At 53.0% G+C, this 57,671-nt stretch carries 51 protein-coding genes (2 of these 51 only partly in view); 17 read left to right on the forward strand and 34 right to left on the reverse strand.

All coding sequences use genetic code 11. The features are described 5' to 3' along the window. Together LWL52_RS05205 and LWL52_RS05210 are read left to right on the forward strand one after the other, a co-directional pair. Nucleotides 1–337: the 3' portion of a cyanophycinase gene (locus LWL52_RS05205; protein ID WP_242917582.1), read on the forward strand. Its footprint begins 644 nt before the window's first position; 337 of the gene's 981 nt are visible here — the last part of the coding sequence; its start codon lies off the left edge, out of view; its stop codon occupies nt 335–337. Between the two features lie 357 nt (nt 338–694). After that, a complete protein-coding gene (locus LWL52_RS05210; RefSeq protein WP_242917584.1) occupies nt 695–1,102 on the forward strand; it encodes a hypothetical protein in 408 nt (135 codons plus the stop codon). Between the two features lie 237 nt (nt 1,103–1,339). Here LWL52_RS05210 and LWL52_RS05215 read toward each other — a convergent pair whose 3' ends face one another. The 10 genes from LWL52_RS05215 to LWL52_RS05260 all read right to left on the reverse strand — a co-directional run bounded on the left by LWL52_RS05215 (nt 1,340) and on the right by LWL52_RS05260 (nt 11,821). Then, on the reverse strand, nt 1,340–1,552 hold the full coding sequence (locus LWL52_RS05215) for a hypothetical protein (RefSeq protein ID WP_242917586.1): 213 nt from the start codon (nt 1,550–1,552) through the stop codon (nt 1,340–1,342). Nucleotides 1,553–1,829: 277 nt separating this feature from the next. Next, on the reverse strand, nt 1,830–3,146 hold the full coding sequence (locus LWL52_RS05220; RefSeq protein ID WP_242917588.1) for a sensor histidine kinase: 1,317 nt from the start codon (nt 3,144–3,146) through the stop codon (nt 1,830–1,832). Further along, nucleotides 3,130–4,512 (reverse strand): sigma-54-dependent transcriptional regulator, encoded by a 1,383-nt coding sequence (locus tag LWL52_RS05225; RefSeq protein ID WP_242917590.1) that lies wholly within the window; start codon nt 4,510–4,512, stop codon nt 3,130–3,132. Before LWL52_RS05225 ends, LWL52_RS05220 begins: the two co-directional genes overlap by 17 nt. A gap of 319 nt (nt 4,513–4,831) precedes the next feature. Continuing rightward, nucleotides 4,832–6,013, reverse strand: coding sequence for an ABC transporter permease (locus LWL52_RS05230; protein WP_242917592.1), 1,182 nt, complete (start codon nt 6,011–6,013; stop codon nt 4,832–4,834). Continuing rightward, complete coding sequence (locus LWL52_RS05235; RefSeq protein ID WP_242917594.1) at nt 6,010–7,251, reverse strand: ABC transporter permease; 1,242 nt, start codon at nt 7,249–7,251, stop codon at nt 6,010–6,012. Before LWL52_RS05235 ends, LWL52_RS05230 begins: the two co-directional genes overlap by 4 nt. A 2-nt stretch (nt 7,252–7,253) precedes the next feature. Next, nucleotides 7,254–7,952, reverse strand: coding sequence for an ABC transporter ATP-binding protein (locus LWL52_RS05240; RefSeq protein WP_242917596.1), 699 nt, complete (start codon nt 7,950–7,952; stop codon nt 7,254–7,256). 48 nt (nt 7,953–8,000) lie between these two features. After that, complete coding sequence (locus tag LWL52_RS05245) at nt 8,001–8,384, reverse strand: DUF3471 domain-containing protein (RefSeq protein WP_242917598.1); 384 nt, start codon at nt 8,382–8,384, stop codon at nt 8,001–8,003. 45 nt (nt 8,385–8,429) lie between these two features. Continuing rightward, nucleotides 8,430–9,908: a TolC family protein gene (locus tag LWL52_RS05250; RefSeq protein ID WP_242917600.1), complete on the reverse strand. Its 1,479-nt coding sequence runs from the start codon at nt 9,906–9,908 to the stop codon at nt 8,430–8,432. A gap of 129 nt (nt 9,909–10,037) precedes the next feature. Beyond that, entirely contained in the window at nt 10,038–11,285 is a 1,248-nt protein-coding gene (locus tag LWL52_RS05255; RefSeq protein ID WP_242917602.1) for an efflux RND transporter periplasmic adaptor subunit, read from the reverse strand. A 245-nt stretch (nt 11,286–11,530) separates the two neighbouring features. After that, entirely contained in the window at nt 11,531–11,821 is a 291-nt protein-coding gene (locus tag LWL52_RS05260) for a hypothetical protein (protein ID WP_242917604.1), read from the reverse strand. Between LWL52_RS05260 and LWL52_RS05265 the strand changes: the two genes are divergently transcribed. Further along, entirely contained in the window at nt 11,816–12,253 is a 438-nt protein-coding gene (locus tag LWL52_RS05265; RefSeq protein ID WP_367615707.1) for a glycoside hydrolase family 2 TIM barrel-domain containing protein, read from the forward strand. The genes LWL52_RS05260 and LWL52_RS05265 overlap by 6 nt on opposite strands. 320 nt (nt 12,254–12,573) lie before the next feature. Here LWL52_RS05265 and LWL52_RS05270 read toward each other — a convergent pair whose 3' ends face one another. The 5 genes from LWL52_RS05270 to LWL52_RS05290 form a co-directional block, all read right to left on the reverse strand. After that, nucleotides 12,574–14,019, reverse strand: a complete 1,446-nt coding sequence (locus LWL52_RS05270) for a glycosyltransferase family 2 protein (protein ID WP_242917608.1) — start codon at nt 14,017–14,019, stop codon at nt 12,574–12,576. Continuing rightward, nucleotides 14,016–15,116, reverse strand: coding sequence for a HEAT repeat domain-containing protein (locus LWL52_RS05275; RefSeq protein ID WP_242917610.1), 1,101 nt, complete (start codon nt 15,114–15,116; stop codon nt 14,016–14,018). Before LWL52_RS05275 ends, LWL52_RS05270 begins: the two co-directional genes overlap by 4 nt. Continuing rightward, nucleotides 15,116–16,363 (reverse strand): YaiO family outer membrane beta-barrel protein, encoded by a 1,248-nt coding sequence (locus LWL52_RS05280; RefSeq protein ID WP_242917612.1) that lies wholly within the window; start codon nt 16,361–16,363, stop codon nt 15,116–15,118. The genes LWL52_RS05275 and LWL52_RS05280 overlap by 1 nt, the downstream gene beginning before the upstream one ends. Next, nucleotides 16,360–16,755: a response regulator transcription factor gene (locus LWL52_RS05285; RefSeq protein ID WP_242917614.1), complete on the reverse strand. Its 396-nt coding sequence runs from the start codon at nt 16,753–16,755 to the stop codon at nt 16,360–16,362. The genes LWL52_RS05280 and LWL52_RS05285 overlap by 4 nt, the downstream gene beginning before the upstream one ends. Before the next feature lie 83 nt (nt 16,756–16,838). Further along, nucleotides 16,839–19,445 (reverse strand): hybrid sensor histidine kinase/response regulator, encoded by a 2,607-nt coding sequence (locus LWL52_RS05290; RefSeq protein WP_242917616.1) that lies wholly within the window; start codon nt 19,443–19,445, stop codon nt 16,839–16,841. Between the two features lie 355 nt (nt 19,446–19,800). Here LWL52_RS05290 and LWL52_RS05295 point away from each other — a divergent pair, with 355 nt between their 5' ends. From LWL52_RS05295 to LWL52_RS05315, 5 genes are all read left to right on the forward strand, one after another. After that, entirely contained in the window at nt 19,801–21,579 is a 1,779-nt protein-coding gene (locus LWL52_RS05295) for an aminopeptidase P family protein (RefSeq protein ID WP_242917618.1), read from the forward strand. Between the two features lie 97 nt (nt 21,580–21,676). Next, nucleotides 21,677–22,096: a GNAT family N-acetyltransferase gene (locus tag LWL52_RS05300; RefSeq protein ID WP_242917620.1), complete on the forward strand. Its 420-nt coding sequence runs from the start codon at nt 21,677–21,679 to the stop codon at nt 22,094–22,096. A 173-nt stretch (nt 22,097–22,269) separates the two neighbouring features. Further along, nucleotides 22,270–22,965 (forward strand): 3'-5' exonuclease, encoded by a 696-nt coding sequence (locus LWL52_RS05305; RefSeq protein WP_242917622.1) that lies wholly within the window; start codon nt 22,270–22,272, stop codon nt 22,963–22,965. Next, nucleotides 22,962–24,869, forward strand: a complete 1,908-nt coding sequence (locus LWL52_RS05310; RefSeq protein WP_242917624.1) for a DUF294 nucleotidyltransferase-like domain-containing protein — start codon at nt 22,962–22,964, stop codon at nt 24,867–24,869. The genes LWL52_RS05305 and LWL52_RS05310 overlap by 4 nt, the downstream gene beginning before the upstream one ends. A gap of 85 nt (nt 24,870–24,954) precedes the next feature. Next, the gene (locus LWL52_RS05315; RefSeq protein ID WP_242917626.1) at nt 24,955–25,860 is read left to right on the forward strand and encodes an AEC family transporter; all 906 of its coding nucleotides are present in this window, start codon (nt 24,955–24,957) and stop codon (nt 25,858–25,860) included. A 267-nt stretch (nt 25,861–26,127) separates the two neighbouring features. Here the strand turns inward: LWL52_RS05315 and LWL52_RS05320 are convergent, their stop codons facing one another. Both LWL52_RS05320 and LWL52_RS05325 read right to left on the reverse strand, forming a co-directional pair. Beyond that, nucleotides 26,128–26,757 carry a hypothetical protein gene (locus LWL52_RS05320; RefSeq protein WP_242917628.1) on the reverse strand — a complete coding sequence of 210 codons (630 nt, stop codon included), beginning with the start codon at nt 26,755–26,757 and terminating at the stop codon, nt 26,128–26,130. A 270-nt stretch (nt 26,758–27,027) separates the two neighbouring features. After that, nucleotides 27,028–27,558 (reverse strand): CopD family protein, encoded by a 531-nt coding sequence (locus LWL52_RS05325; RefSeq protein ID WP_242917630.1) that lies wholly within the window; start codon nt 27,556–27,558, stop codon nt 27,028–27,030. Between the two features lie 11 nt (nt 27,559–27,569). Between LWL52_RS05325 and LWL52_RS05330 the strand changes: the two genes are divergently transcribed. From LWL52_RS05330 to LWL52_RS05340, 3 genes are read left to right on the forward strand one after another with little or no spacing between them, the layout of a single operon-like run. Next, complete coding sequence (locus LWL52_RS05330) at nt 27,570–27,890, forward strand: hypothetical protein (RefSeq protein WP_242917632.1); 321 nt, start codon at nt 27,570–27,572, stop codon at nt 27,888–27,890. Further along, on the forward strand, nt 27,887–29,005 hold the full coding sequence (locus LWL52_RS05335) for an alanine racemase (protein ID WP_242917634.1): 1,119 nt from the start codon (nt 27,887–27,889) through the stop codon (nt 29,003–29,005). The genes LWL52_RS05330 and LWL52_RS05335 overlap by 4 nt, the downstream gene beginning before the upstream one ends. Then, a complete protein-coding gene (locus LWL52_RS05340; RefSeq protein ID WP_242917636.1) occupies nt 29,005–29,901 on the forward strand; it encodes a glycoside hydrolase family 25 protein in 897 nt (298 codons plus the stop codon). Before LWL52_RS05335 ends, LWL52_RS05340 begins: the two co-directional genes overlap by 1 nt. Before the next feature lie 70 nt (nt 29,902–29,971). Here LWL52_RS05340 and LWL52_RS05345 read toward each other — a convergent pair whose 3' ends face one another. Next, entirely contained in the window at nt 29,972–30,778 is an 807-nt protein-coding gene (locus tag LWL52_RS05345; RefSeq protein ID WP_242917638.1) for a hypothetical protein, read from the reverse strand. Nucleotides 30,779–31,175: 397 nt separating this feature from the next. On the opposite strand from LWL52_RS05345, the gene LWL52_RS05350 reads away from it, so the two are divergent. From LWL52_RS05350 to LWL52_RS05365, 4 genes are all read left to right on the forward strand, one after another. After that, entirely contained in the window at nt 31,176–31,985 is an 810-nt protein-coding gene (locus tag LWL52_RS05350) for a nucleotidyltransferase (protein WP_242917640.1), read from the forward strand. A 2-nt stretch (nt 31,986–31,987) separates the two neighbouring features. Continuing rightward, complete coding sequence (locus LWL52_RS05355; RefSeq protein WP_242917642.1) at nt 31,988–32,737, forward strand: metallophosphoesterase family protein; 750 nt, start codon at nt 31,988–31,990, stop codon at nt 32,735–32,737. A 156-nt stretch (nt 32,738–32,893) separates the two neighbouring features. Further along, nucleotides 32,894–33,235 (forward strand): arsenate reductase (glutaredoxin), encoded by a 342-nt coding sequence (arsC, locus tag LWL52_RS05360; protein WP_242917644.1) that lies wholly within the window; start codon nt 32,894–32,896, stop codon nt 33,233–33,235. A gap of 246 nt (nt 33,236–33,481) precedes the next feature. Further along, entirely contained in the window at nt 33,482–34,582 is a 1,101-nt protein-coding gene (locus LWL52_RS05365; RefSeq protein WP_242917646.1) for a DUF4421 family protein, read from the forward strand. 978 nt (nt 34,583–35,560) lie between these two features. Here the strand turns inward: LWL52_RS05365 and LWL52_RS05370 are convergent. Together LWL52_RS05370 and LWL52_RS05375 are read right to left on the reverse strand one after the other, a co-directional pair. Then, a complete protein-coding gene (locus LWL52_RS05370; RefSeq protein WP_242917648.1) occupies nt 35,561–37,618 on the reverse strand; it encodes a M13 family metallopeptidase in 2,058 nt (685 codons plus the stop codon). A gap of 154 nt (nt 37,619–37,772) precedes the next feature. Continuing rightward, complete coding sequence (locus LWL52_RS05375) at nt 37,773–38,255, reverse strand: DUF4126 family protein (protein ID WP_242917650.1); 483 nt, start codon at nt 38,253–38,255, stop codon at nt 37,773–37,775. A 149-nt stretch (nt 38,256–38,404) separates the two neighbouring features. On the opposite strand from LWL52_RS05375, the gene LWL52_RS05380 reads away from it, so the two are divergent. Then, entirely contained in the window at nt 38,405–39,148 is a 744-nt protein-coding gene (locus LWL52_RS05380; protein WP_242920651.1) for an EcsC family protein, read from the forward strand. Between the two features lie 205 nt (nt 39,149–39,353). Here LWL52_RS05380 and LWL52_RS05385 read toward each other — a convergent pair whose 3' ends face one another. The 5 genes from LWL52_RS05385 to LWL52_RS05405 all read right to left on the reverse strand — a co-directional run bounded on the left by LWL52_RS05385 (nt 39,354) and on the right by LWL52_RS05405 (nt 46,192). Next, complete coding sequence (locus LWL52_RS05385; protein ID WP_242917652.1) at nt 39,354–39,608, reverse strand: acyl carrier protein; 255 nt, start codon at nt 39,606–39,608, stop codon at nt 39,354–39,356. Nucleotides 39,609–39,709: 101 nt separating this feature from the next. Beyond that, nucleotides 39,710–42,898 (reverse strand): efflux RND transporter permease subunit, encoded by a 3,189-nt coding sequence (locus tag LWL52_RS05390; RefSeq protein ID WP_242917654.1) that lies wholly within the window; start codon nt 42,896–42,898, stop codon nt 39,710–39,712. 311 nt (nt 42,899–43,209) lie between these two features. Continuing rightward, on the reverse strand, nt 43,210–44,265 hold the full coding sequence (locus LWL52_RS05395) for an efflux RND transporter periplasmic adaptor subunit (protein WP_242917656.1): 1,056 nt from the start codon (nt 44,263–44,265) through the stop codon (nt 43,210–43,212). Nucleotides 44,266–44,292: 27 nt separating this feature from the next. Further along, nucleotides 44,293–45,642, reverse strand: coding sequence for a TolC family protein (locus LWL52_RS05400; RefSeq protein ID WP_242917658.1), 1,350 nt, complete (start codon nt 45,640–45,642; stop codon nt 44,293–44,295). 76 nt (nt 45,643–45,718) lie between these two features. Continuing rightward, a complete protein-coding gene (locus LWL52_RS05405) occupies nt 45,719–46,192 on the reverse strand; it encodes a GbsR/MarR family transcriptional regulator (RefSeq protein ID WP_242917661.1) in 474 nt (157 codons plus the stop codon). A 248-nt stretch (nt 46,193–46,440) separates the two neighbouring features. On the opposite strand from LWL52_RS05405, the gene LWL52_RS05410 reads away from it, so the two are divergent. Next, complete coding sequence (locus LWL52_RS05410; RefSeq protein WP_242917663.1) at nt 46,441–46,878, forward strand: acyl-CoA thioesterase; 438 nt, start codon at nt 46,441–46,443, stop codon at nt 46,876–46,878. Nucleotides 46,879–46,953: 75 nt separating this feature from the next. Here the strand turns inward: LWL52_RS05410 and LWL52_RS05415 are convergent, their stop codons facing one another. From LWL52_RS05415 to nuoF, 9 genes are all read right to left on the reverse strand, one after another. Then, on the reverse strand, nt 46,954–48,387 hold the full coding sequence (locus tag LWL52_RS05415) for an NADH-quinone oxidoreductase subunit N (RefSeq protein ID WP_242917665.1): 1,434 nt from the start codon (nt 48,385–48,387) through the stop codon (nt 46,954–46,956). 13 nt (nt 48,388–48,400) lie between these two features. Then, complete coding sequence (nuoM, locus tag LWL52_RS05420) at nt 48,401–49,981, reverse strand: NADH-quinone oxidoreductase subunit M (RefSeq protein ID WP_242917667.1); 1,581 nt, start codon at nt 49,979–49,981, stop codon at nt 48,401–48,403. Then, entirely contained in the window at nt 49,978–51,864 is a 1,887-nt protein-coding gene (gene nuoL, locus LWL52_RS05425; RefSeq protein WP_242917669.1) for an NADH-quinone oxidoreductase subunit L, read from the reverse strand. The genes nuoM and nuoL overlap by 4 nt, the downstream gene beginning before the upstream one ends. Nucleotides 51,865–51,870: 6 nt before the next feature. Then, nucleotides 51,871–52,164: an NADH-quinone oxidoreductase subunit NuoK gene (nuoK, locus tag LWL52_RS05430; protein WP_242917671.1), complete on the reverse strand. Its 294-nt coding sequence runs from the start codon at nt 52,162–52,164 to the stop codon at nt 51,871–51,873. Nucleotides 52,165–52,175: 11 nt separating this feature from the next. Beyond that, complete coding sequence (gene nuoJ / locus LWL52_RS05435; protein ID WP_242917673.1) at nt 52,176–52,706, reverse strand: NADH-quinone oxidoreductase subunit J; 531 nt, start codon at nt 52,704–52,706, stop codon at nt 52,176–52,178. A 5-nt stretch (nt 52,707–52,711) separates the two neighbouring features. Next, on the reverse strand, nt 52,712–53,227 hold the full coding sequence (nuoI, locus tag LWL52_RS05440; protein ID WP_242917675.1) for an NADH-quinone oxidoreductase subunit NuoI: 516 nt from the start codon (nt 53,225–53,227) through the stop codon (nt 52,712–52,714). Between the two features lie 475 nt (nt 53,228–53,702). Beyond that, on the reverse strand, nt 53,703–54,665 hold the full coding sequence (nuoH, locus tag LWL52_RS05445; RefSeq protein WP_242917677.1) for an NADH-quinone oxidoreductase subunit NuoH: 963 nt from the start codon (nt 54,663–54,665) through the stop codon (nt 53,703–53,705). Next, nucleotides 54,635–57,370, reverse strand: coding sequence for an NADH-quinone oxidoreductase subunit NuoG (gene nuoG / locus LWL52_RS05450; protein WP_242917679.1), 2,736 nt, complete (start codon nt 57,368–57,370; stop codon nt 54,635–54,637). Before nuoG ends, nuoH begins: the two co-directional genes overlap by 31 nt. Beyond that, nucleotides 57,352–57,671: the end of an NADH-quinone oxidoreductase subunit NuoF gene (nuoF, locus tag LWL52_RS05455; RefSeq protein ID WP_242917681.1), read on the reverse strand. Its footprint extends 976 nt past the window's final position; the window shows 320 of its 1,296 coding nt (coding positions 977–1,296); its start codon lies beyond the right edge, outside the window — the gene reads right to left on this strand; it ends in the stop codon at nt 57,352–57,354. The genes nuoG and nuoF overlap by 19 nt, the downstream gene beginning before the upstream one ends.

Consider the following 57,671-nt stretch of genomic DNA (forward strand, 5'->3'; position numbering starts at 1 on the left):
CATTACAACTGGGCTGGAGTTTATGAAAAACGTGGCCATTGATACGCATTTTATACAACGGGGCCGCATTGTACGCATGTCGCAGGCCATTGCTACTAACCCGGGGTGCATTGGCATCGGCCTGGAGGAGGATACAGCCATTTGTGTAGAACGGGGCAAAGACATCCGCGTACTTGGGAGCGGCCTGGTAACGATTGTAGACGGATTAGATATAACCACCACGAATATTTATGATATTAAGACCGGAGAGCCTTTCTCTGTCAGAGATATGCGGGTGCACCTGCTGGCACCAGGCGATACCTATGTGCTTCCGTTCTATGACCAGTTGCATATTTAAGCCCATTGTTGCCAACGAACGGTTAAAAAGCCCGGAGGTAAAGCTCAGCTGAGCTTTACCTCCGGGCTTTTTAACGTGATGCCCTTGCGGGCTGCCAGCCATTGCAGGGCAATATTTCCCTTATACTTGATATGGAGTTAATGAAAACGTTTACAAGGTATAAATGCCTGATCACCTGAAAACAACAGGCGTTAACAGGAAGGTAAGCACCAACGCTGCTGCCCCAGAAAGCAGGCCCCTGGCAAGCTTAATCGGTTAAATACGTGTTTATCTTTCGTCCTGCGGCTCTTTTAGCCCGTTTAATAAAGGGAAGCGATCTGTTTAAAAGACAGGGTAGCAGCACAAAACCAAAAGATCATGACTAGTTATAACGACCAAGACCCCATGGATTTGCATGAATCCGGTAATCCCCTGAGCCGGAGCGAGCAAAACAACAACAGCGAAGGGAGGGACGATGCCGCCCGCAACGTGGCCAGGCAACAGGATAATAAGAGCAGCACACCGGCCGAAAACGAGTCAGGCAGCAAGTATGGCTCCGGTTCCATGCGCGGAAACGAATCTACCACAAACCGTGGCAGCTACTCACAAGGCAATTATGAAGCGCCCCAGAGTGTGCCTAATAGCCATGAAAGGCGCCAGGGTACGCATGCATACAGCAATTTTATAAACTATAACTATGGCTCCCCAGAAAAGCAGCAGGATAACCCTGCCGGCGATGACAGCACCGGTAACAATCGCACTCCGACCAATCCTGACCAGGCATAAAGTCTTCCGAAGCGCCCTATTACAGCAGCGAATAATCTGAGCTTAGAGCTGTTCTCATAGATTTGAAAAGCCTGCAACTTTGCAGGCTTTTCTTTTGGCAACGCCTCTTTTCGTAGAAACCAGCGCGGGGCCAGGACATGAAAAGTTTGCGCTAAAATAAAAACCACTTTCATTACCAGCAGCAGCTGCCAGTAATGAAAGTGGTTAAACCTTTGGCTTGATGGTTGCTGAAAAAAGCTATTCAATCCATTTTGTACGCTTCTTTATAACAGCAGCCGGATACTGGCGCTGTAACTTCACGGTATCACTCAACTTGCGTACTAACTGCTGGGCATAGCCATCCGAATGCTCCAGTATACCGCCTTTCAATTTCCAACCCATGGGTATAAAACCAGCTACTTCTGTGGCCAGTACTTCTAAATTTGGTGCTACGACTATATTGTATTCCATCACGATTAAAACTAACTATACCCAAGGTATAATTTTTTTTAATACGTTGTATCGGCCAGCTACGAAAAAGTTGTTATTTAGGTTACAATCGTTTTAAATTTTATTTCTAAATAAAAATATTTAAATCAAACTAGCCTGTTATGGCTTATTATATAGGTTTAATGCTATAAAATAAAATATTCCGTTCTGCTGATTTCTAACATTAGTTTAAGAACAGCCTATATTTCAACATTGAAGACCGGCACACGCATAGGCAGTAGTAAATTATACTTATTTGCTATTTGTCCTGTGTTAAGAAGTTGATTTTAAAGCAGGTATGGCCTGTTTCGTCGCAGGTGAGGGAAAAGGTAAAGCCATGGTTTACCAGAATATCCCGAATCATGGTCAGGCCAATACCCTGGCCGTTTTTCTTGGTAGTATAAAAGGGGGTGAACAAATGGGGACGTACCTGCTCCGGAATACCGGCGCCGTTATCTGTAATAGTGAGCAGGGGCGGGTGGAGCTGGGTGCGAACCGTAATCTGGCTGTTGGGCTTGTCTATTGCTTCCAGGGCATTTTTGAGGATGTTGAGCAGCGCCTGCTCCATCTGCTGCCCGTCCAGCGGAACCAGGAGCGGCTGCGCGGCCAGCTGCCAGATAAAGGCAATATGGCGGCGTTCCAGCTCGGGCTGCAGTAGGCGGTGCAGGCTTTTGAGCAGTTCATGCACATCGGTCGGCTCTTTCAGGGGTTTGGGCAGGCGCACAACCTCGGCAAAGTTGCTCATAAATCTGCTCAGATTGGCATTGCGCTCCGTGGCTACCTGCAGCACGTGGGCAAAATCCGGTTGGTGCTCTGCCTCGAGCTGCGAAGTATAAAATCCAAGCGAGCCCAGGATGGAGTTGATGGCCCCCGTCGTATTGTTAACTTCATGCGACATGACCCGGATCACTTTTTCATAAGCCTGCCGCTCGTTTTGCAGGATCGCCTCGGTGAGCTCCTCGATCAGTATAAAATAGTGCTGAAAGCCTCTGTCGAGGAAATGGGCGCGGTGGCAGCGGTAGATCCAGGTGCCCTGTATGCGGAAGGTGGTAGACTGGCCGTTGGGCAGATCTTTTAATTTAGCGCCCCAGGCGCCGGGCAGCTGGCTCACATGCCGGCCCAGCAGTTCTTCGGGCTGCATGTTCAGAAAACGCTCTGCGGCCGGGTTTATACTTTCCACCTGGTTGTCGAAGCCCAACAGGATAATGCCGGCAGGGGAGGCCTGGATGAGCTTTTCGAGCAGGAAGTGCTTTTCGGCCTGGGCTACGCGCTCGTGCCGCAGCTGGTCTATCATGCGGTTATACACGTTTACCAGTTCATCGAGTTCACGCTGCCCTACAGCTGTAAATTTTGTTGAGAAGTCTTTGTCGCGGATAGACTCGATGCCGGCCAAAATCAGCTTTAAAGGTTGGAAAAATGCGTGGTAGAGCTGTGCCGTTACAAAGATCGAGGCAAGTATAACCAGCTCCATCACCAGGAAAAGCAGCTTGTTCTGCAGCAGCAGGAAGTAGGCCATCACCCCCAGCAGCGCATGTACCAGCACGGCAAAGAAAATGAACTTAGTCCGCAGGCTCATACGGGATGTTAAACTTATCGAGGCGACGGTACAGCGCAGCGCGGCTCAGGCCCAGCGCCCGGGCTACTTTGCTGATGTTATTTTGATAATAACTCATCGACTTCTTGATCATGGAAGCTTCTAGCTCATCGAGCGTCATGGTGCCTACAGCTGGCAGGGCTTTATCGCCGGGCTTGGCCGGGCTTTGCTGTGCCTGGGCCTGAAAATCATCCGCCTCCAGCATTTCATTTTCGGCCACCAGCACAGTACGTTCCACCAGGTTCTTCAGCTCGCGGATGTTGCCGGGCAGTTGCAGGCCTTTGAGCCATTGCAGGGCCCTCGGGCTTACCTGTAGGTCGGGGCGGTGATAGGTCTTTTTAAGGTTGTTTACAAAATACTGCACCAGCAGCGGGATGTCGTCCTCGCGCTCGCGCAGGGCCGGCAGCTTTACCTTGATCAGGTTAATGCGATAGTATAGATCTTCCCGGAATCGGCCTTCTTCCACCAGCTTGGCCAGGTCCTTGTTGGTGGCGCACACCACCCGGATGTCAAGCTTGCGGGAGCGGCTGTCGCCCAGCACTTCGTAGGTACGGTCCTGGAGCACGCGTAGCAGTTTTACCTGGCTGTTGAGGTCCAGCTCGCCAATCTCGTCCAGGAAAATGGTGCCTTTGTTGGCCATCTCGAAGCGGCCCACGCGGTCGGCCTTGGCGTCGGTAAAGGCGCCGCGTTTGTGGCCAAACATTTCGCTCTCGAAGAGGCTGGCTGAAATACCGCCCAGGTTCACTTTCACAAAAGGCTGCGCTTTGCGGCCGCTGTTGCGGTGCACGGCCTCGGCAATCAGCTCCTTGCCCGTACCACTCTCGCCTTCGATGAGAACCGAGGCATCGGTGGGTGCTATCTGGCCTATCTTTTTTAAGATCTGCAGGAGTTGTGGGTCCTGGCCCACAATGTTGCCCAGGTCATACTGCTGGTCCAGCTTTTTGCGGGTAAGGGCGCCCCCACTGGTCTCTGCCGTTTGCTCCGACAAACTCAGAGCGGTGCGCACGGCCTGCAGCAGGTACTCGTTGCTCCAGGGCTTGGTCACAAAATCGGCGGCGCCCAGCCGCATGCCTTCCACAGCAAGGCTGATAGAACCCCAGCCGGTGATCAGGATAACGGGCAGATCGGGCAGCAGCTTCTTGAATTTTGCCAGCAGGTCGAGCCCGTCATTTCCGGTGGTATCGATGGAAAAGTTCATGTCCATGATGGCCAGCTGAAACGCATGTAGCCCGGCCAGCTGCAGTGCCTCCTGCGGGTTGGCCGCTTCGCGGGTTTTATACCCCGCCTGTTTCAGCATCAGGCTGATCGAGGCTCGTACGGCCATATCATCATCAATTATCAGGATCATGGAGGTGAATTTCTGGTATAAATATAGCAAATTGTGGTAAGAGAAATTAGCTAAAATATAGCTATTGTAGCTAATACTCAAAGCTAACTTTTCGCCTCGCCGGCTGGGCCTTACTTTTCTTCTTGATAAGAAAAATAGAGGGCTCCTACCTCCGTAAGCAAAAGAATCAAGACGCTCCAAACTCGCTGAACGCTCGAACAGTGGAGTGTCAAAACGTACACTTGGCTGAAGCTTTATCCTCTGTAGCGTATGAAACTAAGGGTAACTATAGGGAAAAACCACAATGGTTTTTCCCTATAAGATAAGCTGGAGGTTTACTCTACTCTTCGTGCAGGGCCGTGGCCGGTTGTATAATGGCTGCCTGCCGGCTGGGGTACAGCGCGCAAGCGGTGGTCAGCAGGTAGATAAGCACCACGGCACAAAGCAGGGCGGTCACATATACCTCCGGCTCTACCTGAAAGACGTGCAGCAACGGAAACTGGACGGCGAACACTACCCCCAGCAGCAAGCCGAATGTGGCCAGCACCAGCACCTCCCCGATAAACTGCCGGTAGATCTGGCCGGAAGCTGCCCCCAGGGCGCGGCGCAGGCCGATTTCGCTGTTGCGGCGGCTGATGTTGTACCACAGCACGCCAAACAAACCCAGGGCCACGTTTAAGATCAGGAAACCGCAGACCAGCCCCAGCGCAATCATGGGAATCATGGTGAGTTTGGCTTTGTTCTGGCGCATTTTCTCCAGCGTGGATACTTCAAGCGTCCAGCCTTTGCCAATGCCTGCCAGCTCTTTTACCATCTTCTCTTCAAAGTCGATCCCGGTGCCAGGCTTAACCCTGATCAGGAGTTCGTTCCAGAAATAAGTCGGGTTCTTTTCAAAATTGATCCGGGTAAAGCAGGCCGGCTCTTCCGCAGCATATTCGCTGCCGGCCCGGAAATAATCGGTTACGCCCACTACCTGGAAGTTGGTGGTGTCGTTTACCTGAATCAGCTTTCCCAGTGCATCTTCCTGGCCAAATAATTTCTGCTGCATTGCCCGGTTGATCACAATGGGCTCGTGGTTGGAAGCATTGTCCTGTACTCCGAACCAGCGGCCCTGGCTTAGCTGCAGCTGCAGCACATCTTTAAAGTCATCCTGTACTTCATACACATCGGCCTGTATACCTTTTACACTGCCTGCAGAGAAGACATTATTCATCTGGCTAAAAGAAAAAGGCGCATTGCTTGAAGTTAAAGCGGCATACTCCACTTCCGGAAAAGAGCGCACCCGCTGCAGTACCTGCTCCTGGTTCTGGTGGTTAAGGGCAGCAGAGTCTGTCGCAGTCTGCATCGTGAGCAGCCACACATTTTCGTGTTCAAAGCCGAGCGGTTTGGTATAGTTGCGTACATTATAAAAAACCAGGCTCAGCACCCCGAAGAGCACCAGGAAGCAAAAGAAAATTTCCGTGATCAGCAAAAAGTTACTCTTCTTGCGGTTCCAGATCAGTTTAAAAAGATGGCGTATCATTTAGAACCTCCTTTCAGCGCCTCAACGGCATGTAAGCGTGACATTTTATAGGCCGGGTATACGCCCGAAATAAGACCAAACACAAGGCAAAGCAACAACCCGGTGGCAAAAACCCGGAGGTTCAGACCTAAGGCTGCATATACAATAATGCCGCTGTCATTGATGAGCCATAGCACGGCCGATGACAGCACAAAGCCCAGTAAGCCACCCAGCAGGGTCAGGAAGATATTCTCGATAATAAACTGCCCAATAATGGTTTTGGAAGTGGCTCCGAACGCTTTGCGCACACCAATTTCAGAAGATCGCTCCATGATGCGGCTGATGTTGATATTGACCAGGTTGATAGTAGGCAGCAGCATGAAAAGGAATGCCAGGCCCGCCAATATGGTGTACAGGATGCCCAGGCCGGGTTCTTGCCCTTTACCCAAAAGCGTGCGGGCAAAGCTCTCAAGAAAGGTATCGGGGAAGGAGAAAAGCCTGGTTTCTTTATTTGGTTGCTGGCGTTCTAACACCTGCATCATCGCCGCATACTCTGCCTTTATTTTAGGTATGTCTCCCGGCTGCCGGGCCTTAATGGTCGCAAAGTAGGTGCCACGAAGCCCGGGTTTATTAAAATCCTGGCTTTTTAGCGTAACAGGTACCCACACGTCGGCATAAGACTGCACGCGCAGCACGGGCACGTTCTCTACCACACCTACCACTTTATACTTTACCTGGTCTACAACAATGTCCTGCCCAAGGGCGGGTGCATCTCCGAAATACTGTTGCCGGGTATGCTCGTTGATCACCGCCACACGATTGGCGTTTTTAACATCCTGCTGCGTGAAAGCATTTCCCTCCAGGAAGTGAAAATCCAGGATATCCCAGAACGCACGGTCGGTATACTTGATATCGAGCGCCAGCTTGCGGTTGTTGATATAGCTATTCACTTGAAAAAACATGGAGTTAACCGATATCATTTCAGGCGTCTTGAGGGGGCGTATGTTGCGGTCGTAGAAATAATAGCTGATTGGTCCGCTGCTGGTATATCCTTCCTTTCCCTGCTCGCGCATCATATTCACAAAAAGGATGCGGTCTGTTTCACGTTCCGGCATCTGGGGTCCGAAGGCATGGTCAAAAAGGGAGGTGGCCACCACCAGCACCATAAGCGTAAAGCTGATGCCGAAGAGGCTGATGAAGGTAAAGAACTTGCGCCGCAAGAGCACCTTCCAGGCTACTTTAAGGTAATTTTTCAGCATGGCTATACTTTCTGAAAGTCGTACAATCTCGCGTCGGATACCTGCTGACCGTCAAAGAAACGCACCAGACGCTCTGTTTTCTGCGCCATATTTTCGTCGTGCGTTACCATCACAATGGTAGTGCCGTCCTGGCGGTTCAGGTCCAGCAGGATGTTCATAATCTCTTCCCCCATAACTGAGTCCAGGTTACCGGTCGGTTCGTCGGCAAGTATAATCTCAGGTTGGCCTACCAGGGCCCGGGCAATGGCCACGCGCTGGCGCTGGCCACCTGATAACTGACTGGGGTAATGCTTGGTGCGGGTGCTGAGTCCCACTTTCTCCAGGGCTGTTTTGGCGCGTTTGCTGCGCTCGGAGGCCGACACGCTGCTGCGGTAAAGCAGGGGCAGCTCTACATTATCGACTACGCTCAGGTCATTTACCAGGTGGTAGCTTTGGAAAACAAACCCGATCTTTTCGTTGCGGATATGGGCCAGCGCTTTGTCTTTGTAGCTTTGGATCGGCTGGCCGTCAATTTCGACAAGCCCGGTGGTGGGCACGTCCAGCAGGCCCATGATGTTAAGCAGCGTCGATTTTCCGCAGCCGGAGGGACCCATGATCGAGAGGAATTCCCCTTTCGGAACCATCAGGTTCACGTTTTGCAGGGCCACCGTCTCGATGGATTTGGTCTGATAGACCTTTTCGATGTTAGATAGCGTGATCATAGTTTTAAGTATAATTTTATCTTTTCGTTTCTTTTAAGGAGGTACAGCTTACTTGATCTTCTTGAATTTCAGGCCGCCCTGCATATTGACAAACAGGTATTGCACCTGGCCCTTCTCTTCCAGAAACTCAGCTTCAGTTTCAGGGCCTTTGATGCGGAACTTGTTGCCTGAAACCTGTACGAACTCAGTCTTTTCAGCATCGCCGGGTGCTAATCCGTACAGCCGGCCGTCTTCCACTGAAATGGTGATGGCAAACTGCTCATTTAACGCATATACCCCGGCAAATCTTTGCAGCTCTTCCTCACCTACTGCGGTGGCTGTTCGTTGCGGGTGCGCTATCGCCCTAGTTAATTTTGTAGAGATAGGTCGTACGGAGTTCGCTGCAAACAGCGTAACTGGGCAGAGCAGGAGCATTATACATAACTTTTTCATAGTGATAGGTTTAGTGATGAATGGATTCAGGAAGTATAGCTGGCTTTATTCTCCGTCAGATGGGTTGACCAAAGGCCTTTGTTTTTCAAAATCATAAAGCGTGAGTTGGCGCAGGTTGTAGTGGGCGGTCCAGTACTCGCTGAGCGCAGCGATATAGGCTCTGCGCGCCTGGTCTTTCTCAGCCAGGGCAATGTTCAGATCCGTGATGCTGATGCGACCGATCACAAAGGTGTTTTTCGCGATTTCGTAACGTTGCTGCGCAATGTCGTCTGCTTCGGAGGTGGTTTTGATCCGGCTTTTGAGCGTGTTGTACTGGTTCACCTGCGTGAGGACCTGCTGCTCAAAGTTGGCTTCCTCCTGGCTCAGGGTGTATTGCACCAGCTGCTGATTCAGCTCGGCTACTTTCGAGATGGAACGTTGCCGGCCCCAGTCCAGCACCGGCATGCTGAAACCCAGGCGCACACCCTGTTGGTTATCAGGGCGGCTGTAAATATCGGTCCAGTTGGCCCCGCGATTGGTGAGGCCAAAGGTGGCGTACAGGTTTGCATTCAGGCCGTTATCGCCTTTGGCTTTGGCTACCTGGCTCTCCGCTTCGAGCAGCCGGCGCTGGAAGTTTATACTTTCCTTACGGTTTTTATGGGCTTCCTCCAGGGCCACCTTTGCAGCTACGGTTGTGGCAGGAATGACCTGCGGCACGTTTAGCTGCAGTTGTGTGCTGTCCTCCATACCTACATAGGTCTTCAGGGCAAGGCTGGCAGTTTGTGCGTCGAGCGTAGCCTGCGCCAGGGCCAGATCGGAATTTAAAACAGCCAGGCGCAGCTGCAATAGATCATTTTTAGAGAGCCGGCCCAAGCTATACTTCTCCTGCGCTATCTGGTAAAGTGTGTCGTTGTTTGCCAGGTTTTTGGCCGCTATGTCCTGGTTAACCTGTGCCAGTAGCAGGTCGAAGTATAATTTAGTTGCTTCCACGGCTATTTTCTCGCGCTCTTCCAGGTACTTTCGCTGCGATTCCGCATACTTGAGCGGCTCGATTTTCTGGGCCCACGCCAGATTGTTGTAAGCAAACAGCGGCTGCTTTAGCCCGATAATGGCCGGGTTGCCATTGTAGCGGGTCTGGTTCCGGTCAAAATCATCGAAGCGCTGCATCAACGAAGTCACGAAAATACTGCCCCCGGTGGGGCCGATGGCCTGGCTCAGCGTCAGGCCCAGCTCCGCATTATTGTTGGATACCGGGCGAAATTCCAGGGTGCCATCCGGCTGGGTAACGGGCAAAATAGAACGGCTGAAATCAGGCAGTACGCCTTCCAGGCTCAGTTGTGGCTTGTAGTCGGATTTGTAGCTGCGCCACTGCCAGTAGCTGGTCTCGCGGCTGGTCTGTACCTGCTTTGCTACCGCCGACTGCTCCTGTGCCAGCCTGATGACCTCTTGCAGGTGCAGTTGGCGGCCAGCCGGTTGGGCAACACTCCGCAGGCTAAGCAGCGGCAGCATGGCACACAACAAACAAAAGAGGTAATGCTTTTTCATGGTTTTATATTTTTGACTTCGGACGCTTGATGTAAGACTTTAGACTTTCTATTCCTTAGGTTGCCTGGGGTATGTATGTAGTATGCGCCTGGAATCGTGTGCCTTTTGTACTATATCTGGTGTCCTGTATTATTCCTTTAAGCTCACTTTCGGGGTATTCAGGTAATCCTTCATGTCAGAGATCACCACCTCGTCGCCGGGCTGCACGCCGTTCTCCAGCTCCACAAAATCGGTGTTGCTCACGCCGGCCCGGGCCGGCACCCGCACCAGTTCATCGCCCCGGACCACAAACACCTTGTCGTTCACGTTGCCGCTAAAGTATGGGCCATTCTTCACGCGCAGGGTGTTGGGTTTGGTGGCGGTAGTCACAAACACATCCACACGCAGGCTGGGGCGCAGCAGCTTGTTGTTATTTTCGTTCAGGGCTACATAAAAGGTCACCGTACCGTTGCTGACCGTGGGGTCCACCGTGGCGATGGTGCCAGGCAGATCGGTGTTGTTGATCCGCACGGTCACCGGTCCGCCGGCGCGCAGCTGCTCGGCAAACGCATCCGACATGGTGGCCTGCACTTTGTAGCTGCTCAGGTCGGCAAGCCGGGCAATCACGTCGCCGGCATTCACAGTAGAACCTATTTCGTTTTTGACCCAGGTTACCACACCGGGGCGGGAAGCCCGCACTTCGGCTTGCTGCATTTTGCGCTCCAATTCTTCAATGGAGCGGCTCTGAATGGCCATGGTAAAGCCCAGTTCCTGTTCATCGGCTTTCAGCAGCTGACGCTCCGTGATCATGTCCTGTTCGATCTCGGCCAGTTGCTGCTGGGCTATCTTCAGCGTCAGTTCCGCCTGTTTGACCCGCTCCAGGGTGCCGCCGCCTATTTTTAAGAGGTATTGCTCGTCCTCTAATTGGGCCTGCAGGCTTTTCACGTTCATGCGCTTAATAGCGAGCTCAGAGTTGAGGGTGTTAAGTTTTTTCTGGAGTTGCAGGCGCAGCTGCACGCGCTTATGCTGGTTGAGCTGTTCCTCGTCTTTCAGCTTCTCGTAGGCCAGTTGAGTAAAGGCTTTGTCGAGGAGCAGGATCTGGTCACCGGGTTGCACCTTGTCGCCTGTAGTATGCACCACCTGCTCGATGCGTGCCTGAATAGGGCTGGTCACTGCCAATTCGTGCTCGGGCACAACCAGGCCGCTGGCGGTCAGGGTCGCCTCCACAGGCCCTTTCTCCACGATAGCGGTGCGTAGATCGGCGCGGCGCAGGCTGGGAGTTAACAAGCTCCTGAAACCAAATACCGCGGCAGCCACCACCACCAGGGCTATACTTACCTGCCAGAGGCGTTTCTGTTTCCGGGCTTGTTTGGTTGAGAGTGAAAGTTCGCGGTCCATTGTCTTATTTTATTACTTACTCAGAGCTATATAGCCAAAAGGAATGCCATAAATACAAACGCCTGAAAATCAGTAAGATAAAACTAAAAGTGTGGGTTTTATACTTCCTGCAGGTGTTCAATACTGAACAGTATGTGCGGTTTTATAAGCAGGTAATCTTCACAGTTTCAGGGCAAAGGAAGTATAAAAGCAAGCCGGCTTGCGGGCACTTTGTACTAACATGATTTTATTGGGAAGCTGAATATTTATACTTCACCTAACTTCTGCATGATGTACCGGAAACTTACTTTGCTGATTGTGTTTGCGCTTATACTGATAGGACAGGTGGCGGCACAAAGTCCCATACTAGGAATGTCTATAACCGCAAGACCACCTCGCTCAGTGGCCCCAAGCAGCTCCTGCTGAACTAGGCCAAAGAACTGGGCTGCAATTATGTGCGGCTGGCACACTACCCGCACAACGACCACCTGGCGCCGCTGGCCGATAAAATGGGCATAATGATGTGAGAGGAAAACCCCGTGTACTAGACGATCCATTGGGAAAACGACAGCACCTATCGCACCGCCGAGAGGCAACAGACGGAGTTGATTACCCGGGGTAAGAACCGCTCATCGGTGATCACCTGGTCGATGGCCAACGAAACACCGATGAAGCCGGAACGAAACGTTTATATCCGTAAGCTCACTGCTCGCATGCGTAGCCTGGACCCAACGCGCCCGGTGTCCACTGCCCTGGAGCAGCATGGCCTGCCCAACAGCAACACGCATACTATCGGCGATCCGCTGATAGTATGCGTGGATACCCTGAGCTTTAACCAGTACATCGGTTGGTACGACGGCACGCCTGACAAGCTAAAGAATGTAAGCCGGAAGATATCCCGGAATAAGCCGGTAATGGAATCCAGATTTGGTGCCGGCGCGCTGCAGGGCAAGCACGGCGACAAGCTGGAACGCTTTACCGAAGAATAGCAGGCCTATCTGTATGAAGAAACGTTGAAGATACAGCTCAAAATACAGCAGCTCCGCGGTATGACGCCCTGGATCCTGGTGGACTTCCGTTCGCCGCGCCCGCCATTTGCTGACATTTAGGAAGGAAGGAACCGCAAAGGCCTTATTTCCCCGCAGGGCGAAAAGGGAAAGCCTTTTTTGTACTGCAGGATTTCTACAATACTTATACCCTGAAGGAGCGCAAGTAAAGTATAACAGGCTTACGTGACCGGTAATCCGGCTTGTACTTATACTTCCGTTATGGGAGTATAAGTATAAGGGCCCAAGTCGTGCCAGCCTGCTTATTTTGCTGTTTTTGCTTTCTGAGCGAAGCCGGTGCGGGTCATTTCGCCCCAGCTTTTCTTGCCGGTAAACAAATCGTAGTTTCCTTTGATAGCAGACCAGACCGTCACCGGATGATAGAAGAATGGTTCGAATAAAGCTGTAATGACTAGTTTAAGCATGTGGCCCGGCCGTTTATATTGCTGGTACGATCGCTCCTCAAACAGAATAGCGAACACCGAGAACATCAGCGCAAACGAATACACCAGCCCCAGAAAGGAAAAGAAATAGGCCCAGTTGGCATAGCCTAGTATAGCCAGGCAGAGAAAGCAGACCATCCCGACAAACTCGATGATCGGCGCCAGCCATTCGAACAGAACCCACAACGGAATGCTGAGTAAGCCCAGGATGCCGTACTTTCTGTTGAAGATCATTTTACGGTGCAGCCACAGGGTTTCGGCAGTCCCTCTGGTCCAACGGTTCCGTTGCCGCTTCAAAATATCCCAGCTTTGGGGCGCTTCTGTCCAGCAAAGTGGGTCGGGGATAAAGGCAACTTTACAGGGTGTTTTCGCTTCATACATCATCCGGCGCATGCGCACGAGCAGCTCCATATCTTCGCCCACGGTGTTGTGATTGTAGCCGCCAGCCCGGATCACGGTTTCTTTGTCGAACATCCCGAAGGCGCCCGAGATCAGCAACAGCCCATCGAGGTGGGCCCAGGCCATTCGGCCCATTAAAAAAGCCCGGAAATACTCCAGTACCTGCACTCGTGCAATAAATTTATCGGGCACCCGGATGTGGATCAGGCGGCCATCTTCCACCACGCAGGAGTTAGCAATACGAATTACGCCGCCGGTCGCGATCACTTTGCGCTCTTCCTCCATAAATGGTTTAACCAGTTTGAGCAGCGCATCCGATTCCAGCACGCAATCCACATCAATGCAGGCAATCAGTTTATTTGATGCAATGTTGATCCCTACATTCAGCGCATCGGCTTTGCCACCATTTACCTTATCTACCACAACGAGTTTATGATAGGCCGGATTACGGGCTTTGTAAACGCCCCGGACAGCCTTTGTCGGAATGACTTCGTTTACGGCAAAGTCGAGCTTCTCCAGTTCATACGCTTCGATGAGCAGCGCCAGGGTGTTGTCTTTGCTGCCGTCGTTCACGATGATCACCTCGCAATTGTTATAATGCAGGGTAAGCAACGAACGCACATTGTCCACGATCGTCAGCGACTCGTTGTAGGCAGGAGCAATAAGGGTAACCGATGGGGCAAATGGAGAGGACAGGATAGCACGGTAGTCTACAAAGCTGTTCTTCTTTTTGTAGCGGGCCATGGCCCAGGCCGAAATCCCGGAAAGCACCACGTAGCTCAGGCAGATGCCGATGGCGTACACAAGTATAAAGTAATGCAAGAATCGGGCTGTATCGGCGATAAAGTAACTCAGGAGATCATTCATATTCTGCTGTCTAGCGCGCAGGCTGCAATGGGCTGCAAGGCATGCTGCAAATTGTTTTTAATCGCCTGGATCAGGGCTTCGCCGGGAGCGCCGCTCTGGGCCAGGGCACGCGCTGCGATCAGCTGCACGCGCATATCGGTGTCTTGCAGCTGTTGCTGGTAAAAGGCAAGGTGCTCGTCGCCGCCGATCAGGGGGAGCGTTTTCAGGATCTCGAGCCGGACATCCACCGTTTCATTTTCATAGAGCTGCAGCAGCTTTTCTGAGGCTTCAAAGGATTCCAGGTTGCGCAAGGCAATTACGGCTTCTTTGCGGACCATCGGGCTGGGATGGTTCAGCAACGTAAGCAACGCCCCAAGCGCCTCGTGCTGGTTATACTGCACGATCATGCGGATAGAGAACAGCACAACCGATTCCTGGTCTTTCTGCAACCATTGTTTAAAGGAGGGAGGGTGCACGGCATGAGCCTTCTGGGCGGCACGGGCCAGCTGCAGCTGTTGCCATTCCGTAAGTGGCTCTTCCAGCTCATCCAGAAACGAAAAGGGGGCTTTGTGCTGCAGGTACACCAGCGCCACCAGGGCCTGGGACCGCAAAACCGGGTTAGGGTGGTTGATGAAGGCGCGGATGAGTTCCGCATCCTGCGTCATGCCCATTTCGGCAAGCTCACAAATGCCTTTGGCTATAACGGACCACGACCTGGCATACAGCTTTTGCTTGGAATAGGGGTGAAGCCCCAAGTCTTTGTAGAGCGTGCGCAGCCTGTCTGCTGACTCCCCGATCAGGTTCTTCTGCAGGCTGATCAGGTTTTCCAGGAAAATGGGGCAGTAGAAGGAGTTGAGAATATACTTGCGCCGGAAGCTTTCCAGTTGCGCCGGGCTCACTTCTTCTGCATTGAAGAGGTAGGAGGTAATGAACTGCTGGGCTTTCTTGTCCATCCATCGACTTTTTCGCTGCCGCACGCCATCCCGTAACCTGCTGATGAGAATGAACAGGAAGAGGAGAAGCGCCGTGCCGGTAAAAAACAGCACCAGTAGCAGGTTCGCCTCGATCAGATCAGGCATTATGGAAAGCACGACAGGCATGTTGCGTTCTGTAGCCATTAAAATCTATACTGAACCGTGAGGCCTGTTGTAAAACGGTTGCGGAAGGACCCACTGCTGATTTCTTCATAATCATAGGAGAACATGCCCCCCAGCAGGCAGGAATTGCCCACGCGCAACTGGGCTTCCAGAGCTGCCCGGCTGGCACTTAACCGACTAATCTCCTCCAGGCCCACCTGCACAAATGGCACACTGCCCCGGGCTAGTACCAGGGTAAAATGCTCGTCCTCATGGCGGAGGTACTGCCGGAACTGCAATATGCCCGTGGTTTGCCAGGAACTGTTCTGGCGCTGCAAAAACGGGCGAAAGCTCACCCATTGCTTGCGGAAATATTTGCCGACATAACCGGTATACAGCACCACCGTCTCGTTTTGGAAAAATAAGGCGCGGGCACCGAGTGAGGCCTCCACTTTATGCGGGAACAGGTGATAAAGTTCTGCGCCGGTGCGGTAGGCCGGGAATAGCTTTTCGTCGGATGCGCCTACGTTCAGGTAGGCGTAGGTTGTTTTGCTCAGCTGCGGGTAAGCATCCACTTCTCCCTGCATACTTTGGTTGCCGTAGCGCCGTGCGTAGCTTACCCGTGCCAGGTACTTGCCACTGGCTGTTTGCCGGGTATAGGCCAGCGCGCCCAGGTGCCAGGGCGAAAGTTGCTGATCAAATGTGGTGAGCTGGTAGCTGGCCTGCACGAGATGCACCTTGCGCGCCTGTTGCACCTTTTCCCATACTTGCCGGACATCCGTATTGCCCGGGTCCTGTTGCAGCAAACCGGTCAGTATGGCTTCGGCAGCGGCGTACTCCTGACGTTCATACTGTGCCCGTGCTTTGCCCAGCAGGAGCGGGGCCGACGTCGGATTTGCCTCTAAACCGGCCTGCACATAGTGCAGCGCCTCGTCCGGCTTATGGGACCACAAAGCCATATCAACCGCGATCAACAAGGCTTCCTCATTCGGAGGGGTAGTGCTTAACAGGGGCGAAAGTATAAACCGGGCTGAATCATAGTGGTGTTCCCAGGCAAAGGTGCGGGCCAGTAGCAAGGTGGCATCGGTGTAAGCGGGCACCGCCCGTAACAGTTTCCGGCTCAGCTGGCGGCTTTCGGCATATTTGCCGTGATAGGCCATTTGCTGCGCCTGCCTGAAAAGCGAATCCGGGTGCAGGATCGTTGTATCCTGGGCCTGAAGTGAAGAGGAGAGAAGCAGGGCAAAAAAGCAGCTCAAAAGTATACCCTGGCTCCTGACACGTAATTTCATTTGGTACTGGTATAACGTATAAGCAAGCGTTTTACACGAAGCGAGAGTTCGCCCGGGCTGAAAGGTTTGGCAATAAAGTCATCCGCCCCCAGCTTAAAAGCATCCAGGATCGTTCCTTCTTCATCGGCTGCGGAGAGCACGATTACCGGCAAATCCGGCAGATTAGATTTAATATAGGAGAGCACTTCCATTCCTGTCACAAAAGGCAGCATCAGGTCGGTGAGTACCAGGTGGAAGGTAGCTTGTTTGAGCTTCTCTAAAGCTTCTCTGCCATCTCGGGCCACCACTACGTTGTAGTGGTCTTTCTTCAGCCGGAACTCGAGCGTCCGCAGAATCATTTCGTCGTCTTCAACTACCAGGATCATGGTAAGGGTAAAATTTGCAGGCATCATCCGGAAAGGTCTTTCACGGCCTTCAACCTGAAGTATAAAATATATTTTTTTGGAAAATAGCTTTTGACGGGCAGCCGGATGTGTTAAACTAAATATGGTTGCAGCTCCAGGGCTACCTGCTCATTTATCTCTGTCAGCTCCTGGTTAAGGCAAAGCACCTGTTCAATTTCAGCTTCCTGCTTCGCGAGCGCTTCTATCTGCTTAAGCCTGACCAGCATACTTTCTGCCCCGACAATGGAGACGGAGGATTTCAGTTTATGGGCCACTTCCTTTACCGCCGGAAAATCGATTTTTAAGGCGGCCTGCTTCATGTGCTCCAGCTCAGGTGGAAGCTGTTTGAGGAAAAGGCCGATCATTTCTTTTATAAAGTCGGTGTTGCCCCCCGACATTTTGTGCAGGTACGACAGGTCGCAATGCTTTTCGGTTTGCAGCACAGGCTCGGGCGCCCCCTCAGGTAGTATTCTTTCCAAACCCGAAAGGACACATAGCTTTGTCAGGAGCTCCTGTGTTTTAAAAGGCTTGGAGATATAATCGTTCATGCCCAGGGACAGGCACTTTTCTTTTTCGCCGCTCAGGCCGTGGGCGGTCATCGCCATAATAGGCACCGTCGATTTCAGTTCCTGGCGGATGTAGCGGGTCGCTTCGTAGCCGTCCATCACCGGCATCTGGATATCCATCAGCACCACATCGAAATACTTTTTCTGGCGGATCAGTTCTACTGCTTCGCTCCCGTTTTTAGCCAGCTCGGCGGTAAAGCCCATGTCCTGTAGCACGCGCAGGGCAAGTTTCTGATTTAGCGGGTTGTCTTCGGTTATCAGAATATGCAACTGCCTGTACAGCAGGTTTTCTTCCGGTAACTCCTGCTTTCCGTATTGGGCCAGGTCTGTTTCCGAAGCCACTGTATAAGGGATAGCCACCGTGAAAACAGACCCTTTACCTGAAATGCTTTCAATAGAAATGGTGCCGCCCTGCAGCTCGGTGAGCCCTTTTACAATACTTAAACCTAAACCTGAGCCGCCAAACTCGCGAGTGGTGGAGCTGGAGGCCTGGCTAAACCTTTCAAAGATCGTTTCCAGCTTGTTTTCCGGAATACCAATGCCTTTATCTGTCACCGTATAGGTTACCCATACTTTATCGTGTCCGCTGGTTCGGACCTTGACGTTGATCTGTATGGTTCCTTTTTCGGTGAATTTAATAGCATTATCGACCAGGTTGAAAATGATCTGGGTAAGCCGGACCGGGTCGCCGAGCACCAGCGTAGGAACCTGCGCATCGGAGGTGATCTGGAGGGTTAGCCCTTTGTGGTTGGCTTTTGGCTGTAGCAGCATCATCAGGGAATCGAGCAACGACATGATCCCGAAAGGGATCGTTTCCAGTTGCACCATGCCCGACTGTATTTTAGAGAAATCCAGGATGTCGTTGATAATGGTCAGCAGGTTTTCGCCCGACGAACGGATTGCTTCCACAAACTGTAATTGCTCATCCTCTAATCTGGACTGGAGCAGGAGGTTCGTAAACCCGATGATCGCATTCATCGGCGTCCGGATCTCGTGGCTCATATTGGCCAGGAACTGCTCCTTGGCCATAGAAGAATCTTCGGCTATCTCTTTGGCGTGCTTTAGCTCTGCCTCTTGTTTTTTCCGGTGCGTTATATCCTGAACGGCTGCAATTGCATATACAACCTCATTATGACGGTTAAAAACAGGGCCGGCTGTTTCAGACAGCAGGATCTTTTCATCTCCGAGCCGGATCTCTAGATCATCGGCTTCGGAGCTTTCGCCACGCAGTGCTTTCATCGTAGGCAACTGTTCCAGCGGGTAATACTTGTCGGTACCTGCCACCCAAATGAGCTTCTCCTCTTCCAACTTTTGTAAGTTCTCTATCGGCCCGCCAGGGAACAGCTTGCTTGATTCCAGGTCCCATTTTTTATTCGAAAATGAGAGGTTGCCGCGTGCATCCCGTACGGTAATCGCAACCGGCAGCGCCTCAATAAACTGCTTCAGGCGCGATTCGTTTTCCTTTACTTCGTTCGTAAGCTTTACTCTTTTGTTGATGTCGCGGAAAATAAAAAGCAGGGAGAAGAAGCCGATGCTCAGGATGAGGCACATGCTTAGGCCATTGACAAGTTTCTCCTGTAGGGCCAGTGCGGCGGATCGTGCTTCCCGCTCTTGCAGGAGCCTGTTTTCGATGGCCTGTATCCGTGTTTTCTGAGCCAGCACCCGGTCCATCAGCAGTTTGCCCTTAGCGCGGGTTTTCAGCACGGAGGCGCCGTTGCTTTCGGCTTTTACAGCAGAATCGATATATGCAATCTTGGCATCAATCAGCTGGCGCAGGACAGCGAGGTTGCGCTGCTGCACCGGGTTGTCTGATGTTAGGACATTGACTTGCTGCAGGTGCTGGTAAATTTGGGCGTGTAGCGCCTGGTAGTCTTCCAGAAACAACCGGTTATTGCTAATGGCAAACCCGCGGGCATTACTTTCCAGGGTCGTAAGGGCTATGTTGGTCTTTTCCAGGTTGTGGATTACCTGGTAAGTAAGGGTAACCCGTTGCTTGGTTTCATGCAGGTCATGGTTCAGCTGGAAAGAAAAATACTGGATAGAAAGCGTCAGCAGCAAGGTAAGACCCAAGCTCAGGAGCACTTTAAATTTTAATCTTCCGGAAGAGGGGGAGTGAGGGTAAGGGTTTCTCACAAATTGGCGCAGGTAAATGATAATAGTGCAAATATCGTATTTAAAAAATTAGAACAAACAGATTAGGTAAAAACTATTATGGTATTTATTTGCCTGGTCTGCTGCTTCTAAAAAGTGCAACGTATGGCAGGCAACTTCTGTCGGACAGCTGCACTGTGAAAGGGGCTTATTCCTGGGTCCTGCTACCCGGATGCGAGCCTGAAAGCGCTGGCCGGTAAAACTAGACTAATACCTTTCAAACCCTTGGCATGAGCCAAGTATAGCGTGATACTTGGTTGGCGGCTGGTGATTTTAGGGCTGATTACCATTTCTCCCCATCTTTTGTTAATTTGCCTCAACACCGACACCGGAAACTATGACCTACCAGGAAAAACTAACCGCCATCCGCAGCCAGATGCGGGGCGAAGGCGTGAGTGCCTATATCATACCATCTTCTGATCCGCATATCAGCGAATACCTGCCCGACAGGTATAAGTGCATTTATTTTACGTCCGGCTTTACCGGCTCGGCCGGAACGCTGGTGATCACCGATGATTTTGCTGGCCTCTGGACGGATGCCCGTTATTTTGTGCAGGCCGGGGAGCAACTGGCCGGCAGTGGCTTTGAGCTGGTAAAGCTAAAGGTGCAGCATGCGCCCGAATATATTCAATGGCTGGCTGAGCGGCTGGCGCCCGGCGCCAAAGTGGCGTTCGATGCCCGGCTGATCTCCGTTGGGCTGGCACAGTTACTGGAGCAGCAACTGGTGCCGCAGGGTATTGAGCTGGTAAGCGACCGCGACTACCTGGAGCCGATTTGGCTCAACAGACCCTACCTGCCGGATGCACCTGCTTATTTGCTGGGAGAGGAAATAACAGGAGAAGCTTTTGAGAATAAACTGGGAAGGCTGCGTGCCGCGCTGGCTACCTCTAAAGCCGACTACCACCTGATCTCCTCGCTCGATGATATGGCCTGGCTCTTTAATATGCGCGGGTCTGATGTGAAGTGCAATCCTGTGGTGTTAAGCTTCGCCCTCATCAGCCAGGATGCCGCCATCCTGTTTATTGATACGCTAAAGTTTTCCGAAGCCGATCAGGACAAATTGCGCAATGCCGGCGTGGAATTGCAGGCCTACGACCTGGTGGAACGTGCCCTGGCCAGCCTGCCTGCAGGCAGCAGCATCCTGATAGACCCCAAACGAAATTGCTTTGCCTTGTATAAAGAGCTGCCGACTTCGGTGAGTGTGCTCCAGGATACCAACCCCACTACCTCTTTTAAAGCCATAAAGAATGCTGTGGAAGTGGAGAATACCCGCATTACCATGGTGAAAGATGGCGTGGCGCTCACCCGTTTCTTTAAGTGGCTGGAAGAAAGCGTTGGCAAGGAAACGATCACCGAAATGTCCGTGGCTGACAAGGTGCTGGAATTCCGGGCGGCGCAGGAAGGGTTTGTGGGCGAAAGCTTCGACACCATTGCCGGCTACAAAGCACACGGCGCCCTGCCACACTATAAAGCCACACCCGAAAGCGATGCAGCGCTGAAAGCCGATGGCCTTTTCCTGCTTGATTCCGGCGGGCAGTACCAGACCGGCACCACCGACATCACCCGTGTCGTATCGCTGGGCAACCTGACGGAGGAAGAAAAAACGGATTATACGTTGGTGCTGAAAGGCATGATTGAAGGTGCTTCGGCCCGCTTCCCCAAAGGTACGCGCGGCTACCAGATCGACGCCATCACACGCAAGCCGCTCTGGGACCATGCCCGCAATTATGGCCACGGTACCGGCCACGGCGTCGGCTTTTTCCTGAATGTGCACGAAGGACCCCACGTTTTCAATGCCACTCCCACGCCTATCGACATTGAGCTGGGCATGATTACTTCCGTAGAGCCCGGCATTTACCGCCCTGAGCAGTATGGCATCCGCATTGAGAACCTGGTGCTTACCGTGCCCGATGAAACCAATGCGTTTGGCGAATTCTATACTTTTGAGCAGCTGACCATCGCGCTAATCGACACCTCACCGGTAAAGAAGCAACTGCTGGAGGCGCACCAGGTAAAATGGCTTAACGACTATAACCAGCTGGTGGCAGACCGGGTGGGCCCACACCTGAATGAGGAGGAACGCGCCTGGCTGCAAGCCAAAGCAAAAGCCATTTAAGTATAGCCGAACCCCTTTCTGGTTCTCCTCACAACAAGATGCCTGCATCCGGTAGTAACTTTGCGCCTGCCGGGTACAGGCATCTTATACTTGCCCTATGCAGATAAAAGAAATAACCGCTGCGCAAACCTGGCCTGTGCGGCACACCGTGATGTGGCCCGGCAAGGAAGTGGACTATGTAAAACTGCCCGATGATGCTGCCGGCCTGCATTATGGCCTGTTTGCTGAAGGAGAGCTGGTGTCGGTTATCTCGCTTTTTATAACAGGAGAGACCGCGCAATTCCGGAAGTTTGCCACCCACACTACCTGCCAGGGCAAAGGCTATGGCACGGCGCTGCTGCAGCACTTGGTAGGGCAGGCAGCGGAACAGGGTGTAACTAAACTCTGGTGCAATGCCCGTGCCGAAAAGGCTGGCTTTTACGAGCAATTCGGCCTGCAAGAAACTCCTAACAGGTTTGTGAAAGGAGCGGTGGCTTATGTGGTGATGGAAATGGAACTGCGGATGAACACATCATGAAGTATAACAGTTTTGATCTCCGGAAAGGAACCATGCATTTTTACAGCAGCTTAACCTCCCGGGTAGAGCCCATTTATTTTCCAGCTTTCAATTAAACGTCAGACAAATATGCGGATTCAAAAAAGCCTTGCCCATACTTGCAGAAGAAAACAGAAAAGCTGTAACCTGGCCTTGTGAGAGACTACCTGCTTTTTATCGACACCGAAACCACCGGCATCCCACAAAACTGGGAAGCGCCTTACGAGCATGATGCCGCCTGGCCGCATTCAGTGCAGGTAGCCTGGGCTGTGTATACCCGCGATGGGCAGCAGGTAAAAGCTGCGAACTATTATGTGCGCAACGATGGCTTTGAAATTTCGGATACCGCCCGGATGATCCACGGCATTACGGACGAATTCCTGTTGCAGCATGGCGAAGACCGCAAGGTGGTTTTTGAGCAGTTAGCCGCCGATCTGCAGCAGTATGAGCCCTTGGTGGTGGGGCATTTTATGGAGCTGGACTACCACATGGCGGGCGTGGGTTTTTTTCGCTCCGGCCTCGAAAACCCGCTCCTCCACCTGCCCAGATTCTGCACCATGGATGCCTCGGTCACTTTCCTGCTCTACCATAACCACAAATACCTGCGCCTTGGCGAGCTCTATGAACGGCTGTTCAACAAGCCGATGGGCAGCCAGCACAACGCGCTGGCCGATGCTGAAGCTACCGCCAGCTGCTTTTTTGAACTGGTGCAGCGGGGTGATATTACCGATAAAACCATACTGGCACAGCAATCAAAAAGACAGCGCAAAGTGAGTTCCCGCAACAATGGCTGCGGCCTTCCTGTATTGTTTGTTTCATGTATTCTAATTCTGCTGATTTTCTGGCTATGAAAGACCTGTTACAATTTCTGAAAACGGTAAAGCCTTTTAATATACTACCCGACGATGTGCTTCGGGGCGTGGCTGATCTGCTGGTGGAGGTGCGTTACACCAAAGACACTGCCATCTACCACCAGGAAGTAACCAAGATGAAAGGGGTGGACCTGATTGCCGAAGGCGAGTATGAGACCTTCTTTTATGACAGCGAGCAGAACAAGCGTGTACTGGATTATCATACCCGCGGTTACTGTTATGGTGGCGTATCGGTGTTGTTGAACCGCAAACGCTCCCTGCGCTCCGTGATCGCCAAAAAAGGAACCCTCGTTTATACTTTGCCCCGCCGCGACTTTCGGGCACTTTGCCAGGCGTACGAGGAGTTTTTCCACTTCTTCACAACCGAGTTTGGCAGGCGCATGATGGACGATGAGTATGCTCATTTTGTGAAGCGCCCCACCGCCTTCGAGGAAAACTACATTGCCTCCGACCAGCTATACTCGCGCAAAATGGAGAGCGTGGCGTACCGCGAGCTGGTGACGTGCCCCGCCGATACGCCAGTGTATGAAGTAGCCCGCCTGATGGCCGAACACAGGGTAAGCTGCTCTTTTGTAACCGATGCCGGGCAAAAAGTGTTCGGCTATGTTACGGATATCACCCTGCGCGATAATGTGGTGGCCCGCAAGGCGGATGTGAACGGGCCGGTGAGCGCCATCATGGATAATCCGGTCGTAGCCATAAATACGCAGGCTTTTGTGTATGAGGCCATTCTGCTCATGTTCCATACTAAAACACGCTACCTTTTACTCGAAGAGAATGGGCAGTATATTGGCTTTACGAGCCGTAACAGGCTGCTGAGCGAGCAGGCCCAGTCGCCTTTCATGTTCATCCAGTCGGTAAAGCTGGCGCAATCTGTGGACGAGCTGCGTAGGAAGTGGCAGAAGGTGCCCGAAATCGTGTACCAGTTGCTCCACCGCGGAGTAAAGCCCGAGATCGTGAACCAGGTCATCACCACGGTTTCGGATACCATTGCGCTGAAAGTGATCGAAACAACACTGAACGAGATGGGCACCCCACCGGCAAAATTTGCCTTTATCGTATTAGGCAGTGAGGGCCGCCAGGAGCAGACCCTGAAAACCGACCAGGACAACGCCATTATTTACGAGGACAAAGCAAACGAGCAGCGCGAGTTGGTGCGGGCGTATTTTCTGCGGTTTGCCGAACTGGTTTCCGAGCGGCTCGATACAATTGGTTTCAGCTATTGCACCGGCGGCTACATGGCCAAAAATACCAAATGGACGCATTCGCTCTCGCATTGGAAACGCAACTACCAAAGCTGGATGCAGGAGCCCGAACCGGCAACAGTGATGAAGTTTGCCGCCTTTTTCGATTGCCGCCTGATTTACGGAGAGCCCGTGATCATGGACGAGCTGCGCACCTTCCTGGACGAAGAGCTGCAGAAGCCGTTAGGCCGTTTTCTCTACCACATGGCCAACAACGCGCTGCAGTATGTGCCGCCGCTTACCTATTTTAAAAACATCCGCACCTTTACCAAAGACAAGCGCGATGTGTTCGATATTAAACGCGCCATGACGCCCATTGTGGACCTGGTGCGGGTGCACGCCCTTAAAAGCAGGATATTTAAAACCAACACCGGCGAGCGCCTGGTAGCTTTAAAAGACCTGGGCGTATTCACAGAAGTACAGTACCACGAGCTGATGCAGTCCTATTATTACCTGATGAGCATGCGCCTGAGGAAGCAGGCTACCCAGATTATACACGACAAGGTGGAGCCCGAAAACTACATCGATCTACAAAGTCTGACCAAAATTGAACAGGTAACGCTGAAAGAGATCTTCAAGATCATTGCCGATTTCCAGACCAGCATGAAAGTGAAGTTCACCAACTCGCTCTTTGATTAAGTGCTTTGCCCGAATGCAGCAGAAGAAGAACGATGAGCAATATACTTTATAAAGCGGTAAAACAAACAGCGGCTGTCAAATCTACATGAGCAGCCTGATCCTTTTATTCGGGTGCCTGTTGCTGGGCATTATACTTCGGCGGATACCTGATTTTCCGCGAAACAGCGCGCTGGTGCTCAACCAGTTCATTATCTATGTGTCGATGCCTGCGCTGGCCTTGTACTTCATTCCCGAGATACACCTCAGCACAGAGGTTTTGCTGCCGGTAGCCGTAGCCTGGATTTGCTTTGCAGGGGCAGCGCTGTTGTTCTGGAGCCTGGGCACCCTTTTCGGATGGTCGCGGAAGCTCATCGGCTGCCTTATACTTACAGCGGGGCTGGGCAATACGTCCTTTATTGGATTTCCGGTCATAGAGGCGCTCTACGGCAAAGAAGGCCTACAAACGGCGCTGCTAGTCGATCAGCCCGGCTCGTTTATGGTGCTCTCCACGCTGGGCATCGGGCTGGCGGCCTATTTCTCGAAGGGGCAGACAGGCTCCAAAGAGATCCTGCGTCGCATCATTCGGTTTCCGCCTTTCCTGATGTTTGTGCTGGCCCTAAGTATAAACCTTGCGGGCTGGCATTTTTCGGACGCGATGAAGGATGTTTTTCAGCGACTCGGAAGCACTGTTTCGCCGCTGGCGCTTGTTTCGGTGGGCATGCAACTCACGCTAGAGCGGCGCAGCAAACACTGGGGCTTCCTGGCGCTGGGCCTGACGTACCAGCTTCTGCTTGCCCCGCTGCTGATCTGGTTTTTATATGTAGTGGTGCTGGGGCAGCGGGGGCAGGTGGTGCAGATTTGTGTGGTGGAGGCCGCCATGGCCCCGATGATCACGGGCAGCATTGTGGCGGCTTCGTACAGCCTGAAACCGCGCCTGGCTAACATGATGGTAGGCATCGGCATACCCGTTTCGCTGCTCACGCTGGCCATTTGGTACTGGCTTATAACATAAAGGGGATATCGTTTATCGTTGTTCGTTGCTCGGGAGATGGGGTGTTGAGGAGGGCCATTTGCATGGAACCGGGGTAACTGTTATACTTGAGCTATGCACAGTAATCCTTTGTGTTTGAGACGCAACATCCCTTTTATGTAGTCAATCCGCAGATTTGCGCCAGAAGTATAGCCCAACAGCCACGCTTTCTAAGACCCGGAGCATAGGAACCCAACTAAAAGCTAATTTACTGCTCCTCACACCGAACGAAAAACGCACAACGAAAGCCTACTCCTCGTACACATCGAGCTTTATTTTCTCGATGAGCAGGTAATTTTTGAACTGGTGAATAAGGCGGTCCATTTCTTTTTCCTTAGTTTGCAGGGCTTCCATTTCCTCGTCTGATGTTTGCAGCACCGGGCGTAGGCGGTCCAGGCTGTCATGCAGCTGCCCAATAGCCGCCTCAGTATGGCGGCGGATTTCCTCGTTGGGTTCCTGTTGCACGCCTTGCTCCAGTTCGTGGATATACATCTCCAGGAACGATGTCATATGCCAGGGATTGTTAGGCTTGTTCCAGGTAAAGGTGGTATTGCAGCGGCGGCAACGGTAGGTGTTGCTCTTCCAGCCATGCTCATTTGTGGCCACACCCGTTTTCTTCAGCATATCGGCTTTGCCGCATTTGGGGCACTGCGCATTGTCTTCAATTAATTTCTGTAGCCGCTCGCGCTTATCAAGGATGGCTAAACGGTTTTGCGCGTGGGTATAGAGCTGCGTTTCCAGGTTCTGGCAGGCGTTGGTCAGCTGTTCGTGCTCCTGGCTCAGTGTGCCGGTTTCCATTAGCAGGGCCGCACGCTTGCTAAAAAAGCGGATTAGCTTGATCAGTTCTCTCTCGTTTGCCTTCAGTGCAGCGTCGTTCATGTGGGATTTTTACTTTATACAAAGGAAAAGGAAAAAGTTGGGAAGATAAAGAAGTTGGAAAGTTGAGAAGTTAGAAACTTAGAAAGTTAAAAAATTAGAGAGTTTTCGGGTGCACCTAAAATTAGTTAACTGCGCCTGCTGGTTTGTGAGTCTTGTGTAAGGAAAGTCTTACTAACCTTTTGCGCTCTGTCATACTTTCTCATCCAGTGGTAACTCTTTCCTTTCAACCTTCCTCCATTTTACTTTCTACCTTTTTAACTCTTTAACTTTCTAACTTCTCTCCCTCACCCGCTTGTAGATGCGGATGGCCAGCATTAGGATAGCAGCGAACAGGATGAGCCCCAGAATGCCCCACAGCATACTGAGTGAGCTTTTGAGCACCACCAGGAACACAATGCTGATGAGGAAAAGCGTGGCCACCTCATTCCAGATGCGCAGCTGGTTGGCGCTATACCGCAGGATGCCCAGTTGCTGCTGTTTAAAGATCCGGTGGCAAAGGAAATGGTATACATACAGGCCCGCCACAAAGCAAAGCTTCCAGACGAGCCAGCCGGGCACGGAACCATACAGGTACAGCATTGTGAGCCCGAAAATGAGCGTCAGCAGGGCAGAGGGCCATGTAATGCCGTACCACAGGCGCTTTTGCATCAAGGCCAGCTGCCTTTGCAGGATGCTTCGTTCCGGCTCCGGCTTTTCGGCAGCTTCGGCAAAGTATATAAAAAGGCGCACAATGTAGAAGAGGCCGGCAAACCAGGTCACTACAAAAATAATGTGCAGCGCTTTTACGTAAAAAAAGCTCATATCATACAGGTATGGATCTGCCTGTAAAGGTAGGGCGATTTGAGGAATTGTTGCATCGTAAAAGGGCAGAATATACCGGCAGCCCAAGCCTTTGTACCTGCGTCATCCATTTCCCCTTCAATACACCGGACCTAAGTAGTGCATTTTTTATTGCAGCGGCGCGTTATACCTGGCGTGCAGCTGCAAGCACCGGCCTTGCTTTATACTTCCTTCGAGGAGAGATCATCCGGTCCGCCCGGCTTTTCTTAGCTCTGGCTAAACTGGTGCGGTTTGTTTTCGAAAGATTTGTAACTTCACATAACCGGCTGCTGACAGCGGGTTTAAATTTATGAAGATAACGACGCCTACATTACTTTTAGATAAGGAAAAATGCCTGCGCAACATCCGCAGGATGGTGGAGAAAGCGAGCGAAAATAATGTCCGGCTTAGACCACATTTCAAAACGCATCAGTCGGTGCAGGTGGGCGAGTGGTTCCGCGACATGGGCGTGAAGGCAATTACGGTCTCGTCGGTGCGCATGGCCGCCTACTTTGCCCGCTATGGCTGGAACGACATTCTGGTGGCTTTCCCGGCCAATGTGCTTGAAATTGCCCACATCAATCAACTGGCCTCGCGCATACAGCTGCACCTGTTGGCAGTGAACATCGAAACTGTAGACTTGTTAGCTTCCTTGCTCCAACACCCGGTTAACCTGTGGGTGAAGATCGATGCCGGTTACCGCCGCACGGGCATTCTGCCCAACGACCACACCACGCTCGACAGCATACTGGAGAAAATAAAACAAAGCGACAAGCTGCACTTCCAGGGATTTGTGGTGCACGACGGCCATACCTATAAGCAAACTGATACCGAGGCGATCCGGACCATTCATGCTACCTCCGTTTACCAGCTGCAACTACTTCGCGACAGGTATAAAAGCCAGTTTCCGGGTTTGCAGCTCTCCATCGGCGACACGCCTTCGTGCAGCATTGTCGAAGACCTGGGAGGGGTGAATGAGATCCGGCCAGGGAATTTCGTGTTTTATGACCTTACCCAGCAACGCATCGGCTCCTGCTCTTTCGATGAGATTGCCGTCTGTATGGCCTGCCCGGTTGTAGCCAAACATGCTGATAGAAGTGAGCTTATCCTATACGGCGGCAGTGTGCATTTCTCTAAAGACAGCCTTCCCTCGGAAACCGGCTCCGTGATTTACGGCCGTATGGTGGAGCTGAACGGCAAAGGCTGGACCCAACCGGTAGAAGGACTGGAACTGGTGTCGCTTTCGCAGGAACACAGCATTGTGAAAGCCAGCCCGGAGCAGTTCGCCAAATACAATATCGGTGATCTGATGTTTGTGCTGCCGGTGCATTCCTGCCTCACCGCCGACCTTATGCGGGGCTACCTGACGCTGGAAGGCGAGCGGCTGGAGCATTTATCAGGCGTGGGACAACTGGCTGTGCTTTTATAATGGCGGCACCGAAAAAGCACAAGCTCCATGGTCCTGCCGATGCGGCAGACGATGCCTGGGAAAAGATACAGGCAGCTACGCCTAAGTATAAAACGCCGCAGAGCAAACTCTATAAAGCGCCGCCGGCGAAGCGTATTTCCACGGCCGCGCCCAAACGAAAAAAGAAGAAGCCCAAGGGCGGCTCCCCGCTGTTGTTCCGGGTAGGGGCCGCGGCGCTGGTGCTGCTGGTGTTACTGGTGCTCTACGTAGAGCTTTTTGTAGAAAAGCGCAAAGTAGTATGGCCCGACGGGTACAGCGTGTATGGAGTGGATGTATCCAAATACCAAAAGGATATTGACTGGCAGAAAGTGCGCGCCAACGAAATTTCATTTGCTTTTGTGAAAGCAACGGAAGGCGCCTCGCTGCAGGATAACCTTTTTAAGCAGAACTGGGAAGAAGCGCGGCAGGCAGGCATACTGTGCGGGGCGTACCACTTTTACCGGCCCCACGTGGCTCCGCTGGTGCAGGCCCGCAACTTTATTTCGTTGGTAGAGCTGCAGCCTGGCGATCTGCCGCCGGTGCTGGACATCGAAGTGCGGGGGCGCAAACCAGAAGCGCAGTTCCGCAAAGACCTGCAGGTATGGCTCCGGGAAGTAGAGGAAGCTTACAACACCAAGCCAATCATTTACACCAACTATACTTTCTACAAAGATTACCTGGCCGGCCACTTCGACGATTACCACCTCTGGATAGCCCATTATAAAGTGCCCAAGTTAAGAATTGAGAAGACCTCAGATCTGAAGCTGGCTTTCTGGCAGCACACCGACGGCGGCGCGATAGAGGGTATAGAGGGCGACGTGGATTGCAATGTGTTTTATGGCAGCATGCGCGACCTGAAAAGCGTTTGCGTGCAGTAGTAGCTCAGCCCAGACATAAAAAGAGCGGAACCCTTTGCCGGGTTCCGCTCTTTTTTAAGGGTTTTAAGTATTAACGATAGAAGCGATCAGTGTCCCGATCACTCCGGTCCCGGCGGTCATAGTTTCGGTCGAAAGTGCGCCCCTGGTTGCTGCTCTGGATATAGTCGCTGTCAGAGGAGCCACCCCGTGAAAAGCTGCCTCGGCCCGAAGGGTCGTTATAGCGACTGCCTTCCTGGTATCGTCCGCGGTTATACATGGTGCCCATACCCGAACGGCCCTGTCCCATCATGCCGCGGTTCTCGCCGCCACTGGTTCTGTCGTAGCCACTACCCATGTAGTTGCCCCTGGAGCCGCCGCCAAAGCTGTGAGTATTGTAATCATCATCCCGGTCGGAGGAATAGCGGCCCTGGCTGCTGCCCTGGTAGCCGCGCGACGAGTCGCGGTCATACATATCGCGGTTGCCTTCGTTAGCACGCATGCCCCTGTCATTGCCACGGCCATAGCGGTCGTTGTCGGTATCGTAGCTGCCCCGGCTGCCCATGCCACTGTAGTAGTCATAGCCACTGCTGTCGTTTTGCTGCAGCGGGTGCTGGCCGCCTCTGGAAGTGCCAAAGCCCTGGGCTCCCCCATAGCTTCCCATGTTGCCAAAGTTGCGGGAGGTGCTGTAGGTGTCTTCGTTCATGCTGCGGTTTGCTACATTGCGCGGGCGGTCCATATCATGCTGCCTGTAGGAATCGCCGTAGCGCTCGCTATCATAGCCGCCACGTGACTGGCCGGAACGGTACGAACTGTCCTCCTCGGGATGGCGGTAACGCTCTGAACGATGCGTTTGAAAATTGCCGGAATAGTCGTTGTAATCTGATTGGTTTCTGTCCATAGCTTTCTTAGTAGTTAGAGAGGTTTACAAATATGTTCTATACTATAGTTTAACGAAAGGGAAAAGGAGGGGTTAAGTAAAACCGGATATAACAGCAGGGGAGCCAGGGTTGCCCAACGTAGGTGGCAAACTGCATGCCCCTTTCCGGCAAAGCAGGCAACCTCATCTTTAAAGTATAGCCTGCATAAAAAGACTACAATTTAAAAGGATCATACCTTGCCGGGGCGTGGCTGGCTTGCTATGCAATTAGCGCTGCTACGCTATTTTCAGACAACTTATGGCGCTGTAAACGAGTAAAAGCATCTACTTTGGGAGTGATGGGTGAAGTGCAAATTATACTTCTGGTTTTGCCCGCTAGGCCCGCAGGATGTTTAAAAGGCTATTTGCAACAGGATATATGGCGAAAGAAGAAAAGGTGATAGAGCTAAATAAGAAGGAGAAAGTGGTGGATACGAAAGAGGAAGGCAATAAAAAGGACGATACCCGTAAAAAAGCGGCGGATGAGTTTTATGAAAGTGCGCTCAATCTTCTGGCCCAGTCCAAAACGGATTTCCTGGTAGGTGGCGGTTTTGCCCTGCGCCTGTATACGGGCCTGATGCGCGATACCAAAGACCTGGATGTTTTCTGCAAATCAGGCGATTGCCCCCGCATCATGAAATGGTTTAATGAGCAGGGTTACCAGACAGAAATGACCGACCCGCGCTGGCTTGCCAAAGCCATCATCGGCGACAACTTTGTAGATGTGATCTTCAACAACCCGGGCAACCATTGTGCGGTGAGCGACAGCTGGCTGGAGCGCTCAGTGAAAGGGGAGCTCTTTGGGGTGAAGGTCCGCTACATTCCGGCGGAGGCCCTGATCTGGTCGAAGTTGTATGTGCAGAACCGGGAGCGCTACGATGGCGGCGATATCAACCACATTATACTGCGCTGGGGCGATAAACTGGATTGGAAATGGCTCTGGCGGCACATGGAGCAGCACTGGCAGCTTTTGTTAGCCCAGCTGCTGTCGTTCCAGTTCGTTTACCCATCCGACCGCGATCTGATTCCCCGCTGGCTTTTTGACGAGCTGCTCAAGCGGGCGCACGAGCAGTTTGACCTGCCCACCCCAACGGACAAGATCTGCCTGGGCCCCCTGATCGATCAGACCCAATATGCAACCGATATCACAGAATGGAATTATAAGGTCGTGACCATGCGATCCGTTTAACTATGACTGAGCTAACGAGCAATACCCCCAGAACCAGAATCGCCGCCGTAGGCGATATACATGTACGCGAAACAGACGAAGGCAAGTGGGAGCAATATTTCAAGGCTGTTTCGGAGAAGGCCGATGTGCTGCTGCTGTGCGGCGACCTGACCGACACCGGCCGGGTGGCCGAGGCCGAGGTGCTGGCCAAAGAACTCAGGGCATGTACCATACCTGTGGTGGCTGTGCTGGGCAACCACGATTACGAGCGCGACAACGGCAAAGCAATACGTAAACTGCTGGTAAAGGAAAATGTGTACCTGCTGGACGGCGACAGCGTGGTAATCGGCAATGTGGGTTTTGCTGGCGTAAAAGGATTCGGCGGTGGCTTCGACAAGGCGATGCTGGGCATGTTTGGCGAGCAGATGATCAAGGATTTTGTGCAGGAGGCCGTGGACGAATCGCTGAAGCTGGATGGTGCCCTGGCTCGCCTCGATAGCGAACATGTAGACCTGAAAAAGATAGCCGTGCTGCATTATGCCCCCATTCAGGCAACCGTAATAGGGGAGCCCGAGCAGATTTTTCCCTTCCTGGGTTCCTCCCGTCTGGCAGAGCCGTTGAACCGGCGCCAGGTATTTGCGGCTTTTCATGGCCATGCCCACATTGGCCAGCTGGCCGGCGAAACGTCCAAAGGCGTGAAAGTGTTCAACGTATCGCTGCCCATCCTTGTAAAAGAAGGCTTTGACCCGGCCTTTTACGTACTGGAAGTATAAGCGCGCATTCTGATTCGGGAGGAAGCCCTAGCGCATAGTAGGGCGTGATGCTTCCGAAATGGAGCTTCATCGGCAGCTGCCAGGTGCAGCTATTCGCACCGGGAAACTGGAAAGTATCCGGCAGATTGGTACTTTTAAGCACAACTTACTTAAGCCATGATACAGGTATACCACAACAACCGCTGCAGCAAAAGCCGTGAGGCCCTGCAACTGCTCGAGGAAAAAGGCCAACAACTGCAGGTGATCGATTACCTGAAAAATGCCCCGACGGCCGACGAGCTGCGAAGCCTGGTGCAGAAACTGGGCATAAAGCCCGAGCAGCTGCTGCGCAAAAACGAGACAATCTTTAAAGCACAGTTTGCCGGCGAAACCTATACCGATGATGAGTGGCTTCAGATCATGGCAGAAAACCCGATCCTAATTGAGCGACCCATTGTAGTGAACGGCGACAAAGCGGTAATTGGCCGTCCTCCTGAAAATGTGCTGGCTATACTATAGGTGCTGCTCCCGAGCCTCCCTCATTTTGCAAATCAATCCTTTAACCAACGCTAAAAATTTAAACAGCCTTTTAACGCGTAAGTAGGGTATAAAGAGGCAGGGCTCCTTTGCCGTATACCTAAAAAGCAACTGATTTATAGCAAAATGTAGCTTTAACCGGCACGCTTGTAAAACAATCCTTGCGCGCAGCAGTAAATGTAGCCTTGAACCGGGCATAACCGGGATGTTATACTTACGTTTTACTTTATGCGATTTTATCTGCTGCTGTGTATGTATGCGGCTTTGCTGCTGGCCGGGCCCAAGGCACTGGCGCAACAGGATACCACCAAGACCGATGACGGCCTGAAGATACTGGGCATTAACCTGGATACCCTCCTCACGCCCAAGCTCCCCAAAGTGGATACCTCCTATATTACCAGTTATAAAAATAAGCTGCACGTGCACCTGCTCCTGGAAGATACGGATTATGCGCTACGCCTGATCAACGACGATCACCGCCTGATCTATAAACCAAACATTTCTTCTTCGGCCGGCATCGGCCTTAGTTATAGCTGGCTCAGTTTTGATGTGACCTTGCGCACAAGAGCCCGAAGCAAGAACGACATGCGCGGCAACACCGACCAGGTCCGGTTCGGCCTGAGCGTAAACGGCCGCAAGGTGCAGTTCAGCACCAATTACCAGAAGTATGCCGGGCTTTATCTGAGCAATACGGATGTGCTTGCCGCCGACTGGTTCCAGGAAAGCGATACTTACCCGCTGAGGCCCGATATTACATCCAAAACTTTTTATAGTCGCTTATACTATACCTTTAACAATGAGGAGTTCTCTCATCCGGCCACTACCTTTCAGCGGGAACGCCAGAAGAAAAGCGCCGGCTCCTTTTTAGTGGGCGCTACCTTTGTGAGCTCGCAGGTAGAAGGCGATTCGTCGTTGATTCCGCTTAAAGTGCAACCCTACTTCCCTGAAGAGGCCAACCTGCAACGCTACCGCACCACCACCTATACTGTTAATGCCGGCTATGCCTATACCTGGGTTTTTAAAAAATACCTGTTTGTTTCCGCCTCCTTCCGCCCCGGTTTAGGCCTGCGCCACCAGACGGGTACCTTGTCCAATAACGAAGAAACAAGTATACCTGTAAAGCTGGGGCTACAGGGCGATGGCCGCGGCACCATTGGCTTTAACAGCGATAAATATTATGGCGGCCTCACGGGCACCTTGCTCTTTTCCTCCAGCAGCCTGGAGAGCAACAACCGCCAACGCAGCTATTACTCGGAAGTGCGGGTTTTAGTCGGCCGCCGGTTCGGCTACAAAGCAAAGGGCATCTTTAGTAAGATACCTGGGTTTTAAGAGCTGTGTGGGTTTCACGTAGATAGTTATCACTGCCCCTTTGCAGATAAGGTTGCAGATAGGGTTGTATAGAGATTGTTTTGCATGTCAACGTTCATAGCCGGCTATACTTTTGGCTACTAGCTTAGTCTGATTACAAAACCGACAATATATGGAAGACACGGGTTACAAACCCGTGCTATCAAATGAAGTATAAAACAGCCCTGCCTTCTAAGGGTGATTGTGGACTGAAGGAAGAGCAAAAGAAGGCTTGCGTAGTAACGGCTTAACCTCTCTTTCCCCAAGATCACCCGCAACAAGTGCGTGATCTGCGACTTTCAGGATGAAATAAGGATATAGGCGAGGGGGGAAGGTTCATACTTATACTTAGGCTCTGCTTACCTAGCAGCTACCTTAGAGCGGACATGTCGCGACCTGTCCCTACATAAATACAATGCTGATAAAGTTTATACTTATACTTAAGCTGAAGTATAAACAGCCGCTATCGAAAGCTTCCCAGTCCTTGGGTTGAGCGCCTTGGTGTGTTGCGGTGCCTGCAAGGCAGCCCGCTAGGGCAGCTTCACGCCACAGCGCGAATCGCAAGGATGAGCCCCGCGGGCTTGGAGCGCACCAAAGCGAGAAATGAAACAGGACAAGTATAAGGCTGCGGAAGAAAAGCAGCTAACAAGTATAGCCGGATTATTATACTTGGTGTTCAGCCGCTACTTAGTGCGGATAAGGATAAATTGGAGCTTCAAACTAAAATTACCAAGTATAGCTTAAAGTAATAAATGTGAGGGAGAACGATAGCTAATGCGTATCCTAATCAAATAACCTGTTAAGAAGTATAGATCACGACCAGCTTCTAGCCAAAAATAAACCCGGAAGTGCCAACCGCATTCAGACACTCGCAGGAGCTGCGCACGCTGCGAGGTCATAAAAGAAAAGGGCTAAAGTAGAATACTTCAGCCTTTTGTCACTAAATTTTATACAGTATACTTACCAGATCTTCACACGGGCGCTGTCGGGCAGGTACATTTTCTGGCCGGGTTTTACATTGAAGGCTTCATAAAAAGCAGGCACATCGGCAAACGGGCCGTTTACACGCAGGTTAGCCGGAGCGTGCACGTCTGTCAGGATCTGCTGGGCCAGTTTCTCGTCGCGCTGGTGGCTTTGCCAGCCCAGGGCATAGCCCAGGAAATAGCGCTGCACAGGCGTCAGCCCCCCGATCTTTTCACCTTTTTTATACTGCTCCGTTTTCTTAAAAGCATCCAGGCCGATCACGATGCCACCCAGGTCGGCAATGTTTTCGCCGGCGGTAGCGCGGCCGTTCACATGCATGCTGTCCAGCACGGTGTAGTTGTTGAACTGATTTACGATCTGATCGACTTTCTTCTTGAAAAGCTCCTGGTCTTTGGCCGTCCACCAGTTGCGCAGGTTGCCCTCGGCATCGTACTGGCTGCCCTGGTCGTCGAAGCCGTGCGTTAACTCGTGGCCGATGGTAGAGGCACCCACATAGCCGTAGATAATGGCATCATCGGCATCTTCGTCTTTCAGGCCGGGCACTGCAAAAATAGCAGCCGGCAACACGATTTCGTTGTTGCTGGGGTTGTAATAAGCGTTGTAGGTCTGCGGCGTCATGCTCCACTCGGTGCGGTCTACCGGCTTACCCAGTTTGTTGAGGTTATAGTTATACCACCACTCGTTGGCATGCATCACGTTGCGGGCATACGAGCTCCGGTCCACCTTCAGGGCCGAAAAATCTTTCCACTGGTCCGGGTAGCCTACTTTTTTGTTGATCTTGTTGAGCTTGGCCAGCGCTTTCTGCTTCGTAGAGTCACTCATCCAGTCCAGGTTCTTAATATGCTCCCGGAACGATGCCACCACATTGTCGGCCAGTTTCTCGTAACGCTGCTTGGTTCCGGGCGAGAAGTAATCTTTCACGAACAGCTGTCCCAGCATTTCGCCCATGGCATCTTCTTCGGTGTCGAGCACGCGTTTCCAGCGGGGGCGCTGCTCGGTCTGGCCCTGCATGACGGTGCCGTAAAAACGGAAATTTTCCTGGTCAAAGGGTTTGCTCAGGTTGTCGGCATAGGCATGCACCAAGTGCCATTTCAGGTAGGCTTTCCACTCGTCCAGCGATGCGTTGCTGATGAGCTTGCCGGCTTCTTTATAAAACTCGGGCTGGCCCACGATCACGCTGTCCACCTGGTTGATGTGCATCTGTGCCAACCAGTTTTTCCAGTCGATGCCCGGCGTGAGCTTGTTCAGCTCCGCTACCGACATCTTGTTATAGTTGGCGTAAGGGTCGCGCAGGTCGGCCAGTTTGCGGGAGGCTTTGGCCATGGCGGTTTCCAGCTTCATTACGCGGGCGCTGTTCTGTTTGGCCGTCGCAGCGTCCTGGCCCATCAGCTCAAACATTTTGGCTACGTGCTGCACATACTCCTTGCGGATGTTGGCCGTGCGGCTGTCGGTGTTAAAGTAATAATCGCGGTTAGGCAAGCCCAGGCCCGACTGCCACAGGTATAGCGCCATTTTCTCGCTGTTCTTGGCATCCTGCTCCACAAAGGCGCCCGCCGGTGTGGTTACGCCATAGGGTTTTAACTGGGCAATTACGGCCTGCACGTCGGCGGGTGTTTTCATCGCATCGATGCGGTCGAGCTCCGGTTTCAGCGGCTGCAGGCCCTGCTTTTCTATGGCGACAGTGTCCATACCGGTGTGGTAAAAATCACCGATCTTCTGCTCGTTGGTGCCGGCGGCTGCTTTGCCTTTGGCCGCGTTCTCGCTGATGGTTCGCAGGCGGCCATACATCTCTTCCTGCACGCCTTTACCAATGCTCCAGCTGCTCTCCGAAGCGGGAATAGGGTGATTCTTGATCCAGGTGCCGTTGGCATAGGTAAAGAAGTCGTCGCCGGGGGCTATGGTGGTGTCGCGGTTGCTGCTGATCAGGTCCGGTTTGTAAGCAGCGGTTTTATCATTTGTCCCGCAGCCGGCCAGGGTAAGGGCCAGCAAAGGCGAAACAACTAAAAGTCGTTTCAGAAAAGTATGCTCTATCATCCGAGTCGTTTTTTATCTATAAACTTACAAAATATTCTGATAAAATGCACTAAGCCGGCAGGTAAGCTGCATACGGGAGGCGGGCAGGTATAACATATTAAATCCGCTGCTACAGATGGTAACAGCGGATTTTAACCCGGAACAGGGATTATACTTATACCTTGAATTTGGTGAGAGCCACCCCGCCAGCCAGCGTGAGCATATCTTCCAGGGCGCCGCTAAACGCGTTGGGCGCATACCGGTTCATGAGTTTGCGCAGGTAATAGCTGCCGAAGGTGGCGGCTACCGCCGCTGCAGCACCATAGGCGGCTCCCTGCAGCCAGTTGTCGTGGTTCAGGGTAAAGATGGCAGCTCCTACCAGCGCCCCGGAAGCTGCACGAGGTAATAAGACAGGCGCTGCGATACGGTCGGGAGCACCGGGCAGTTTATCGCCTACCAGCTCGGTAGCCGCCATCACCTTTAACCCGGTAGCCACCGGCCCGTACTGCAGGTAGCGCAGCGGGCTGCGGGTCAGGGCTTCTTTGGGCGCATGGGTCAGGGCCGTGCTCAGAAGGGCAGGGGCCGTCATAGAGCGCATGCCCGCAATAGCGCCCATGCCCAGTGTTTTGAAGATCAGGTTGTTTTTGTTTTGTTTCATAGCCGTTATCGTTGTTTTTAGGGTATACGGGAATAACACTAAACCTTTGTAGGATAAAACACGCAGGTGGGAATTAATGTAGGGTGAGCCATACGGGAGAGCGGAAGCATCAGCAAAGCAGCATCAACTTATTAAAACCAAGTATGATTATGTCGGTTTACGAACAACAGGTACTGCAGGAACTACACGCCTGGCAGCAGCAGATGCTGCGCCCACCTTCGCTGATGAACCGGCTCGCCCGGAAAATGCAGCAGAAGATGAACAGCTATATTCCGGAAAAGGTACACCGTGCCATCACTAGCGCGATCAAGCAAATGATCCGGGCGGTAATATTTGGCGCCGAACGCACCACGGGCAGGGTGGAGGAGGGGGCTTTGCTTTTGCAGCAGAAAGAAATTCGGGTGCGGCAGCGGATCAGCTTTTACAAAAGTACCGCTGCGGCCGAAGGTGGCCTGACAGGTGCCGGCGGCATTCTGCTGGGCTTTGCCGACTTTCCGTTGCTGCTGGGTATCAAGCTCAAGCTGCTGTATGATATTGCGGCCCTGTATGGCTACTCGGTGGCCGATTACCGCGAGCGGATCTACCTGCTGTATATCTTTCAGCTGGCGTTCAGCAGCCACGAGCAGCGCCGGCAAGTATACCTGCAAATGGTAAACTGGGAGCAGCAGAAAGAGTACTTGCCCGACGATATCCACCAGTTTGACTGGCGCACCTTTCAGCAGGAGTATCGCGATTACATCGACCTGGCCAAAATGGCCCAGCTTATACCTGTTATCGGGGCGCCCGTTGGAGCTTACGTCAATTACCGGCTGCTCGATAAGCTGGGCGCTACCGCCATGAACGCCTACCGCCTGCGCTGGCAAGAGAGTCTGCAGGTGCCAGGCAACAGTTAATTCTGCCTAATGGTAATTTTCTTTTATACTTATTGATCTAGGATAACTGCACTTATTCAAAGCAGCTATAGTTTGCCACCAGGATCCTTCCAGGATGACAAAATGAAGATAGCAGGAAGCTATACTTCAGCCTAGGGATGGCAGGCACAAAAAAGAGGGGCAGCAATACTTTAGCTGCCCCTCTTTTATCATTTCCGGTGTTTCTTTACCGTTTGGTACTATGGCTGTAGATGTAGTTTACAAAATCATCCACCTTATACACCGGAACCTCGTCCGGAATGGTGAGCTGGTAGGTTTTCTCCAGCGCCAGGATGATGTCTACCACATCCAGGTTGTCAAAGCCCAGCTCGTCGAGATCTTTGGCTTTTTTAAGGCGGTTGGGATGTACTTTTTTGAGCGAAGTGATAATATGCAGCACTTCATTTTTAATAGCTAATGGGTTCATACGAAGGGTGCCCATGGCATAAAGTTTTGAAAGTATTCTTCTTCAGTAAGCGAATGGAAAACGTGAGCAGGGGCAAAACCTTGCACACGTTCACCACACTTTATCTTTAATTATAACTAGACCTCATCATAAACGTGGGCGTGCTTCATTTTCTGTTCTTCCAGCGCCAGCGTTTCAAGTTCGAGTTCTTCCTGGGTTTTGTCGATCAGCTCGATCTTCGTTTTCTTATCCAAACCAAACCTGGCCAGGATGCGGTCGAAGATATAGTAGATGATTGGCACTACGATCAGCGTTAGGAACATCGAAGAGCTCAGACCACCGATCAGCGCCCAGGCCAGGCCATTCTTGGTGGCAGCCACCGAGCCACCTGCCAGCGCGATCGGCAACATACCGATCACCATGGCCAGCGTCGTCATCAGGATCGGACGGAAACGGATACGCACGGCTTCGATCAGGGCGTCTTTCACGAACACGCCTTCATCTTTAAGCTTGTTGGTAAAGTCTACCACCATAATGGCGTTCTTAGCTACCAGACCGATCATCATGATAATACCAAGTATGGAGAAGATGCTCAGCGACTGTGAAGCCAGCGCCAGGGCCAGCAAGGCACCAATGATGGCGAGCGGAATCGAGAACAATACTACCAACGGGTACACGTACGAGTCGTACAGGGCCACCATGATCAGGTACACGAAGATGATGGAAGCCAGCAAAGCAACACCCAGCGTACCGAAGCCTTCGCTCTGGTTTTTCAGGTTACCGCCATACTCCAGGCTCACACCGGCCGGCATTTTCACTTCCGCCATCTTGGCTTGTATATCCGCACCTACCGAGCCGGTTGGGCGGCCTATTACCTGCGAGTTCACGTTTACCGATGTTACGCGGTTAAAGCGCTCCAGCTGCGAAGGGCCGGTTGACTGACGAATATCGGCGAACTGCCCAAGGCGAACGATCTGCCCTTTGTTATTTACAAAAGACAGGTTGCCAATGTCTGTTACGTTGCGGCGGTCAAACTCATCCAGGCGGATGTTGATGTCATAGTCTTCGGTACCGGAACGGAAAGTAACATCGGAGTTACCGCTAAAGGCCAGCTGCATACTTGCCCCTACGCTCTCCAGCGACATGCCCACATTGGCCATCTTGTCGCGGTCTACTACCACCTCAATTTCCGGGTTACCGCCTTCTACCGACATCTCCACGTCGGCTGTACCGTCTACACCTTCCGTTATACCCATTACCTTCTGCGAGAAAGCCATTACGCTGTCCAGGTTAGAGCCGGAAATAATGATCTGGATAGGCGCCTGCGAGTTACCCACCAGGCCTACCGGCACCGGCGTTACTTCCACATCCGGAATCTTACTTTCAATATCTGCTTTTGCCTGGCGGCTGAACTGGTCGGTGCTAAACGTACGTTCCTTCACATCCACCAGCGTTACCGAAACGTCAGCTTTGTAGGCTGTGTTCTGGCCGGCCTGTGCCGAAGTGGTTGTACCTACCGTGGTAAATACTTTCTTTACTTCGGGCTTGGCAAGCAGGTATTCTTCTACCTGGCGGGTAGCAAAGTTGGTTTGCTCTACCGTGGAGTTTTTAGGAAGCTCCAGTTGCAAGCTTACTTCGCCGCGGTCGCCGGCAGGTATAAAGTCCGAACCGATAAAGCCCATAGGCACCAGCGCAAACGAAGCAACCAGCAGCAGGATGGTAACAGCCAGCGTGATGAATTTATGGTTAAAAGCCCACTTCAGGGTAGCAGTGAAGCCGTCGATGATTCTGTCCAGCATGCGCTCGAAAGCAAGTATAAAGCGTCCGAAAATGTTCTTATCCGAGACGTGCTCCAGTCTGGAGAAACGGCTGGCCAGCAGCGGGATCAGCGTGAAGGCAACGAAGAGCGAGATCATCGTGGCGACGGCTACCACTACGGCAAACTGGCGCAGGATGTCCGATACCAGACCGGTAGAAAGCGCGATCGGGACAAACACGACCACAATTACCAGCGTGATGGACGTAACAGTTGCCATGATCTCACGAATACCGTCATACGCCGCCTGTGCCGGCTTTTTGCCCATCTCCATGTGGCGGTGAATGTTCTCGATCACCACAATGGCGTCATCTACCAGGATACCGACCACCAGCGAGAGAGCCAGCAGCGACATCAGGTTGAGCGAGTAGCCAAACAAATACATGGCAATAAAGGTAGCTACCAGCGATGCCGGGATGGAGATCATTACGATCACCGCGTTGCGCAGCGAGTGCAGGAACAGCAACATCACCACAGCCACAAGTATAACCGCAATAATTAAGTCGTGTATTACCGAGTCGGCCGCTTCCAGCGTAAAGTCAGAAGAGTCGTTGGCAATGTTGAATGTCAGGCCTTGTGAAGCATAGGTTTTCTCGAGTTGGGCCAGCGCTTCTTTTGTCAGGCGGCTTACTTCCACCGCATTGGCATCCGACTGTTTCTGGATGGTGATACCTACTGAAGCTTTGCCGTTAATACGGTTCATTACTTCAATATCCTTTTGCGTGTCCTGTACTTCGGCCACGTCCGAGAGGCGAACGATGCCATTCTGATCTTCCCGCACGATGAGGTTGTTCAGCTGCTCCAAAGACTGGAACTTACCGGCTAATCGGATCTGCGTCTGTCCGCTTTCCTGCTTGATCTTTCCGGTAGGGAAGTCGAGGTTGGAGTTGCGGATCTTCTGCTGCACCTGCAGGATAGACAGGTTGTAGGCTTCCAGTTTGTTGGCATCCAGGTTTACTTTGATCTCGCGTTCCTGGCCACCCAGAATTTTAATGGCCGCCATACCTTGTATGCGTGACAGTTCCGGCTTGATTTTGTTATCGATCAGGTCATAGAACTCGGTCGGCGTCATGTTGGCGGTAGCTCCCATCTTGATGATAGGCAAATCGTCGAGGTCGAATTTGTTCAGCGTGGGCGCATCCGCATCTTCCGGCAGCCTGGCCAGAATGGTGTTGATCTTACGCTGTGCCTCCTGCAAGCTCAGGTCTACATCGGTGCCCTGGTTCAGGTTGATCACGATCATTGAGAAGCTCTCCAGCGAGGTGCTCTTCATCTCTTTCACGTTCTCCAGGGAGGCAAGCGCGTCTTCGATCTCTTTCGTGACGGAGTTCTCTACCTCGTTTGGCGAAGCACCCGGGTATACGGTACTGATGGTTAACACCGGCGGGTTGAACTTGGGCAACAGCTCGTAGTTAAGCGACTGGTAACTCACCACCCCAAGCAGCGTGAGGACGGTAAAAACCACCACCACCAGGGTCGATCGTTGGATTGATAATTTGGTTATGTTCATTTTATAGATTCTCTTTTAAAAGAAGTTATTGCCATTCTAACTTTTGCTGCTTCGGATTTGCAATCCGGAGCTATGTAATCCGCTTTTTAACTCTAGCTGCTGCCTTTGCTTTTGCAGAATAAAATTCTGCGGGTATCATCCTTTCGGATTGCAAATCCGAAAGAGCAGAGGTTGCTTTGACTAAAGCATTTACTTTTTAGCTCTTGCTTAAGAGCTCTCCCCCAAGATCCTTCCAGGATGACAAATGGAAGAGTAGCAGCCTGCAATGTCCCCCTTTGAAGGGGGTAGGGGGATGATGGTCGAGGCAGATTTTACTTCAGCAACGTTACTTTAATGCCATCGCGCAGGTTGATCTGGCCGCTTCTCACCACCTGTTCGCCTGGTTTCACGCCATCCAGTATCTCTACCTTGTCCTGTGTCACCACACCAACCTTCACTTTGCGGGCATTGGCTACGCCATTGTTTACCACAAACACACTTGGGTTCTGGATGCTACCCACAATGGCTTCGCGTGGTAAAAGCGTTGCATCGCGCTGGTCATCTACTTCAAAGTATGCGGTGCCATACATGCCGGCGCGCAGGTTATTGCCGGCAGCGTTCTTTACTTCAATTTCCACGTCAAACTTCAGGCTCGGATCGGCCTGGGCCGCAATGGCAGTCACTACGCCTTCATACTCCTCACCAGATCCTGCATTGGCTTTCACGGTCACTTTATCGCCTTTGTTGATCAGCAGCACTTCCCTTTCAGAAGCCTTCACCTGCAGCTTGAGCTTGTCCACATTTACGATGTCATACAGCTTGGTCGCCATACCCAGGTAAGAACCAACTTCCACGTAGATCTCGTTGATCTCACCGTTGATAGGAGCAGTGATGCGGGTCTTGGTCAGGCGCTGGCGGGCAGCCACTAGTTGTGCCTGCGTCGATTTAGCTGCCAGACGGGCATCTTCCAGTTGTCTTTTCGTGATGGCATCGCCTTCCGCCAGGTTCTCGAAACGCTCCAGGTCACGCTTGGCTTTCTCGGCGTTGGTTTGCGCAGTTGCCAGGTCGGCAGCCATGGTATTGCTTTCTACCTGCAGCAGCAGGTCGCCGGCTTTTACTTTATCGCCTTTGCGCTTAAGCACCTTCTGTACCTGTCCGGTTGTTTCCGACATTAACGTCAGGCTCTGGATAGGGGCAAAATTACCTTGTGCCGTAAACGACTTATCCAGCTTTGCCGATGTCACTCCTGTAACAGCAACCGGAATAGCATCGCTCTTGATGTCTGCTACTGCTGCATTTGCTGCCATTTGCTCTTTGTTGTTCATCAGTTTAAAGCCAACAGCGGCTAAAACAACCAGCACAACTACGATATAGATTACCTTCTTCATTTTTAGTGTTTGTGTCCTTTTATGATACTACTTGCTTAGTGTTTCTAAATTTCCCTGGGCTTTCAGATAGCTTAGCTGGGCAACCTGGTATTTAAGTTTTTCCTTGTTTAGGTTGGTTTTGGCTTCGCGCAGCGCTACTTCCGCATCCAGCAGGTCAGTCAGTGGCGAGATGCCTTCTTTGTAAAGTTTGTTCGTGGTGTCGTATACTTCTTGGGCCAGGTTCACATTATCGGCCTGTGCGGCAATGGCGTTCTGGCTGTTCTGCATCTGGCTGATGGCGTTTGTCAACTCCACACGCGTGTTTTTATTGAACTTCTGGATGTCCATGTCGAGCTTCTGTATTTCGAGCTGCGACTGCTTTATCTGGGAATCTTTCCGCAAGCCATCAAAGATGGGCACGCTCAGTTTCAGCCCCACCACCGAAGAGGCAAACCACGGCTGTTCGTTGCTGAACAGATCGTCGCGCTGCACCTGGTAGCCATAGCGGCCGTAAGCCGACAGGCTGGGGTAATAGCCGGCCTTGATGTTCTGGGCCTGCAGGTTGGTAAGTTCTTTTTGTTTCTGCAGCAGTTGCAGTTGTATTCTGTTCTGGTTTCCCTCGCCAGCACCGGGCACCACAGGCGCTACTTCGTCCAGCGAAATGGTCGCATCACTCAGGTCGATTTCCTGCTCCAGCGGCATGCCCATAAAAAACTTGAGCATATTCTTCTGCTGTTCCAGCGCGGTGGTCAGGGCTTCTTTCTGCGTTTTCAGGTTGGCGATGTTCACCTTCACCTTGTTCACATCCACCTTCTTTACCATATCGTTCTTGTACTGCAGATCGAGTATCTTTTCGAGCTGGGCCAGCTTTTCGAGGTTGGCATTGATGTTCCCGAACTGTTCTTTAGTCTGCAACACCTGGAAGTAGGCAGTGCCCACATTATAGATTACATCTTCCTGCGCCATTTCGGCACGCAGGCGGTAGAGGTCTTTGGAGCTTTTGGCAGCCTCAAGTCCCACAAAGTATGATTTGCTGAAAAGCATCTGCGTAAACTCCAGTCCGGCAGAGGAGTTAAAGTCTTTGCCGAACTTCACGGCAATGTCCTTCTCCTGGCCTGCTAGGGCACCGGGCAGGATCTGTGTGGGTAAGGCAGGATAGTAGTCCAGGCTGCCGTAACCGTTTATCTGGGGCAGGCCGCTGCTTTTGGCTTCGCGTACTTTCTGGTCCCCGATCTGCTGGTCTAACGTAGCTTTTGCTACATCTTCGTTATGCGTGATGGCATACTTTACGGCCTCCTGCAAGGTAAGCGGATCGGTAGTGCCAACTTGCTGGTCCTGCGCAAAGGCCGGTTGCAAGAACAGCGACAGTAAGCCAACGGCTAAATATTTCTTAATCACAGTAGGTATGGTTTTAATGGTCTTGTTCAATCTGTTTTGTTCTGAATTTACTGAACTACTTAAGCAAAAAATTAGCTTAGGCAGTTGCTTTTTTACTTTGTTCCCAGCGTTCCAGCAGCCCCGGAAGTTCGGAGTGCAGGTAGTTCAAAAAGTCTGCTAACTCATGGATGCTCTGATTATAGGCTTTTGTTTCCGGGGTCCGGATAGACAGCACCTCGCGCAGGGTGGCTTCAAAAGCAGTCAGATTATCGATTTCCTTGGTCATGAATTCGCGCCAGCGGGAAAGCTTTAACCGGAAATAGCGTTTGCGGTCGCCGGCAAACGTGGTGTACTCCAGCCGATTGAGCTGCAGTAGCAGGTTAATAGCGTTGCTGGCGGCACTTTTACTGATGGCCAGGGCTTCGCGGATCTCGTCGAAGGTTAGCTCCGTGCAGTCTGACACGTACAGCAGGCCCAGCACGCGGCTGGCTGCAGGCTGCAGGCCAATTCCTTCGTGGAAAATGCCGACCTTCTCGATTAATGCGCGTTTTGTGTCGTCCAGTTTTATCATTTTTGTACCTTTGTTCTTTTATAGAACAGTGCAAAGGTAAGGTATAGTTCTCTTAGTTCACAAATTAAAGAACCAAAAGTATAAAATATTTTCCTAGGCTCCCTTTTAGCTGGTTCGGATACTTAATTCAAATCTTTTCGTATGAACCCCTCGGAAAGAAACACACTGGCAGCTATACCTGCCTGAAGCAACAGGCTTATCTTTGTAGCGGACGTAACCTTTACACCGGCCTTACCCAAAACTAAACAATGGCACATACCTACCAAGGCAAAGTAATGTGGTCGCACCTGGACCCGAACGGGCACATGCGTCACTCGGCCTACGCTGATTTCGCAGCGCAGGCCCGTATTGCAATACTCGACGAACTGGGGCTGGATATCACGGTTTTTCATACACAGCACATCGGCCCGATTCTGTTCCGCGAAGAAACCGTGTATTTGCGGGAGGTAAGTATAAACGAAACCCTGACCGTGACCACTGTGCTGACAAAGAGCCGCCCGAACGGATCGCGCTGGTCCATCCGGCACGAGATCTTTAAGGCAGATGGCGTAAAAGCGGCTGTTCTGAACGTAGATGGCGCCTGGCTCGACACGCAGAAGCGCAAACTAACCGTGCTGCCCGAACACCTGGCCACCCAATTTGCCCACCTGCCTCATAGTACCGATTATGAAGAGCTCCCCGGCTAGACCAGCGCCGTGAGCGGCAAACTGCTTTGGTAACAATTCCGTTATTTGCTGCTTATAATTGTCAATAACAATTTGTTAACGGCTGGCGAGCGTGGAAAAGGAGAGGAGCATTTCCCGGATCACGTCTACCACGCTGGCCGGGTACACACCGAGCCAGAGCAGCAGCAGGGCCATGATGCTAATGGTGCCGATGCTGGTAAGATAGGCGGGAGGGGAGAGCTTTTCCAGGAGTGCCTTTTCGGGGTCCGGCTGCTGAAACATGACCGCAATAATCTGGATGTAGTAGTATAAACCGATCACACTGTTGATCACAAGGATCACCACTGGCAGCCAGAGCTGCGTGTTGATGCCTGCTGCCAGGATGTAAAACTTGCCAATAAAGCCGGCTGTGAGCGGGATGCCAGCCAGCGAGAGCAGCATGGCCGTGAACACAGTGGCTAGCCAGGGTCGCCGCCACAGCAAGCCCCGGTAATCTTCCAGCAGTTCGGCATCGCGTTCCTCATCCGAGAGGATCACAATCACGCCAAAGGCCCCCACGCTGGTAATGGTGTAGGCCACCAGGTAAAAAGAAACGGCCTCCATGCCCAGCTCGTTGCCTGCCAGAAAGGCTACCAGCAGGTAGCCCAGGTGCGCAATAGAAGAATAAGCCAGGATGCGTTTTACGTTCTGCTGCATCAAAGCCAGCAGGTTGCCGGCAAACATCGACGCAATAGCAATGATGGTAAAGATGAGCACCAGTACGGGGTAGCGGTACGCGTCGGCCTGCGTAAAAAAGCGCAGCAGCAGCCCCAGCATTCCACCTTTGGATACGGTGGCAATAAAGGCCGTGACAGGGGCCGGCGCACCTTCGTACACATCGGGTGTCCACATATGGAAGGGCACAATGCCCAGTTTAAAGCCGATGCCGATGATCATCAACCCAAAGCCCGTGAGTAGCAGCAGGGGTAATTCCTGCAGCGAATCCAGGTACGTACCGATGCCGGAAAACGACATGGTGCCAGTACTGGCATACACCAGAGCCATGCCAAAAAGTAGAAAAGCCGAGGAAAGCGCGGCAAGTATAAGGTACTTGATACCCGCTTCATCGGAGCGCTCGCGGGTGCGCAGGTAAGCGATCAGCGCATACAATGATACGCTGAGCACCTCCAGCCCCAGGAACAGCGAGGCAAAGTGCGTGCTGATCACCAGTACGCAGGAACCCAGCGTTGCCAGCAGCAGCAAAATGTAATACTCTTCTTTCCGCTCCTCGCGCTGCTCGAAATAAGCATACGAGAGCAAACTGATGACCAGCGAAAGCAGCAGCATCAGCCCCATGTAAAACACGGCCAGGCCATCAAGTATAAAAAGCGGCGGCATACTGTAGGGTAGCCGGTCTTTGAGCCAGAACAGCGAAACGGCCGACGCCAGAAACGAAAGCGCCGTGACGACAAAAATAGCCCGATGGTTCCGTTTAAAGGCAATGATGAGCATGGTGATCAGCGAGGCCACCACTAAAATGAGAAGGGGCATGAGGTAAAGGAAATCACTTTGGCGCATAGATACCTCCTTTCAGGGAAAAACGGGTTGAATCGGGCAGAGCCACATGCGGCATTACCTGCGAAATAACCGGCTCCTGTTTCTGGTCCGGCTCATGATATGCTTCCAACTGGCCTCTAATAGCTGGCAGCGCCGTATCTAATACAGGTTGCGGAAACAGGCCCAGCCATAGTATAAGCACCACCAGGGGCACAGCGATCAGCATTTCGCGCAGGTTCAGGTCTGCCAGTATGGGCTGTGCCTCGCGGGCGGGTCCCAGAAATACCTTCTGCATCATGCGCAGCGAGTAGGCCGTGGCCAGTACAAGACCAATGGTGGCAAAAACAGTGAGCCAGCGGTTGGCCTGCCAGACGCCCACCAGCGTGAGGAATTCAGCAATAAAGTTACCAAGCCCCGGCAGGCCCAGCGAGGCCATGACAAAGACCAGCATCACCACGCCCATTTTTGGCGCCTCGGGCCACAGACCGCCCATCTGCCGGATATCGCGAGTATGCAGGCGCTCGTACAGGAAACCGGCGATGATGAACAGGGCGCCGGTGCTCAGGCCGTGGGCGATCATCTGCATCACCACTCCCTGCAGCGCCCAGGTATTAAAGGCAAACACGCCCAGCAGCACAAAGCCCATGTGACTCACGCTTGTATAGGCTACCAGCCGCTTGAGGTCTGTTTGCGCATAAGCCAGCATGGCGCCGTACAGAATACCGATCACCCCCAGCAGCAGGCCCCAGGGTGCAAATTCCTGCGCTGCTCCGGGGAAAAGCGGTAGCACAAAACGCAGCAAACCGTATGCGCCGGTTTTCAGGAGCAAACCCGCCAGGAGCACGCTGCCTGCTGTAGGCGCTTCGGAGTGCGCATCGGGGAGCCAGGAGTGGAACGGCACCGCCGGTAGCTTTACCAGGAACGCCGCCAAAAAGCCGAACATGAGCAGGCGCGCCACTTCCGGCGTGAGCGGTGTGCGCAGCAGTTCAAAGTAACTAAAGGTAAAGGTGCCGGTAACCTGGCCATGTATAAAGTATAAGCCCACTATGGCTAGCAGCATCAGCAGGCCACTGGCCTGCGTGAAGAGGAAGAACTTAAAAGCGGCGTAGATGCGGTTGGCATGGCCCCAGATACCGATCAGGAAATACATCGGGATCAGCATTACCTCCCAGAAAAAGTAAAACAGGAACAGGTCCATTGTCAGGAACACTCCCGTGATGCCGGCCAGCGCCCACAGCAGGTTAAAGTGAAAGAAGCCGACCTTGTGCTGTATCTCGCGCCAAGAAATAAGCACGCACAGCAGCCCCAGGAAAAAGGTGAGCAGCAGCATCAGTAAGCTCAGGCCATCCAGCGCCAGGCTAAAGCTTATGCCGAACTGCGGGATCCAGGGCAGCTCCAGGCGCAGGAGCCAGGGAGACGTGGTTATACTTAGCTCTGGCGTTTGCGCCCAAAGAGAAAGCGCAAGTATAAAGTCCGCGGCTACGGCAGCTAACGCTATCCAGCGGGGGAGGGCAGTGTGCCATCTTTGCGCCAGCCAGGCCAGCAGTCCGCCTGCCATCAAAATCACAAGCATCCAGGCCAGTATCATAGGAGTAAGCTTAAGGTTAAAATAGCCACAGCGCCCACCACAACGCCCATGATGTAGTTGCGCAGCACGCCGTTCTGGGTCTGGGCCAGCATGATGTGGAGCGCCTCGGCCAGGTCGGTGAGGAAACTGTAAAAGGCATCAATCACATCGCGTTTGTTGAGGTTGGCCAGGTACACGTACGGACGCACCAGCAGGGTATCGTAGAGTTTATCAAAGCCCCAGCCGGCATGCCAGAAGCGGTGGAGCGCCATGGCCGCGCCGGAGCGCTCTATACTTGTGAGCAGGGCGGGTTTGGCAATGTAGAACAGGTACGCTACAAAAATACCGCTAAGCGAAACCACGGCCGCCAGCAGCTGGAAGAGCCATTCCGACGCGGCCATACTTTCGTTTATCGCCACGGCAGGCAGCACCGGCGCCAGCAGATCGGAGAACAGCGTCAGATGCCCGAAATTGTGGGGCAGCTCGATAAAACCGCCCACGACTGAAAGGATCGCCAGGATGATCAAGGGAACGGTAATGACCTTGCCGGGCGGGTGCTCCAGGTGCGTTTTGCCCGTTCCGAAAAAGGTCATGAACACCATCCGGAAGGTATAAATGGAGGTGATTAAGGCCCCCAGCAAGCCCGCTAAGTATAGCCCAATGTTTCCGTTCTCGCCGGCCAGTTGCAGCCACAGGATCTGGTCTTTGCTGTAGAAGCCGGCTGTTACCAGGGGCACTGCTGCCAGCGAGGCAGCGCCAATTAAAAAGGTCCAGAACACGACCGGCATTTTTTCGCGCAGGCCGCCCATTTTGCGCATGTCCTGCTCGTGGTGCAGGGCAAGAATGATGGCCCCGGCGCAGAGGAAAAGCAGCGCTTTAAAAAAGGCATGGATCATGAAATGGAAGATGCCCGCTGACCAGGCTCCTACGCCCAGCGCCAGAAACATATACCCGATCTGGCTGATGGTGGAGTAGGCGAGCACGCGTTTCAGGTCGTATTGGGTCAGGGCTGAGAAGCCGGCCAGCAGCAGGGTTGCCGCCCCGATCACACTCACAGCCAGTTGCGCAGCCGGGGCCAGTGCAAAAATAACGTGCATGCGGGCGATCAGGTACACGCCGGCCGTAACCATGGTGGCTGCATGGATGAGGGCCGAAACCGGCGTCGGACCGGCCATGGCATCCGGCAGCCACGTTTGCAGCGGCAGCTGGCCCGACTTGCCCACAGCGCCACCCAGCAGCAGAAAGGCCACCAACACCGCCATCGGCGCTCCTTTGTCCCATACCTGCATTGCTTCCGATGCAATGCTCTGGATGTGCAGCGTGCCAAACAGCTGGAAGAGCAGGAACAGCCCGATGGCCAGCGCTGTATCGCCTACGCGGGTAATGAGGAAGGCTTTGCGGGCGGCATAGCCGTTTGCCGGGTTTTTATACCAGAAGCCGATGAGCAGGTAGCTGCACAAGCCCACGCCCTCCCAGCCTAAGTATAAAAGCAGCAGGTTGTCGGCTAGTACCAGCACCAGCATCGATCCCACAAACAGATTCATGCAGGCAAAAAAGCGGGAGAAGTCCGCATCATCGGCCATGTAGGCTGTGGCGTAGAGGTGGATGAGAGAGCCCACAAAAGTGATCACAAAGATGAACACCATCGCAAGCGCATCCAGGTGAAAAGCCACGGAGGGGTTGAAACCGGCTACCTCAAACCATTGCCATACCTGCTGGTGATAAAAAGCCGGCCGCTCCGAAAGAAACTGCAGGCCCAGCAGCAGCGTGAGCAGGGCAGAAAGGCCTACGCTGCCCACCCCGATGGCAGCTACCAGCGGGCGGGATAAACGGGAGCCAAAGAGGACCAGCAGCAGGGCGCCGGCAAAAGGCAGGGCGGGTATGAGCCAGAGTAAGTTTTCCATAGTCGTTTATCCTCTCATCTTGTTTGCGGCATCGCTGTCCAGGGTTTTCAGGCGATGGTAAAGCTGCAGGATCAGCGCCAGGCCCACCGATACTTCGGCGGCGGCCATGGTCAGTATAAAGATGAACATCACCTGCCCGTCGGGTTGCGCCGAGCGCGTGCCTGCCACAATAAAGGCCAGCCCGGCGGCATTCAGCATGATCTCTACCGACAGGAGCATGAAGATGATGTTACGCCGGATAAGCACACTAATCAGCCCGAGCATAAACAGGATGCCTGCCAGCAGCAATCCGGCTTCCATGGGTACGGGGCTCATGCGGCTGCGCTCCTTTCTAGAAAGCGGTGTACCACTTTTTTCTGCTGCCGGCCCAGGTGGTAGGCGCCCACAATACCGGCCATCAGCAACATGCCGCTCAGTTCCACGCCCAACACATAGGGGCCGAACAGCGCCAGCCCCACCTGCCGCGCATCCACGGCCTGCGGCGCAACGGCCGGCGTGCCCACCGCCAGTACGATATAAGCCAGCTCGGCCAACAGCACCAGGCACAGCAGGGCCGGCCCCACCCACACCGAGGGTTTGAGCCAGGCTGCTTCCTGCCGCTCGGCTTCCTCGTTGAGGTGCAGCATCATGATCACGAAAATGATGAGCACCACGATGGCGCCGGCGTAAATGATGATCTCCAGGGCAGCCATAAACGGAGCGCCCAGCGTGAAGAAGACCACCGATACAGCCAGAAACGACACCACCAGGTAAAGCAGCGCATGCACCATGTTGTAGCGTGTGATGACCATGATGGTGGCAAGTATGGCCACGGCCGCGGCGATGTAAAATGTTAGTTCCATACGCGTTAGGGGATTAAACTTTTGATGTTTACCGGGGGCGCTTCGTTCTCGGCTTCGCCTTTTCCTTTGCCACCAATGGCCATACCTGCTACCTTATAGTAGTTGTAGCCGTGGTATTTGCCCTGGCCGTTTATGAGCAGGTCCTTTTTCTCGAACACCAGGTTCTGGCGGTCATACTCGCCCATTTCAAAATCCGGGATGAGCTGGATGGCATAAGTGGGGCAGGCCTCTTCGCAGAAACCGCAGAAAATGCAGCGTGAGAAGTTGATGCGGAAAAAGGCGGGGTAGCGGCGGCCTGTCTCGTCTTCAGTAGCCTGTAGCGCAATGCAGTCTACGGGGCAGGCGGCGGCGCACAGGTTGCAGGCCACGCAGCGTTCGCCCATGTCGGGGTCGCGCGTCAGCACAATGCGGCCGCGCCACCGTGTCGGCAGGATGGCCTTCTGCTCGGGGTACTGGATGGTGTCGCGCTTGTGGAAGGCGTGCAAAAACGTGAGCCACATGCTGCGGATTAAACTAAACATAGCTGCTCCTTTCGGTTTATAGTTTCTTTTTATACTTTAAGCTGTGCCGGGTCCAACCACCCCTAACTCTCCTTATCCATTTCGAGGGCCCCTACCCCCAGGCGGGGAGCTTTATCTTGCTTCTACTCCTGAGTTGTTCTGTAGCACAAGCTTTATTTATTGTTATCTATCTTCTTATCCCTCAATCAACCCTACTGTTATGAATACCTTTTCAACTAGTAATTCCAGACTCCCCTCCTTAGACAAGGAGGAGTAGGGGTGGTTGGATTATGAGCTCTCACCCATCCACAGCACCACTTTTTGCTGTTCCGGATTTGCAAGCCACTTTTTCTAACCTGTCATGGCCTTTTGCTCTTGCGGATCACAGATCCGCGATTATGAAATTTTCGGATTGCAAATCCGAAAGAGCTAATGAAAGAGCGTTAAAGGGTATATATTTCAGTTATTCAACATTCAGTCATTCAGCATTCAAAATTCACCTTTCCATCCACAGCACCACGCCAGCTGTCACCAGCAGGTTTACCAGTGTCAGCGGGAGCAGGATCTTCCAGCCAAATTCCATTAGCTGGTCGTACCGGGGGCGGGGCATGGAGGCGCGCAGCAGAATAAAGAAGCAAATGAAAATGGCCGTTTTAATGGCAAACCAGGCGACCGGCGGCAGGAAATCGGGTCCCAGCCACCCACCAAAGTATAAGGCCACTACCAGGCAGGAGATGAGCGTGATGCCCATGTACTCGCCGATGAAGAACATGCCGAACTTCATACCCGAATATTCGGAGTGGAAACCAGCCACCAGCTCGCTTTCCGCTTCCGGAATGTCAAAAGGCAGGCGGTGTGTTTCGGCAATACCCGCAATCAGGAAAATGAGAAAACCCACGAACTGCGGAATGAAGTACCAGATGCCGCGCTGCGCCTCCACAATCTCGTGCAGGTTAAACGAGCCACTCAGCAGCACCACACCCATCAGCGCCAGGCCCATAAAAACCTCGTAAGAGATCATCTGCGCCGCACCGCGCATAGCTCCCAGTAGGCTATACTTGTTGTTGGAGGCCCAACCGCCCAGGATGATGCTGTAAGCGCCCATTGACGACATGGCCAGGAAAAACAGTACCCCAATGTTGAGGTCTGCCACCACGATGCCCGGGGCAAACGGAATGATCACAAAGCTCATCAGCACCGAAACCACCACGATGGCCGGGGCAAGTATAAACACGGGCTTATCGGCAAAAGGCGGCGTCCAGTCTTCTTTAAAGAAGAGCTTGATGGTGTCGGCCAGCACGATGAACAGCCCGAACGGGCCCGCCCGGTTTGGTCCGTAACGATCCTGCCAAAGGGCCAACATGCGGCGCTCCACCCAGATAAGGCCGGCGGCTACGTTCAGCATCACGAACAGTACACCGCCGATGATCAGAAAGTAGTTTGGGGTTGCTGCTTCCATTTTATGTCTTTGTTAAGTATGGCCCAGGCGGGTAATTCGGCAAATGGTATTCCCGGCAAACCCTGCGGGATGCCGGCAGTGCCACCCGGTATGGTCAGATTAATTTTCACGGGTAACTGGTAGCGCTGGCCTTCGATGGAAAAGCTCAGCAACTGGCCTTCTTCCAGCTTCATTCGCTCCGCATCTGCCGGGTTCAGGGCCACATACGGCGCCGGAATCCGCTCCATGATGGAAGGGGACTGGCTGCTTAATTCCTCGGAACCAAAGATATGGTAGAGCGGCACGGCATACAGGTGGCCGGCCATGGGTTGAAACGCCTGCGGCACAGCAGTCGAAAACGGCACGTTAGCCGCCGGGGCGTGCGCCAGCAAACGGAGGCCCGGGTCGCCGCCGCGGAGGTGGCCGCCCACTTCCTGCTGGTACTTGTTGGTGGACTGTATGGAGTTCCAGCCGGGCGCCCAGAAAAACGGGATCAGGTCAGAGGGGGGCTGCCCGCGGTAGCCTTCCATGGTATAGGTTAGCGGCGAGTCGGGGTCCTGCTGTGGTTTTGGCTCGCTTACGTTCCGGTTGGCATTCATCGCCGTGCGGCCGCTGAAACGGTGGGGCTCCCGCGGAATTTTCTGGCCTGCAATGCGGAAATCGGTAGCTGGTGCAAGGGAATCAATGCCCTGGAGTTCCGGTATCTCAGTGGCCATAGCCTTCACAATGTCATCATACCCGTGCCAGCTACTGATCTGCTCGTTGGCGATGATGGTGCCGATCTCTGCCAGCCAGCGCCAGCTTTCCTGGATGTCCTCGCCGGTAGGGTATACCTGGTAAAAGCGTTGCGCCCGCCCTTCGTTGTTCACCAGAATGCCATCGGCTTCGGCAAAAGTGCCGGCCGGAAACAGCACATGTGCTTTTTCGGTGGTAGCCTGGTGCAGGTGGTCCAGCACGATCAGTTGGCGGCAGTTGTCCAGAAACGCTGTTACCTCTGCGGCGGCGCCTCTTCGGTATAGGTCATTTTCCAGCACGATAGCCGTATTGGAATAGCCGTTTACAATCGCTTCCACCGCAGATGTCATTTTATGGCCGTTCAGCAGCGCCAGGCCCAGGCTGTTGCACTCCGGTACGGTGAGCACAAGGCCGGCTGCTTTGCCGCTGGCTACTAACGCATTGGCAATATTGGCAGCCGCTTTCATTACGCGCTCGCTGCCAGCAGAGGTGCCGGAAATGATGAGTGGGTTTTTAGCGGATCGCAGGGCTCCCGCAATCTGTTGCGCCAGGGCCAGCTCTTCATCCCCTAAATGCGGAACGGCCGGTGAGGCGTCAGAAAGCTCGTGCGCTACGGCAAAGCCCAGGCGAGCGATCGCATCGGGCGGGGCAAAATAGGTTTGGGTGGCCAGTTCATCGAGTTTGGTATGGCTGATAGTGGCGCTGAAAAATGGGCCTTTTTCGGATTGCACCAGCTCCCGTACCGCGGCATCCTGCCACTGCGGCAGCTTTGCATCGGCCACAGTATCCTGCAGGGGCTGCTGCCTAACGGCTTGCCGCACGGCCAGCGCCAGCATGGGCGCGGTGTTGGTAAGGTCTTCGCCAAGTATAAATACGGCATCGGCTTTTTCCACCTCTTTTAAAGAATAGATGTGTGCTACCGTTTCGCGCAGAAGCTGCAGTGCCAGGCAAGTCAGGTCATGGTCGGCTTCCGATACGCCATCATAAAAGTTGTCTTCCCCTACCAGTGTACGGAGCACAAAGTTTGATTCAAGCGAAGCCCGCGGCGAACCGATGCCGATCACTCTTCCGGCTTTTACAGCCAGTGCGGCGGCCTGCAGGGCTGTATACTTGTCGGTGGCTTCGGGCAGCTGACTGCGCACCAGCGGCTTTCGGATGCGGCCGGCGCTGTTCACAAACTCATACCCAAAACGGCCGCGGTCGCAGAGAAAGTAGCCATTCACCTCGCCGTTGTAGCGGTTGGTGATGTTGCGCAGGGTGCCATACCGCTCGCCCGCGGTGGTGTTGCAGCCAAGGCTGCAGTGGTGGCATACCGAGGGCGCCATGGTCAAGTCCCATTTACGGGTATAGTGCTGTTTGAGTGTCTTGTCAGTGAACACGCCGGTGGGGCATACTTCGGCCAGGTTGCCGCTGAACTCGCTTTCCAGCACGCCGTCTTCGGCGCGGCCAAAGTATAAATGGTTGTGTGCGGCAAACACGTCGAGGTCTTTGCCGCCGGCATAGTCTTTATAGTAGCGCACGCAGCGGTAGCACTGGATGCAGCGGTTCATTTCGTGGTTCAGGAACGGGCCCAGATACTGGTTGATGTAGGTGCGCTTGTCGAAACGGTAGGCGCGGTAATTGTGTCCCGTCATCACCGTCATGTCCTGCAGGTGGCAGGCGCCGCCTTCATCACACACAGCACAGTCGTGGGGGTGATTCGTCATCAGCCAGCCGATGATGTGAGCCCGAAACTCTTTGGCTTCCATGTCAGCGATAGACAGGCGTAGGTTGTCACGCACCGGCTCCATGCACGACATCGTCAGCTTGCCTTTGGTGTCGTTTTCATCCTTAAACACCTTTACGGCACACTGGCGGCAGGCACCGACCGAGCCCATAGCCGGGTGCCAGCAGAAATAGGGCAGATCAAAGCCGAGGGTGAGGCAGGTTTCGAGCAGGTTCTTGCCTGCCGGTACGTCGTAGGGTTTATTCTCTATATAGATGGTTGCCATGCTTTGCTCCAGGGACAGTGGTGTTCGTGAATGTGCCGTTCAAAATCCTCTCTGAAGTATTTCAGAGCGCTCTGCAGGGGTTCCATGGCGCCAGGGGCCAGCGCACAGAAGGTGTTGCCGGGGCCAAGGTACTTGGTATGAAAATCGAGGGTGAGCAGGTGTTCGGGTTTGCCCTCGCCTTTGTCGATGGCCAGGAGTATTTTCTCTACCCAGGGCAATCCTTCGCGGCAGGGGGTGCAGAAACCGCAAGACTCCTGCGCAAAGAAGTGCTGCAGGTTGTGCACAAAGCCTACCGGGCAGG

The organism is Pontibacter liquoris (assembly GCF_022758235.1).
In the GTDB taxonomy this organism is placed as follows: Bacteria; Bacteroidota; Bacteroidia; order Cytophagales; family Hymenobacteraceae; genus Pontibacter; species Pontibacter liquoris.

Coding starts and splice junctions, on each gene's coding strand:
- LWL52_RS05210 (WP_242917584.1), top strand. CDS start 695: ATGACTAGTTATAACGACCAAGACCCCATGGATTTGCATGAATCCGGT.
- LWL52_RS05215 (WP_242917586.1), bottom strand. CDS start 1,552: ATGGAATACAATATAGTCGTAGCACCAAATTTAGAAGTACTGGCCACA.
- LWL52_RS05220 (WP_242917588.1), bottom strand. CDS start 3,146: ATGAGCCTGCGGACTAAGTTCATTTTCTTTGCCGTGCTGGTACATGCG.
- LWL52_RS05225 (WP_242917590.1), bottom strand. CDS start 4,512: ATGATCCTGATAATTGATGATGATATGGCCGTACGAGCCTCGATCAGC.
- LWL52_RS05230 (WP_242917592.1), bottom strand. CDS start 6,013: ATGATACGCCATCTTTTTAAACTGATCTGGAACCGCAAGAAGAGTAAC.
- LWL52_RS05235 (WP_242917594.1), bottom strand. CDS start 7,251: ATGCTGAAAAATTACCTTAAAGTAGCCTGGAAGGTGCTCTTGCGGCGC.
- LWL52_RS05240 (WP_242917596.1), bottom strand. CDS start 7,952: ATGATCACGCTATCTAACATCGAAAAGGTCTATCAGACCAAATCCATC.
- LWL52_RS05245 (WP_242917598.1), bottom strand. CDS start 8,384: ATGAAAAAGTTATGTATAATGCTCCTGCTCTGCCCAGTTACGCTGTTT.
- LWL52_RS05250 (WP_242917600.1), bottom strand. CDS start 9,908: ATGAAAAAGCATTACCTCTTTTGTTTGTTGTGTGCCATGCTGCCGCTG.
- LWL52_RS05255 (WP_242917602.1), bottom strand. CDS start 11,285: ATGGACCGCGAACTTTCACTCTCAACCAAACAAGCCCGGAAACAGAAA.
- LWL52_RS05260 (WP_242917604.1), bottom strand. CDS start 11,821: ATGGATCGTCTAGTACACGGGGTTTTCCTCTCACATCATTATGCCCAT.
- LWL52_RS05270 (WP_242917608.1), bottom strand. CDS start 14,019: ATGAATGATCTCCTGAGTTACTTTATCGCCGATACAGCCCGATTCTTG.
- LWL52_RS05275 (WP_242917610.1), bottom strand. CDS start 15,116: ATGGCTACAGAACGCAACATGCCTGTCGTGCTTTCCATAATGCCTGAT.
- LWL52_RS05280 (WP_242917612.1), bottom strand. CDS start 16,363: ATGAAATTACGTGTCAGGAGCCAGGGTATACTTTTGAGCTGCTTTTTT.
- LWL52_RS05285 (WP_242917614.1), bottom strand. CDS start 16,755: ATGATGCCTGCAAATTTTACCCTTACCATGATCCTGGTAGTTGAAGAC.
- LWL52_RS05295 (WP_242917618.1), top strand. CDS start 19,801: ATGACCTACCAGGAAAAACTAACCGCCATCCGCAGCCAGATGCGGGGC.
- LWL52_RS05300 (WP_242917620.1), top strand. CDS start 21,677: ATGCAGATAAAAGAAATAACCGCTGCGCAAACCTGGCCTGTGCGGCAC.
- LWL52_RS05310 (WP_242917624.1), top strand. CDS start 22,962: ATGAAAGACCTGTTACAATTTCTGAAAACGGTAAAGCCTTTTAATATA.
- LWL52_RS05315 (WP_242917626.1), top strand. CDS start 24,955: ATGAGCAGCCTGATCCTTTTATTCGGGTGCCTGTTGCTGGGCATTATA.
- LWL52_RS05320 (WP_242917628.1), bottom strand. CDS start 26,757: ATGAACGACGCTGCACTGAAGGCAAACGAGAGAGAACTGATCAAGCTA.
- LWL52_RS05325 (WP_242917630.1), bottom strand. CDS start 27,558: ATGAGCTTTTTTTACGTAAAAGCGCTGCACATTATTTTTGTAGTGACC.
- LWL52_RS05330 (WP_242917632.1), top strand. CDS start 27,570: ATGGATCTGCCTGTAAAGGTAGGGCGATTTGAGGAATTGTTGCATCGT.
- LWL52_RS05335 (WP_242917634.1), top strand. CDS start 27,887: ATGAAGATAACGACGCCTACATTACTTTTAGATAAGGAAAAATGCCTG.
- LWL52_RS05340 (WP_242917636.1), top strand. CDS start 29,005: ATGGCGGCACCGAAAAAGCACAAGCTCCATGGTCCTGCCGATGCGGCA.
- LWL52_RS05345 (WP_242917638.1), bottom strand. CDS start 30,778: ATGGACAGAAACCAATCAGATTACAACGACTATTCCGGCAATTTTCAA.
- LWL52_RS05350 (WP_242917640.1), top strand. CDS start 31,176: ATGGCGAAAGAAGAAAAGGTGATAGAGCTAAATAAGAAGGAGAAAGTG.
- LWL52_RS05355 (WP_242917642.1), top strand. CDS start 31,988: ATGACTGAGCTAACGAGCAATACCCCCAGAACCAGAATCGCCGCCGTA.
- arsC (WP_242917644.1), top strand. CDS start 32,894: ATGATACAGGTATACCACAACAACCGCTGCAGCAAAAGCCGTGAGGCC.
- LWL52_RS05365 (WP_242917646.1), top strand. CDS start 33,482: ATGCGATTTTATCTGCTGCTGTGTATGTATGCGGCTTTGCTGCTGGCC.
- LWL52_RS05370 (WP_242917648.1), bottom strand. CDS start 37,618: ATGATAGAGCATACTTTTCTGAAACGACTTTTAGTTGTTTCGCCTTTG.
- LWL52_RS05375 (WP_242917650.1), bottom strand. CDS start 38,255: ATGAAACAAAACAAAAACAACCTGATCTTCAAAACACTGGGCATGGGC.
- LWL52_RS05380 (WP_242920651.1), top strand. CDS start 38,405: ATGTCGGTTTACGAACAACAGGTACTGCAGGAACTACACGCCTGGCAG.
- LWL52_RS05385 (WP_242917652.1), bottom strand. CDS start 39,608: ATGGGCACCCTTCGTATGAACCCATTAGCTATTAAAAATGAAGTGCTG.
- LWL52_RS05390 (WP_242917654.1), bottom strand. CDS start 42,898: ATGAACATAACCAAATTATCAATCCAACGATCGACCCTGGTGGTGGTG.
- LWL52_RS05395 (WP_242917656.1), bottom strand. CDS start 44,265: ATGAAGAAGGTAATCTATATCGTAGTTGTGCTGGTTGTTTTAGCCGCT.
- LWL52_RS05405 (WP_242917661.1), bottom strand. CDS start 46,192: ATGATAAAACTGGACGACACAAAACGCGCATTAATCGAGAAGGTCGGC.
- LWL52_RS05410 (WP_242917663.1), top strand. CDS start 46,441: ATGGCACATACCTACCAAGGCAAAGTAATGTGGTCGCACCTGGACCCG.
- LWL52_RS05415 (WP_242917665.1), bottom strand. CDS start 48,387: ATGCCCCTTCTCATTTTAGTGGTGGCCTCGCTGATCACCATGCTCATC.
- nuoM (WP_242917667.1), bottom strand. CDS start 49,981: ATGATACTGGCCTGGATGCTTGTGATTTTGATGGCAGGCGGACTGCTG.
- nuoL (WP_242917669.1), bottom strand. CDS start 51,864: ATGGAAAACTTACTCTGGCTCATACCCGCCCTGCCTTTTGCCGGCGCC.
- nuoK (WP_242917671.1), bottom strand. CDS start 52,164: ATGGAAGCCGGATTGCTGCTGGCAGGCATCCTGTTTATGCTCGGGCTG.
- nuoJ (WP_242917673.1), bottom strand. CDS start 52,706: ATGGAACTAACATTTTACATCGCCGCGGCCGTGGCCATACTTGCCACC.
- nuoI (WP_242917675.1), bottom strand. CDS start 53,227: ATGTTTAGTTTAATCCGCAGCATGTGGCTCACGTTTTTGCACGCCTTC.
- nuoH (WP_242917677.1), bottom strand. CDS start 54,665: ATGGAAGCAGCAACCCCAAACTACTTTCTGATCATCGGCGGTGTACTG.
- nuoG (WP_242917679.1), bottom strand. CDS start 57,370: ATGGCAACCATCTATATAGAGAATAAACCCTACGACGTACCGGCAGGC.